Genomic DNA, 53,974 nt, shown 5'->3' on the forward strand with positions numbered 1-53,974 from the left:
TGTTCACACCGGTCTGCACGCCCTGGCCGATCTTCTTCAGCACGCTCCAGAAGCTCTGCAGCTCCATCTCGGAGACTTCAGCCGCGGCAGGCTGACCGCCGGGGCCGGCGCTGAACACGCCGAGCTGATGACCGATGTTCACACCGGTCTGCACGCCCTGACCGATCTTCTTCAGCACGCTCCAGAAGCTCTGCAGCTCCATGTCGGAGACCTGCACGGAACCTTGCGGCATGTCCGGGCCGGCTGAAAACGGCAGGAAACCTCCGCCGATATTGCCGACGATGCCGCCGATCGTCTTTCCCTTCTTGCCGCCGAGCAAATTGCCGATAACGCGTCCGGCCGCACCGCCGAGGATCGAGCCGAAGATCCCCTGCGGGTCCAATTGGCCGTAGTCCTCAGTCTGTTGCTGAATTCCAGTCATGATCAAAATCTCCTGATGAAGTGCCTGACCCGCGGGCGACGCGCGCTCCCCAAAGGGAGGCGGGATCACTACGCACGATTGTGCGAGCGGGTTGAGGCTACGACAGGGATCGTGATGCAGGCGTCACGTCGAGCGTGAAAGTTGCGTCAAAGTTCTTAGCGGGGCGCAATTTGAGTGAAGCAGATCTCACAGGAGCGGCGCGAAACGCGTGGCGGATTTCGCGCTGCAGCCGTTCGGTCTCCTGCTCCGGCGCTGCGCGAACTTCGCGCCACAGCACGGAACGGCAAAGATCGTACTGACGCAACGCGTCGGTACGGCGACCTTGCTGCGTGTAGCAGCGCATCAATGTGCGATGGACCTCCTCCTGCAGCGGATCGACTGCAAGGATACGCAGCGCGAGTGCGATCGCGATATCCATGTGTTCGCGCCCGCCGGCGTCCAGCAGGCCCGCAAGCGCCTGCATCGCCTGCGTCCTCAGTCGCTGGCGCTCGGCCGACAGCCAGGCTTCGAATTGGCATGAAGTCGAGCTGATGCCCTCGAGAAGGTCGCCGCGATAAAGCACCGCCGCGCGGGCCAACCTTTCAGGATCGCCCCCCGTCAGCAGCCGCTCGAACTCGCCGACGTCGGTGCTGATGGCGTTCGGGCAGATGCGGATGTCGTCGCGATCGGCCACGATCACATCCGAATATCGCGGCAACTCGCGCCGCAAGGTGAGCAGAGCCTGTCGAAGACTGGCGCGCGCGCGATCGCCGAAATGGCCGTCCCACAACAGGGTCGCGAGCTTGCCGCGTGAAATGGCTCGAGGGGAACTGAGCGCCACATAGCCCAGGAGAGTTGCAGCCTTGCGACTGGGGATCAACACCGACTCGCCGGACGCACACACGACCTCGACACCGCCGAAGAGATTGATCTGGAGCAGCGACATTGTCCTTTTCCTTCGGTCATTGTCTTCTGTCCCTCATTCTATTTAGGCGCGAACACTCTTCTTATGATCATGATCACTAAAGATACGGGCAGCGCCGATTAGCCGCACATCGTCGATCAGGCCGGATGCTCTTATGGGCACCATACAATCTAAGTTAGACAAAGCAATGGAACTCGCTTTCGCGCCGCGTCAGCAATTTGTGAGACCGCAAAGTTCGGATGTGTGAGATAGCCCATAGGCAGAATGCGAATTGCAGGCGCCGCAATTGCTCGCATTTGATGCATCGTTGACGAGGAATACCGAACTCCGCGCGAAACGTCGCACGAGGTGACACGGCGAATGCCGTGCAAGTGCGCCGTCGCCGCGAAGGTTACGCGAGTTGTTCACGGGCGCAACTTTCTCGCCACACCTGCCCTCGCTTCCGTATGCACGGTGGACTGATTAACATCTTACATGGTCAAGGAAAGGCCGACGGCGCTTCGCACGCGTGCACTTGCACCGCCACGTTCAAGATGAAAACCCAGACACCCAACCTGACTGATCAGTCATGGCGTCGCAGTCTTGGCGCCACAGTCATTGTTGTCGCATTCGTTCACGACGCAAGCGACTCGATGCCGCCGCTAAAGTCCATCGCCAACTGATCGAACGATCAACGACCACCTGGCTCGTAGGATGGGTAGAGCGAAGCGAAACCCATCGATACCCCGCGACGTGAACCGTGATGGGCTTCGCAAGAACCCTACCCATCCGACCGCCTCATCAGCCAACGCAAGCCTGGTCGATTTCAGTCATGTAGGATGTCCAGTCGAATGCGAAGGGGCCGACCTTCGACAGTTTGGTTTCCCTGTCAGCTCCATTCTCATACGCAAAGTCGGACCAATGCACGACGCCTTCGCTCCGCGACACCAGCGCGGTGATAGCTCCGCACGCAAGGTCTCCACACTCCGGGCAAATATACAGAGCCACGCGGTGACTGCCGCCGCACGGAACGGCCGACGTCAGACGTTGCGCGAGTTCGCCGTTGAGGCGAAGGGCAAGCTCAGGCTCTCGTTGTGGGACCGAAAGACAACCGGACAAATCGAAGTTGGACGCACCGGTGACAGCAAAGAGCGATTGCCCGTTGACGACGAAATCGAACGTGTACCGTTCCTTCTTCGCAGGGTTTCCGCAGCCGATCCGACGAAGCACCACAAGTTTAAGCTGGTCGGACGTTCCCATCACTCTGTGCCCAATTGCATGTCAGTGGGGCGAGCGACGCCAGCCGTCATCAGCCCATAGGAGCGCAAAGCCTCATGGAGAATGGACATAAGAAGGCCGGGAATTGGTAGCGGGAGAGGGATTCGGTGCCACGTCCAAAGCAGAAGCGAAATCCTGTGGATTCTCAGTACGTTGGCCAGAGTGTGGTAGCGGATTTGACGGTGTGACATCCCACCCGGATGTCTCACACCGACCGCCCACGGAAAGGCCTTCGTGGCTCGTCCTTCCTACCTCGGCCGGCGCGGCGACGGCCGTTATTTCCTTCAGATTCGGTTGGGGAAACAGGCAGCAAAGGTCTTTGGGCTCTCCCTCCTCCGTGTCAGCCTCAGGACGGGGAATTTCAACGAGGCGAGGCGCCGGCTGGTGGATAATCTGGAGTGGGTACGGGAGCTGATCGGGGCTCCGGACCTGGAGACGTTGGGAACCATCGTGGACGCCCGGCTGCGCGTCTATGTCGACCGCGGCCCCCCGGAAAACGAGCGGCTCCTGGCCGAGCGGTGCGCCTTCGAGCACGAAGTCCGTCGCTTTCTCACAAGGGCGCAGGAGCGCGGCTACGCTTACCCCCAGCGCTTCCCCCAGATGCCTAGCACCTGGGTCGACTTCGTCGACCAGAACAAGGCCGCCGAAGGCGCGACCGCCCGCCTGAACGTCCGACGCGCCCATGAGACCGGCCGGCACGAGGCGACCGAAGCGGCCAGGGAAGGCTGGAGCGTCCCGGCTCCCTCGACGACCGCGCAGCCGTTTGATCCCATCGCGATGATCGAACGCCTGGTGCAGGATGCCGTCGCCCAGAGGCTTCGACTGCTGCCGGCGCCAAAGGTCGGTTCGATCTCGCCTGCGCCAGAGCCCGCGGGGTTGTCCCCCCCAGTGGAGGCCGCCAAAACTACGGCCAGCCGCATGTCGGAGGTGTTGGTAGAATTCCTCAAGCCGCTGGACCGCAAGCGCAAGCACACGGCAAAAGGCCGCGGAGAAGCAGCGTCGGTGGTCCAGTTCGCGGTCGATCTTCTGGGCGATCCCAGGATGGACGAACTGACAGAAGCCAAATGGAAGTTGCTCGACGAGGCCCTGCCGGACATTCCCAATCGCGACAACATTCCGCGAAAATCTTCCGAGACGCTCTTCCAGCGCTACAAATATGCGGAAGAGACCGAGTGGGCGAAGCTTGAGCGCGTGACCACCACGACCATCAAGAGCCGGTATTGGGCCGGCCTCTACAAGTTCGTCGACTTTGCGATCGCGGAAAAGTTCTATCACGGACCGAAGCCGAAGTTCGTGTGCATCGACCCCGAGAACCTGGCGCCGTTGCCGCGCGATGCCTTTGACGACGATGAGCTGCTGAGGCTGTTGAGCTTGCCGCTCTTCACCGGCTGCAAGAATCGCGTGCATGTCTGGCAGCCCGGCGAATACTTCGTGCAGTCGCACATCTATTGGGGTTTCCTGATCTGTATCCTCACCGGCATGCGGCCCGGCGAGGTTGGCCAGATCAAATGCGCAGACATCCGCACCGACGGCGAATTTTATTATTTTGACCTGCGCCCGTTCGATGCTCGCAATGGCCGCGTCGCCATCAAGGATTTGCGCAATCTGAAGACGAATGCCGCCGGCCGTGTCATTCCAATCCACCCACTTCTCATCGAATTAGGAATGCTGGATCGGATGCAGGACTTGCTGGACCTGCAGGCGGAGACACTCTTCCCCGAATGGGGAGCCTATTCCCGTAAGGACGGCACCATCCGCTGGTCGCAACCGCTCAGCAAAGCGTGGCAATACGTTAAGGCAATACTGAAACTTGATCGTGCGGACCTCACGCTCTACTCAACGCGCCACCTTATGGCGGACTGGCTGGACAACGACGCGATCGCACAACGGACGCGCGACCGCATCCTCGGGCATGCCAGCGATGTCCGTGGGCGATACGGCCGTAAGGGAGTTCTCGACCCGCAGATCGCTGCAAAAATCGAAGCTCTCGAGCCGCCGGTGATCAAGCAGATGCGGGAAATCCTGCTTCTCGCAAAGGGCCGCGCGGATGCAGGCGAACTCAGCATGCTTAAGACTTACTGAGTTCACCCGACTGCGGCGCATCTTTAAAGCAACGCTGTAGCGGTAGCCTCAGAGTAATCTTCACAGGTGGCGGAGAGCGTGGCCTCCATTTCCTGCGCATTGATGACGAAAGACTGAAAAAATGCGCTCCCGAAAATCGCGAGGAGATCGCCCCTGAATCACGCACACCATCGAGATCGACAGCTCGTCGACAGCACTGATATCGACCCGCGCTACCTGATTCGCTCCTACTACCCCCGGCCGGACGGCAAGGTTGGCCACGACGCTTTTGCGGTGATCTGCAAGACCGTCCGCGACATGGACAAGGTCGCGACCGGGCGCGCGGTCCTGACCATCTGCGAATGCATCATCGGCTCGAGTCCGATGGGCAGACGAGCCGGGATCGCGGCACGTCACGAAACTACCAAGGGAGCATGGAAGGGATGAGCCGGGTTACTACATCGCTGGCCGCCACTAGCCGTCTACCGCATCAGGCTAAGTTGTTTCGTGGTATGAGCAACAACTAGGCCCTCGCGACCAGGCCACGAGGGAGACTGCCAGCGCGCATGCGAGCCCATGCTGATGGCCTCCGCAAGGGGTTCGCGGACCCGCGGCAGCCCTTCGCCGGCGCGCCAGCGATCCCAAACGTCCTTCCGGAGCAGATCAGCGCGTGCGGTCACCGTCGGGTGGCCTGCGGCCCCCTTCTTGACCTCCTGCTCGATGGCCATCGCCTCTTGGATGGCGGAGAGGTCGCGCATGGCGGCCGGCGAAAACACCGGCGGCGGCGCCGGCCTCTCCAGCTTCGCGGCGGCCTCGTTGAGGGAGGCCATCATGTTCGCAAAGAAATCCTCGGGGCTGTCGCCCTTCGGGAAGCCGACCTCGCTCGGCGGAAACTCGCTGTACGCGTGACCTTCCAAGTGCCGCCTCCACTCCCCAAACCCGGCTTGGGCCAAGGTCCCCCGCCAAGCAGCGCGGCGGTGCGCCTCCCTCTTGGGCAGCACGCCGAGCCTGACCCGGATAGGAGCGCATGGGATGCCGTCACCCACAAGATCGCGGGGCGGTCGGATCTGGAAGAAATACGTGGAAAGCCGGCGAACAACGTAGGTCGGCGCGCCTCGCCGGCGGCTGACGCGGTCTGTTTTCGGCGCCGCATGGCCGTAGACTACCTCGGGGGATACACGCTTCGGCACTTGCACACTCACGCAGGCCGGAGACGCGGTTTTTCAAGGTTTCTGCGAGAAGAAAGTGGCGGATAGGATTTCAAAACTGGCGGAGAGGGAGGGACTCTCGAGACAATTTTTCCGATCCCTCTACAATTCCGAGAAAAGTCGCGATTTCGGCGGGTTACGGGATACTTAGCGGACTACGTCGGGGACTACCTTTTCCACGCCGAACCCACCATCGCCTAGATAGCGGCGATTGTCTGGGCGCGCAGTATGCTGCTGGAGCCTGCACGAAAGCACGGTCAGGCAGTCGATCGGGCTGGAACTTCCAATTGAGGGAGGTTCGCACAGAGCGGAGGGCCTAATCGGTTGGGAAGCTAAGGCGCCAATGGGGGCTATCGCACGCTGCCTAAGGTGTAACATGCGCTGCGATAGCGAAGTTGATCATTGCACCGGCCTCTTACTCTTCCTGGTTCAAGAAATCTGTTTACGGGCATCCGTCACGGCCAAGGGCGGGAGTTGCATTCGGGCGTTCGCGGCTCTAATTTCATGGCTGGTGAGAGAACCTGTTTTTTCGGGTGCTAGGATGCCTGCAAGGCCGCAGCTCAGATGAGAGCACGGCTGGGAAAAAACCAGCCAACGAAACACCCGCCCCCTCTCGAACCTTTCAATGATGGCAATTCGGCCGGAGCCATCGACCTCCAAGCGCTCATTTCAGTCAGATCGCCTCAGTCGCAGCCATGTGATTGCGCGCCTTTCGGGCCAAGTGGAGTCTTAGCTGCGCTTCCTGCGAGGCGCACATGAGCGGGAAGGTTCGCCAGAACAAGATACCGTTTTCAATACGCGTCACCCGCGAGTTCATAACCCAAGTCAAAAAAGAGGCTAACAATGGCGGGATCAGCCAAGCGGCGTTCTTGCAGGGGCTGCTCGACATTCACGTAGGCAAGCGGACGCGCCGCCCGGGTAAGCAGAATTTCGCGCGGTCCACGAAGTTGGCTAACTTCCACAAGGAAATCATCGCCTTCGGGAACGAAACGCGAAGCGTGTTCAGCGATCACCCCCAGTATGATGCGATCATCGATGGGCTCGTCAGATTGACGAAGGCTGCACTAGAGTTGGACAATTCTGTGCGGCGCAAATGATAAAAAAGGCCTATAAATACAAGGGGAGCGCGGGCGCGCGGCGCCTCAGTGAGTATCTCTCGCGAGATACGCACCAGAGGGCAGAGCACTGCGAGACGAGAAATCTCTATGTGGCAAACACCGCGGACGGGATGCGCGTCATGCATTGCTTGCAACGGGCGTCGAAAGCGCAGATCGCTTTTTGGCACATAATCATTTCGCCGACGACGAAGTTGGAAAAGAAGCATCTCAACCGCCTCTTAAATTTAATCATCACGGAACTGAGGGCGACAGACCATCCGCTGATCGTTTGGTCACACAATGAAAAGCTTCGTGCGCGCCGTGGGGGCGGGCCGACCCATTTTCACTGCATTCTAGGCCATGTCTCGCCCACCACAGGCAGGGCGCTGAATATGCGAAATTATTCTCAAAGACTTCAAAAGGTCGCGGCCATTGCAGCCTTTGAGCTAGAAGGGCAGACCTCAATATCGCCCTACCATGACTCGATTGTCACTCATTTGATCAAGGAGGGTCGACCAGATGTAGCTCGTTGGCTCACAGACCTGAAGAAAGTAAGGCCCTCGCAGCAATCTCGTATGACGGATACCATGCGGAGATCCGCTGCCGCAGAGGGCTTAGACTTGGCCTCGTTCTGTGCAAGACTGCAGCGCCTCTGGAATAGCGACGCTTCGAAGCAGACATTCGAAAGGTTTTTTTCCAACGCTGGCGTTATGATCCGGAGGGGTGATCGTTCGGAGGATTCCGTCGCACTCTATCGCCGCGATCGCCTCATCGGGGTGTTGCACCGTATCCTGCAACAGCCGCGTTCACTGGTGTATCAACAGGCGAGCGCGAGGTTTTCTGAACTGTTCGGCAAGACGATCGATGCCGATGACGTTCCGGAGGCTACTCCGACGTCCAACATCGAAAAGCTGCGGCAGGAGAAGACCGACGATCTCGAGGTCTTGTTAAAGCGTATCAGGACTAAAACCCTCAAGCTCACTTACTTGCCGGCCGGCGTGAAGGTCGGCTCGGCAGAGGCCGCGAAACGAATCGCTGAAAGGCTAAAAAAGCTGGCGAGAGGCGAAGCAATGCTCGATCGGGCGATCGAACTGCTTTGGTCGGATGACGCGTGGGTGTCGACTCCGATCGAGAAGTTGATAATTTACGCCGGACGTACGTTGAACGTCGGCGAGCCATTTTCGCCGGGCATATCGCCGACTCGCGACCATCTATCGCAGCAGCCTGGAGAAGAATCGAGCCCGGCTCTGAACGATGAAGTACTCTCGTGCCAGCCCCCTGGGGCGAAAATCTGATCCGAGGCATGCCGGCTGTTAACGGCTGGCCGAACGGACTTCGAGCCTGGCAATCCGATAGGCTTCGGATACGGCTCTGCAGGCTACCTAGTGCGCTTGCGTGTAATACATCCCATCTCTGGTAACCGGCTGAACGACCCACCGGGGCGGCCAACCGGGGCCATCAACTCATGATGTGCCAAACCAGTCAAAAGTGGTGGGATCGCCGAAGGGCAGTTAAGGCGTCAAGCGAGGCTATCGCAGTGCACCGGAGGCCTACCATACGCTGCGATGTGGGGGCCACCCGCGATCCGGTTCTGGTCCAACGAGCGATCTCCAGAGAAATTGCACCGTATCGCAGCGGGAGGTCGATGTTCTGTCCGGGATCGCCGTTGCCGACGGCGAGCCTGCGCAGAAGGTCAGGGATGCGGTCCGTGCCTTCGTGCTGCGGGCCATGCGCGGCAAGCGGCTCGCCTACGGACTGATCGTCGAGCCGATCGATCCCGAGGTGGAAAGCACGCGTCTGAAGTACCGCCGCGCCATCGCGCGGGTGTTCGAGACCATCATCCGAGAAGGCGTCGCCGCCGACGAATTTCGCGAACTCGGCGTCGAGGTCGCTGCCACCTGCCTGGTGGGTGCCTTCATGGAAGGCCTCATCAGCGTGCTCGCCCCCGGCGCAGGGGGCGTTCCCGCGCGGCCGAAGAAGTTTGCGGATTCCATCGCCGAGCTCTGCCTCGCGGCCGTGGCGAAGCCGGACCGTCTGCCGATCGAGCAGCGACAGGCGGTCGGCGCGGCCGAACCGATCGCGCTGAAGAAGACCTGAGCGGCTCTACACGAACAAACAAGTACGTTCCACGCTCCCTGGCAAACAGGGATCGCTCGACAGGAGGAAGTCATGACGACCTGGGATGAGGCCGGGCTCCGCCGGCGGCCGGCAAACTTCGCGCCGCTCTCGCCCATCAGTTTCCTCGACCGCGCCGAGCACGTGTTTCCCGACCGTACGGCGCTCGTCTACGGCGACCGACTGAACAAGCGCTTCGGCAAGGACTTCCGGATCCTTAGGGGTATCGAGTCCGACATCCTGGCGGACGGGTCGCTCGACTATGAAGACGACGTTCTGGAACGCTTCGATTTTGTGGTCGGCAGCATCCACGGCCGCTTCAAACTCGACCGCAAGGCGCAGACGCAGCGCCTGCTTCGGGCGATTTCTGATCCTCACACCACCATTATCGGCCACATGACGGGGCGACAGCTACAGCGGCGGCCGGGCTACGAAATCGACGTCGAGAAGGTGCTGCGGGCGTGCGCCAAGCACGATGTCGCCGTCGAGATCAACGCCCATCCGTGGCGGCTTGACCTCGACTGGCGCTGGCACAAGGCGGCCCTGGAGTTCGGCTGCATGATGAGCATCAATCCGGACGCACACTCGATTCCCGAACTCGACCACATGCACTGGGGCGTCCTGATGGCCCGCAAGGGCGGTGTCCCCGCCGAGCGGGTCCTGAACGCGATGTCGCTTCCGGAGATCACGCGCAACCTTCGTCAGAAGCGGCGCTCGCTCGCCCGGGCGGCATGATCGGTCAGGTGCCCAGCGTCGTGAGCAACGAAAGTTTCACTAACCGACCGAACATGCGATCGCTGAATGGAAGATAGCCATGACAGACATTTTGAAAATCAAGGAACACATGGACGTGATTTCGTCCGATAGAAAGATGGTCGGAAAAGTCGATCATCTGCATTGAAGGAACTCACGCCTAAGGAACGCCGTGAGCTCCGACGCCAGAAGCAGCGTGAGAACAACATCCTCCGCGCCGCGAAGATGCACAAGGCCAGGCTAAAATTGGAGGCCGAAGGTTGCAAGGCGTCGTCCGGGAGCCTGAACGACGTTCTTTATGTAGGTTGCTCCGGCTGGCGCTACTGGAAGTGGCGGGATTCTTTATCAGGGCGTGCCGCAACCCGAATGGTTCAATCACTACGCCGGCGTGTTTCGTACTGTTGAGATCAACGCCTCATTTTACTCTTGGCCGACCGTCGCGAGCGTTCAGGCCTGGCGCCGCCAGGCTGGCGAGAGGAATTTCATCTACACGGTGAAGGTTTGCGAGATCGTAACGCATATCAAAAAGTTCAAGGGCACTAAAACACTGATACGCGACTTCGGAATCATTGCCGACATCCTCGGTGAGCGGATGGGGTGCTTTCTCTTTTAGCTTCCGCCGAGCTACCGCTATACCAAGGCCCGGCTTGCCTCGATCGTTGACCAACTCGATCTGACCCGGCGGAACGCGGTGGAAATCCGGCACAAGAGCTGGTGGAACGAGGATGTCTATAGCGCCTTTCGCAGCGCCGGGATCATCTTCTGCTCTTGCAGCGGCCCTCGCTTGCCCGACGAACTCATCAAAACAACCGACGAGTTATACGTGCGTCTCCATGGCCCGTTGCGTTGGTACGGTCACAATTATTCTGTTGAGGAGCTCGGAAAGTGGGCGGAGCGGATTAGGGCAAGCCGCGCCAAACGAGCCTGGATCTATTTCAACAATGATTACGAGGCCTATGCCCCAGAGAACGCGAGGAATGCTGCGCGGCATGCTGACGGACGGGGTCAGATAGCGCGGCGGCTTCTGCCGGCCTCAAGACCGTAGACGAACAATACTATGATGGCGCCGATCACGGCGCCCACTAGCCCCGCCCCTTCGCCGGGACGATACCAACCCAGCGCCTGGCCGAGATACGTCGCTACGAAAGCTCCTACAATTCCGAGGATCGTCGTGAGAATAAAACCTGATGGCTCGTTGTCGCCAGGCATGATGAATTTCGCAATGACGCCTGCGACAAAACCGATGATGGTCGTCCAAATGATGCCCATGCCGTTTTTCTTTGCTGCTGTTATCCTGCCGATGAAGCGGGGAGACGGCCATCCGGGGTATATTTGTCCACCGCCGTCGGAAGCTCCCGAGATAATCGGCTCAGAATTTCCTGTCGCGACAGGCCGGTCTGCTGCTCCAGCTGCTGCAGGACGTTAGGGCCGATAGCCTGCTCGAGTTCGGGGGGAGTAACGTCGCGGTTCGGCCCTTGATTGATCCACGATTGAGCCGCGTCACCCTGACCGTTCTGTTTAAAGTGTTCCAGCAGCTCGCCGATCCCACCATTGAGCAGCGAGCCCACGCCGCCGCCACCTAGCAAGCCCCCAAGATTGCCGAGCATACCGCCGAGGGCATCCTTACCGCCGGCCCCCTGTTGACCGGAGGTCGCGTTGCGAAACATCTCCGACAGCTTGTCTCGATTTTGATAGCCCGCAATCGCGAGCATACCCAGAAGGGCGGTCATCGATGGCATTCCGCGACTCATGTTCGGCTCCGAATTTGGAAGGGGAATTGCAGCGTGCGAGGAGCGGCGACTGGCCGCCACTCCTCACAATTGCCTGGCCTTTTCCATCGCAGCCTGGGCGGCATCCGCCCCTGCCTGCTTCATGCGATCGACTGCCTCGGCGCCGACGTCGCTCGCTTCGGCCATCAGCGTATCGGCAGCTTCGCGCAGCGCCTTGGACGCAGCGGATCCCCGCCTGCTCAGATCATCCTTGACCTGGTCGCTTACGTCGCCGACGTAGTCGTCCTCGATCTGGGAGGTTCGAAACGCGCCTGCAATGGCCGCACCGATCGCCAAGCCGACGGCGCCGATGACCAGAGGCTGTTTCTGCATTATATCGCCGAGTGACGACTGAGCCTTCGCCAAGGTGTCTTCTGTTGGCAAGGGATTGCCCATCTTGGCGAACTGTTCGCGGGCGTAAGCTACGCCTTCGTCGAAGCGGTCCCGGACGCTGTCCGCCGCAGCAGAGACGGAGCCGGCCGCGGCTCCGGCCGCGGCCTGCACCGTCCCGGCCGCGTCGCTCACTTCGTGATCAAACTCCGGCGCCGTCGGCGGCGCTGCGGTCCGTTGCAAGCCCGACGCCGCAGCCCGAAGATTGTTCGCACCGCTGTCGACGACGTCTGATGCGACCGTGGCGACGGATCGTGCAGCACCCTTCAACTTCTGGTCGCCAACCAGCAACCAGAGTGCGCCGCCCCCGATGAGCGCAGCGGACAACGGATTGTCTCGGGCCGCAGCAAGAAGACTGTCAAAAAAACCGGTTTGCGGGCCACTCATCGCACCATCCCTTTCACAGTGTCTTTGTCCTTCCCGAGCTGGCGCATAGTCTCCTTCGGCGCCAGGTCGCCCATGTCCAGACGCTTAATGCCCACCGCAATGAGAGCGCCAGATATCGCAGCTGCCACAATCGCGGAAGCCAGATAGGCCAGTGTTGGAGACCAGCCGGCACTGATCAACGCTGAAGACAGCGCGAACAACACCATTACGATGGCGGGAATGACAAGGACAGCGCCGCCGGCGAGCAGGCCCAAGGCTCCACCGAGCTTTTGAGCCTTTTCTCCCAGTTCGGCCTTCGCCAGGTCGACCTCATTCTGCAAGAGCTTCGCAACCTGAGCCATTGCGTCACCGACAAGGGCCGAGACGTTATGAAGATCGTTCTTGCCGGTTTCGATATCGTGCTCGATGCTCATGATGCGTTGCCGTCAACCGATGCTGGTTTCTGTCCCGTGGTCGACCCCGTAGAGGCCTGCGAACCGAAGCCCTCGCTTGCATACGCACTGCGTCCCCCGGAACCGCCAGTTGCCGACTCGCTTCCCGACCCCGGCTGCGGCGAGGTTGAAGACCCGCCTGACGCCTTCAGGAAGCGCACAGCGGCGAACCCGGCCAAGACGGACAGGCCGAGAAATGCTGCCGGCTGTCGCTTGGCAAAATCGGTCGCGCCGTCGACGAGATCACGGAAGCTCCCCTCGCGAACCTTTGCGGCCGCCTCTTCCACATAGTCGGCGGCCGAATTGATACCGCGTGCGGCAAACGGGACGTCAGTTTCGAATGCGCCCGCGGCTTGGCGGAAGTTGCCCGCCAGGCGCTCGATGAAATCGGCGCCGGTCTGCTGCTGTTGCCGCGCACGCTCCTGGATCTGGTCGACGGTGCCGCTGGCGACATTCTTGGCTGCGTCGGTAGCTTCGCTGAACTTGTCCCGTGCCATGTCCGCCGATGCCTTGAGAGCCTCTCCGGCGCGCTGCTTCATCTCGGCCCCGGCATCCCCAATCTGATCCTTCAGACCGGTGGAGGAATTGCTCCTGCCTTTGTAGAAGTTGGCCGGCTTGATCACATCTGAATCGCTCATGGTGTGTCTCTCAGGTGCTCGAATTGGGGGAGGGGTTGAATGCCGCGTCGGCAACGTCTGCGGCTGCTTCCTTGAGGTTGTCGGCAAGATTCCGGGTCATACGGCTCGCATGCTGCCCGAGATTGGCTTCATTGAACGTCCTGGTCGCGGCATCGGCGGCAGACGATGTCGCACCCTTGACTGCCTCGAAACCGGTTTGGGCTGCTTCCGCTGCGGCGCGCTTCACGCTGTCGCTTGCCGGACCTGCCGCCCGATCTTCGAGCTTCGTTTCGGGAAGTGCGGCTGCAATGATTGCGCCGATGGCGAGGCCGAGCCCTCCGATCACCGCAGCGTTGTCACCAACGATCTGACGTGCCTGTTCTGGGGCGGCGCTCGCCGACTCCCTGATGGCGTCCATTCCGCCGGTGATGGTGTCGCCGATCTTTCCTGCCGCGGCCGTTGCGCGCGCCTTGATGTCGTCGGCCGCCGTCTTGGCGGCATCCATCGCATCGTTGACCGCACCGCTGGCTCGTCCTTGGGATGCGGAGAGTTGTGCCTGCGCCTCACTCGTCGCGTCTTGAACTCTCTCGGCAGTCTGGTCGATGACCCGTCTGGCACCATCCATCATGGGCGAAATGGCACCGGCGGCCCGGTCGCGCACACTTTTCGAGGTGAGCGCCAGGCCTGCAGCTATCATGAGAAGCGGCAGGGGCACTCCGCGCGTCAATCGCAGCAGCGGTACAGCTACCGCGGTGCCGGCAGCAACCGCGCGCATCGGATTTTCCATCGCCTGTTGTTTGAGTCCTTGGACCCAGCCTTGAGCTTTGTCGCTCACGTAACCGGACACTTCCGATTTGACATGCTGAGGCGAGACTATGTGACGCAGATCCCGCGTAGTATCCGATAAGCCCTGCTTCAGACGGTCGACTGTGGCCGCCAATTCCGCCCGGTTGCGCTCGGACTCGCGTCGTAGCTCCTTCACCGATCGCGTCATCTCATCCTCTTGTCTATTATTGATTTGCTTCTCTTGATTGTGCTTCGAGGACCGAACGGCGCTTTTAATGGATGGTTCCTAATCTCCCTTTGGAGCTGAGGTTCTGCCGCATCTCCGCCCGTATGCGAGCTTACGCGAGCCAGTCTCAGCCGTCGGCGCAAGCTCGCCAACGTCGCGGAAACGGGGGCCGACGCGGCACGCATGTTCATCTGCGGGTAACGTGCGACTTTCGAGCCATGCCTTCCCCTCCTCCGCGCCGAAGCCTCTCGATGCGCGCGGCCGCAAGCAGTACCGCTACCACGCGAAATGGCGCGAGCTGCGCGACCAGAACAAGAACGAACACATCATCCAGTTCGCTGCCGCGCTGCACGCGCTGCGCGACCGTGTCGCGGCCGACATGAAACTGGACGGACTACCTCGCGAGAAGGTACTGGCCACGATCGTCAGTCTCTTGGAGAAGACGTTGATCCGGGTCGGCAACGCCGAGTATGCCGAGAAGAACAAATCCTACGGGCTCACTACCATGCGCCGCAAGCACGTTGCGGTGGGCCGCGGTGTCCTTCGGTTCGACTTCACGGGCAAGTCGGGCAAACAGTGGAAACTTTGCGTCGAGGACAAGCGGATTGCCGCCATCGTGAAGCGCCGCTCGGAGATCCCAGGACATGAGCTCTTCAAGTACCTGGACGACGACGGGCAGCCGCGTACCGTCGATTCCGGCGACGTGAATGCCTACATCAAGGGCATCACGGGCGAGGACTTCAGCGCCAAGGATTTCCGCACTTGGGCGGGGAAGGCCCCGGGGAGCGGATAGGCTAGGAATAGTATGGTTGGGCGCCGACCAGCCGTTGTTCATGCCCTTGATTAGGTCCGCAAGTGACAAATCCCTGACAGTGTAGCCACGGTCTACATCACCAAGGAGCTTGCGAGGCGGCCCGCAGGTCGAACCGATCCGTGCACCACTTCAGCAAAGCAACTCAGGCGCGCATAGTCTTGATGGAGGGCCACGGCGTCGAAGGCGACGAAAACGCCGGCCTGTTGGTCTGTCACCGCTGTTTGGCACGCGCCGTCCCCGTCTGCCCAATCTCCGGCAGGTCCACCTGAACACGTGCGAGCTCTTCCCTACGCTTCTGAAAACTGGCTTCGCGGTCGGCGCCGGCGACCTCGGCGAGAACATCACCACGGCCGGCTTGTGCCCCGAACGGGTGCCGCTCGGGACGCTGATCGAACTCGGGCCGCCCGCGATCGTCGAGCTGACGGGCCTCCGGACGCCTTGCGTTTTGATCGACCGCTTCCAGCGCTGCCTTAAGCAACAGGCGCTCTCGTCGGCGGAAACAGGTCCGGCGTTCAAATCCGGAGTGGTGGGCGTGGTCCGGGCCGGGGGCGGCTGGTGCGTCAATCGCCGACCCTCGCTCCCTCTCTGCGCTTCGGCTCATCGACCGGCGAGGCGCAGCGGCTTCGGGCACCCGGATGGTCGACTGGCTATTTCCTGCTTTTACGGCCGGCGGGCGCCATTAGATGGCTGCTCATCTGAGCGGAGAAACCAATCCTCCACGATGCGATTGAATTCGCGGAGGAGATCAATGGCCCTGAACCAAAAGACAGCTCCGCGGTCCGATGGCATCGGATGGAGCCTGGCTGGAGCGCTCGGTCTCGCGGCCGTTGCCTTCTTTTTCGATCGCATCGTTCCGCCCGATCATGTCGCCCGGTCTGGCAAGGACGACATGTTCCCGGAGACTCGGGAGGAGGAGCGGAACGCTTCACCCGCCAAGATGGCGACCGAGGACGGAGATCGCGGACGGCAAGCAAACTCGCCCGCCGAGATTCCTGCAAGAGGATGGAAGGACATCCTTTGGCGCATCTACGGCAACATAGGCGATCACCGCATCTTGGCCCTCGCCGCCGGCATGACCTACTACAGCCTTCTCGCGATCTTTCCCGCGATTGCGGCGCTCATCGCCATCTACGGCCTGTTCTCGGATCCCAGCACGATTTCAAAGCACCTCGACGATGTCGCCGGCTTTATCCCTGGCGGAGCGGTCGACGTCGCCCGCGAACAACTGACGCGCGTCGCCACGACGGGCAACCGGAGCCTCGGCTTCGCATTCGCGACGGGGCTGGTGATCTCGCTATGGAGCGCGAACGCCGCGATGAAATCGCTTTTCGACACCCTGAATATCGTCTACGGCGAGCAGGAAAAACGAGGGTTCTTCAAGCTGAACGCGATCTCGCTCGGATTCACTGTCGGCGGAATCATCTTCGTTATCGCTGCGCTGGGCGGGGTTATCGTCATTCCCGTGGTACTGAAATACCTCGGCCTTTCAGACGCCGCTGATCTGCTGATTAGGATCGGACGGTGGCCCGCACTCTTCGTCGCGCTCGCTCTCGCCCTGTCTTGCATCTATCGCTTCGGGCCCAGTCGCGATGCGCCGCGATGGACTTGGATCACCTGGGGGGGCGCAGCAGCAACCCTCCTGTGGCTCGCGGCCTCCGGGTTGTTCTCCTACTACGCCGCGAACTTCGGGACTTTCAATCAGACGTACGGATCCTTGGGTGCCGTCATCGGCTTCATGACATGGCTCTGGATCTCTGCGATCGTGATCCTGTTGGGCGCCGAACTCAATGCGGAGATGGAGCATCAGACGGCCCGCGACACCACGACCGGCAGGCCCAAGCCGCTCGGCGTCAGAGGCGCCAAGATGGCGGACACCATAGGGGCTGCGAGATCTTGAAATTGCTACGCCTTGCGAGTCCGACGCTATGAATCGCTCCTATCTCGTCCAGATACTAGTGCCGAAGGAGACCGGCAGAGGCCGGCCGGTCACCAAAAACTGGTTCGACGAATTCCTGCAAGAGTTGACCGACAAGTTCGGAGGGGCGACCAGCTTCGTCCGTTCCCCCGGCCAAGGACTTTGGCGCAGCGGCGATACGACCGAGCGAGACGATGTAGCCGTCGTCGAAGTGATGGCTGCGAAGCTCGCACCCGAATTCTGGGCGTCTCTACGCCAACGGCTGGAACGTGAATTGGCTCAGGAAGAGATCGTCATCCGCGCGCAGGAAATCATCTCGTTATGATGATTTTTGGACGTCGCGCCCAGGATGGCCGGTTTGCTGCTCGGAGGATCCTACCCTGCAAGGTCCTTTCGAAAGAGCCGGCAGGTTTCCTTTACCGAGATCCGTTTCGGCTGGTCTCGGCGGGTAGGCGAATGGCGCCATGATAGAATTCGCACCCTACCTCGGCGGACTCGCAGCCACGCTGGCGTCCCTTTCCTACATTCCCCAAGTCAAGAAGGCATGGCCACGGGGGTCGACCGGAGACCTTTCGCTTGGCATGTTGACGGCGCTCACTGCGGGACTGGTACTTTGGATCATCTACGGCTTAATTCGAAGCGACTGGATCATCGTGCGCCAACGTTGTCGGCGCGACCCTGGCCGGCACCGTTCTCGCATGCAAAATGCGGGATCTGAGATAGCGGGCGCGCTCGCTACACTTACTGCGCCGCCCAGTCAATCGCTCGATGGCTTGGCAGCCTGCCGACGCACCGTAGGTTTGTGCCGGTCGACTAACGGTGGTCATCGGAATGTGTCCCAGGGCTTGAAATGGCCGGCCTTCACGTTGGCAGAAACGAGCGGTCCATTCGAATATGGGGTGCTAGGCGTCGCGCGGCAGGCGAGCAGAAGCTCGGACTTGTTCATTGCACATCTCCGGAAGTTCGGTCAGGCTTTAAGACTGACGGAGTGTCGGGCGCGAAAGAGGCGCGGATCTCCGCGACCATTCGCTGCCCGGCCAGCCGGAAGACATGTTCATCGCTCCGTCGAGTAAGGCGAGATCGGTCCGGAGCTGTATCGCGCAGGGGTGCGCCTAGGCCTGAGGGCCTCGTTTCCAAACGGCGCGATCGCCGTTATGGGGCTGGCCGATCGAAAGACTGGATCAAGGGTAAGAATCGCACGCAACCGGCTATGTCGCATGTCCAGGAAACCTTCTCCGCTCGAGATTCGATGGACAATGCTCTGGTGGGATGGGCATCGCGGGTGCATTTAGATGAATATCAGCGCGAAGCCCCCGTCCTCAACATATTGCCGATCGATGCAGGCGTGCCGGCATTCGGCTTAGTAAGCCAATTGTCGATCTGCGCTGCTTGCTCGGCCTGATGTACCCGCTTCATTAGGAGGTCGCGTTCGGTGCCGGGCGCCAGCTGCTCAGCCACTTCGCGAAATTTGGCAGCCTCTTCGATCAAACGCTCCTGGAAGGTTTTTGCATGCTTGATCCGAGCACGGCTTTTTCCCATTGCAGCCTACCTTGTTGCACCGCGAAATGAGGCTTACCAGCTTTGACATGGAACAAGGACGGGGAACAAAGGTTCCTTTTAGCGGAACGTACTTATGTGCGATGTCTCTGTCGGATCGTGTTATGTCGAATTTGGACGTGGTTCTGGAAGAGGTCTGCCGTGAGTTTCAGAGCGGCGGAGACCATGAGGTTCGGAAGGTAGTCGCGGAGCAGCTTTTGCAATCTGCCGAAGCGGGCCAACATTCTCTTGGAGAGCTAAGCGCTGTAGGGCTGCGCGCCTTTGCAGCGGCGGCCAGGTCGCAACGCCAATAGCTGAAAGAAAAAACTTATGGCGTCCGTGCTCTTGGTCGAAGACGAAGCTCTGATCCGAATGATGATTGCGGACATGCTAACCGAGCTTGGTCATCGCGTTGCGGGACAAGCCCACGATCTGACGAGTGGACTGTTGCTCGCGTCTGAGCCGGGCGTCGATGCCGCAATCCTGGATCTGCAGCTCGGCAAAGATAGTTCTGAGCCCATCGCCGTAGAGTTGGAAAAACGCAACATCCTATTTGCCTTTGCGAGCGGCTATGGGGCCGGCGGGATGCCGCAGACCTTCAAGGATCGTCCGGTTCTGCAAAAGCCTTTTCCTCTGGACGAGCTTCAGCGCTGCATGGCGAAGCTGTTGGGCTAACAGAGGCCAGTTGTCTGCTCCATGACGCGGGCCAGATCTTCTTCGGAGAATGGCTTCCGGATCATCGGAAAAGCATCGCGCCGCCGCTCACGGCCGGATAGCTGTAGAACCTTCAAGTCCGGCCGAACCCGCGTCGCTCGCTCCGCCAGTTTCATGACCATCACGAGTCAAGCTTCTGAAATCTAGCGGGTTCCTTTTTTCGAGGTTCGAACCCGCTTCGGAAAAATGATTATCGCGGATCGTTTTGAGCATGGAACCCATGTTCACTATGGTACTTAGGAACACGCATCGCACCGAGGTGAGTCGTGTCTGAACAAGGCGAAGCTGAGCCGTCGTTGGCCCGGCCCCCCCGGCTGGGGCCACAATGCCCGAAGTGCAAAATGCCGTCACGCTACGCGACGTCAATTCTCGACGTGAAGAACGACAGGATGGTGCCGTTTTATCGATGCTTTGACTGCCTCCAGGAAGTCTGGGAGTAGCCTGACAGAGCTCCGCTTGCAGCTCAAAGAGAGCTAGGAACGGCAGCTACGCGTCGGCGGTCCTTGCCTTCCACGCAACTTCACCAACGGTTCCGATGCCGCTTTCCTCTGATCCGAACGTCCCGATCACGTCGGACAGGCCCGGATGGTCGAGCCGGCCGTGCATCGTCGTCAGAAACGGCACGCCTATCCGGCTCAATACCGGCAGCGGCAGCCAGTTGACATGGGAGTGGATGACGAATTCGTGCGCATGGTCGGCGACGGCCTCATCAGCAGCGAGCAGGCGGCGTTCGCGTCGACACCCCGCCGCCCCAGGCGCAACGCGCGCGGCCACACGGCGTGGAGCTTGGCCTTCGTGGCGGAGTCGCGCTGGCGAACAGGGTGACGTCGTGGCCGAGGTCGACCAGTTCGTCGACCAGCCAGGCGATCACCCGCTCGGTGCCACCGAACAGCTTCGGAGGGACGCTTTCGGCCAACGGGGCAGCTGGGCGATTTGCATCGAGCTAGGCCCCAAGTGCGCTGCGCAAGCCGACCGCAAGGACCGCGGAAATGAGAAAGGAAATCGCGAGCAGCGTCCAACTGGGCCTTGTGCTTCCTTTGGCAACGCGCGCGACGAGCATTTTCATGCAAATCAACATTCGTCTCTGGGGAGCCGGTGCAGGTAGGCTAAACCGAAGGTCGCGAGTTCTTCGGCATCGCTCTGTCGCTCTTCCCATCTCCGATGCAGGTGGCGCTCCATGAGACAGCGTCGGCCATCTCGATATCAGGTTGTCGCGTCCGATACACGGTCCAGGCGGTCTCCGTGGCGTTCTTCAAGACGACGTTGCCGGCCATGCTCACTCTCCGGAGACGAACCCAGTCGCTGCCAACTCAATGCGCTTCGGAAAGTTTCCGGTTTTTCCCGGTAAGCCGCGTCAACCGGACAATCGCGCATTTAGCACGCTTTTGCGCGGGCCCGCTCGCGTGCCGCACGTCGGCGCTGCAGGCGCTGGCTTCGGCCAGAGCGCCTTGCGGCGAGAGGGGTAGCCGCAGGACTTGACCCCGGCAACTCCACGGCGGGCGCAACGCTCTCCGTCATCCTCTCGATAGACCTTGCTTCCATGAACTCGAGCACGGATCGGCCCTTCTCCGTGATCCGCCATCCGCCGTTCAGCCGCTCGACCAGTCCTTGCGAGAAGATGTCGAGCTTCGGCACGCGAGCGGCCAGGCGCTTGGTGCGGTCCGCCCAGTCACGCCCGCTCGTCGCCAGTATCGCCATGTCGCGCTTGAGATCAGCCATGACGGCGAACCCGTCGGGATGGCTCACCAGGATCTTGAGCACAGTGACCTGGAAGTTCACCCCCGCCTTCCCCCTATTGCCCCATCGCCGGCGCGTCGTGGAGAGCCTCGCGTCCGGCCTGCCTCAGCCTCTCGGGCGAGGTGTCGCCGTCGGTGGCCGCTTCCAGGATTCTCGAGGCTACATGGGTGCGCGCCGCGGTTTCGTGGCGCGAGACGTCCTCGCAGACCTCATCGAAGGCGGCGCGCAAGAGTGTGTTCGTGGCCGGATCGAACATGGGAACCCCCAAAGCAAGAAGAGTTAGTTTACTCGGAAACGCTGTTCGGTGAACTCAACAAAGTTAACGCGGTCAGATCAAGCGAAGACGGTCGAGAGCTTCCGCGACGCAACATGAACTGAACCCAACCGGGGCTTGCTGTTGTGGTCCAAGCTCGATCCTCTCAAGCGAAGCTGCCCAGGCACCGAGCATCCATTGCCCGCTCGCCACGCCGGGGCGAGAGAAACTATTGCCATTTTTTCCCGTTGTCGGTGGGGCGCACGAACAGCTTGAAAGGATGCTCGATGAAGAAGATTGCAATGTCGGCGCTGATGGTCGGCGCCCTTGGTTTGGCCTCGGTGGCCACGACGTCTCCTGCCGAAGCCCATTGGCGAGGTGGGTGGGGCGGATGGGGACCGGGCATCGCCGGCGGCCTTGTTGCCGGTGCCGTGCTCGGCGGCCTCGCCTCCTCGGCATATGGCTGGGGACCGGGCTACGGTTACTACGGCGGGCCCGGCTACTATAGGGCCGGCTACTATGGCGGTCCCTACGCCTACGACTACGACGAGCCGTATCGCTGGGGCGGCGGCTACACGACGACCTACTACACGGCGCCGGTGTCCTACGGTTATCGCTATCGCCGCGTCGTTCGCCCGGCCTACGCCTATTACGGCGCCTCCTATCCGGTCGTTCGGCACCACTGGCACCGGCACCACCGCCACTGGTGAGAGCGCGCGTACGTCAAGGCAACGAAGGCCGCACCCTGAGGGAGCGGCCTTTTCCTTTGAACCCCGGTCGAGCTTTCCGCTCACCACGACCTGTCGGCAAATGGATCGGTCCGCTCGAGCGCGAGACGCCGGTCGGGTGTCCGCTTCTGCAGCTTTGCCGACCGTTTCGGATGCTTGAGGACCGCCGCAACGCGGGCCGGCGCTTCCTTCCGGGCCTCGCCGGAAGGGGCTGCAGGCACGGCGGCCATGGTCTCTCGCAGTTGCTGCCGAGGTTCTTCAGGGAGCGGATCGGTCTGCGCGATGATCGGCGCTTCAGCCTGCGGGCTGGTGTCGAAGACGATCTTCTCCGGAAGGTTCCTCGCCGATTTTATCCGGATGATGGTCCTGTCGGGGTCGGGCACCGCGGTGGCTTCGATGGGAGCGGGCAGATACCGATCCGCAGCGACGAGCAGCGCCAGCAAGAATCCGCCGACGAAGACGAAATAGCGCATGATCGGCATGGACGGCCGCTCGCAAATGAGAAATCAGATATCGGTGGGGCCGCGGGGTGCCGGGCCGCTGCGATCAGCGACCCGCCGAGAAGGCTTAGTCGATCTCCTGGACGACCGTGCGGGTCGACGGATCGACCAGCATGACGCGCTCGCCCGAGTAGACATAGCGGTACTTGGTGAGCGAAGAACCCCAGTCGGCAGGCACCGCCTCGAGTTGGACTTCGCGCGGCACGGGCTGGCCGACCACGATCTTCTGCTGCACCGGACGAACCTTGTGCTCGGTGACGTAGGTGCGGATCTTGGTGCGGTATTCCGGCTCGATCTGCACGGCGGCCGCGTGACCTGTGCCCGTGGTGGTGGTGACGACGCTCGACTGCGCCATCGCGCCCGTCGAAATCAGCGCTGCCAGCGCTGTCGTCAATCGAAGATTGTTCATGTTGTTCTCCTCGCCGCCATATGCGGCATGCGAAAACCCGCCAAAGATGGCAAGGTTCCGGGAAAACAGAAGAAGAGTTGCCTATTTTTCCCGATATCGTGCACGTGCCCTAGCGGAGAGAGCCATGGTGAATCAGAACTTGATGACCGACCGTAATCCGACAACCGTCGCATTCTTGAGATGCCTTCCGGCCGATGTCCCGAGGGGATCCGTGGCGCCTCCACCGGGACGACGGATGAACTGGACATTAGGCTGAATCGTCAGACCGGCTTGAACTTCGTACTGGTAGACAGCGGTCAGTAGCTCTTCCGAGGTCCGCAGAGGCCATCGCAGCCCGGAGATCGACTGGAAGTCCCGATCAAGTGCCTGCGCGCGGCGCGATACGTGGGCGTAAGCAGCTGCGATGCCGAACTTGTCGTGTGGACGCGCGTCGGACAGCCCGATGAACTCGAGGCCACCGTCGGCGTACATATCGATCAAATTGCGATCGGACGGTCCATAGGACCCGCGTGCGAATATGCCGATGCCGCGATCGTCGTCGCGGCCGACGCGATATAGCTTCTGTTCGAAGACGGCGTAAAGACCGTAGTCGCCGGAAAAGCTGGCAGGTGTTCCTGAACTCGCGGGATCCGCCAGTGAAATGCCGGCCGTATCAAAACGCAGGTCCGCAGAGCTGCCGAAATGCCGCCATCCGCCAAGCTTGAGCTTGCCATCGAGGCCCGGATCCCCCTTTTTCGCGTTCCACTGCAGTTGTGCTTCGTAGAGAACGAGCGGCGGATCATTCACCCGGAAATTCACGCCATATCGGTTGCGCAGCTGCGGGTCGCTGGAGCCAGGGCCTGCGGCATCACCATCGAAAACGGCCCCAAGCACTGAGAGATTGTCGCTCAAGTCGGCACGCAGACGGACTCCCATGGCGGCGAGCGGTGGCGAAGGACCGCCGCTCGGAAGATTGAGCGACAGGCCGGCCGGCCAACCGAGAGAGGCGTTCGTGAAGACGTCCGTATACTTCGACGTCATAAATTCTGTATCGGCGGCAAGCTGTCCCGCTCTAAGCGCGATCTTTTCGCCCCACTTCCTTTCGAACCAAGCCTCATAGAGACGGGTCGTTGGCAGTGCCTCAATACCGCTAACGTCCATGAAATTGAACAGCGAACCTCGGGATAGCCCCCCGCCGTCTATCTGAAAGACGTTGGCGTGGAACGTGACCTGCTTAAGCCCCACCAACTTCTCGAGATCGGCGTCGAAAGCGAAGTTTATGCGATCCTCGTACACGGCGCTCTGTTTTGCGCCTCCGGACGGATTCCCCAAAACCTCGCCGATGTAGGTGACCGCAAACTTGATGCCCTGCTTCTCGAAGGGGTTGGGCAGCAAGCCCAGCGTCGTCTCCTGCACGGTGCTTTCGCCGGTATCAGGATCAGCGGGCTTGAGGTCGTCGGTCTTCTTGTCCTCTTGAGCGAGTGCGACGCCACACAGCAGTGATGCTCCAAGCAAGATCAACAGGCGATGCATGAGACCCGTCCAACCATGACAGCATGATGCAGGTTTTGGACGTGGTTACAACTTTGCCGTCCATGGCACTTGGTCTGTGGTCAAAACTGCACACTCCGAACTATAGGCCTGCACAGACGTTATAAGTTCCGGAATCGGATCCATGGCAGCGACGGGGAGCGAAGAGGTGGCGAGCAGAAAAACGCGCAAGAAGCCAGTCGAGAACCAGGATCAGGACAGCTTCTTGCAGCGCTTGGGGCCCGGCCTCATCACCGGCGCTTCCGACGACGATCCATCCGGTATCGGCACATACAGCCAAGCGGGCGCCCAGCTAGGATTCGGCATTGGTTGGACCATGTTGTTCACCTATCCGCTGATGGCCGCGATCCAGGAGATCTCGGGCCGCATCGGCCGCGTGACGGGCCACGGCATCGCCGGAAACGTCTGCCGAAATTTCCCCGCACCCGTCATCTGGTCCATGATCGTGCTGCTTTTCGTTGCCAATACGATCAACGTTGCCGCCGACCTCGGGGCTATGGGCGATGCCCTCAAGCTTCTGATCGGTGGACCCGGCACGCTTTACGTTGTTTTCTTCGGCGCGATTTCTGTCGTCGCGCAGATCTTCTTCAAGTATGAGCGTTATGTGGCGATCTTGAAATGGCTGACGCTCGTTCTGCTCGCATATGTCATCGCGCTTTTTCTCGCAAAAGTGCCTTGGGGCGAAGCGCTGAAGGGACTGCTGATTCCGAAGATCCAATGGAATGGGCCCTTTCTGACGACTTTAGTCGCGATCCTCGGGACGACGATTTCGCCCTACCTGTTCATTTGGCAATCCTCTCAAGAAGCGGAGGAACAGCGGATCGATCCTGACAAGAAGCCGCTTAAGCGCGAGCCGGAGAAGGAAGACGAGGAGGTCAAGAGGATTCGGATCGATACGCTAGTCGGCATGGCAGTGTCGAACGTCATCGCCATCGCAATCATCATGACGACGGCGGCAACGTTGCACGCCTCCGGCAAGACCGACATCGAATCGTCAGCCCAGGCCGCCGAAGCTTTACGTCCCGTCGCGGGAGCTCTGGCTGAGCTGATCTTCGCGCTCGGCATTATTGGGACAGGTCTTCTCGCGATCCCGGTGCTGGCCGGCTCGACCGCCTACGCTATCGGAGAAGGTCGCAAATGGCCGGTCGGCCTGTCGCGAAAGCCAAAGGAGGCGGTCGCGTTCTATGGTGTACTTGCACTCTCGGTCGCGCTCGGCGTCGGGCTCAACTTTACCGCGCTCGACCCGATCAAAGCGCTCTATTGGAGCGCGGTCATCAACGGTATACTGGCCGCTCCGATCATGACCGTGATGATGCTGCTTGTACAGCGCAAATCGGTGATGGGGGATCTGATGATTACGGGGCCGGTCTATTGGCTAGGCTGGACCGCGACCGTCGCGATGTTCCTGTGCATCGTTGGTATGGCTTGCTCGATGATGTGGTCTTAATCCCGCACGGAGACGACCCCATAGCGCCACCCCGCCAAAAGGTCTGCTGATGTCGTCTTCTGCCCCGGCCAATGGTACTGCCGATCGACGCCAACGACGGCTCCTGATCGTGTTGGCTGCGGGCTTCGTCGCCTTCGGTGCTGCAGCGGCCGGCCTATTTTACGTCCTGCAGCCCGAGACTCTTCGGATCGCCGTTGGTCCTTCAGGCAGCGAAGACCACCAGGTCGTTCACGCGATGGCCGAGGCCTTCGAGGAGGAAAGCAGGACCGTCAGGCTTGCCCCTCTCACCACTCCAGGAGCTGCCGAATCGCTGACCCTCATGGGCACCGGCAAGACCGACTTGGCGGTCGGGCGCAGCGACCTTGCTATGCCGAGCGACGCCCAGACGCTCGCTGTCCTGCGCAAGAACTACGTCGTGATATGGGCGCCTTCCGGAACAGCAGGCAAGGACTCCAAGAAGAGGGCCACCGCGAAGATCGGTGAGATCGCCGATCTCGCGGGACATAAGGTCGGCATCATCGGAAAGACCGGCGCCAACGTCGCGCTCCTGCGCACGATTCTTGAGGGCTCAGGCGTGCCGGCCGATAAGGTTGCCACGGCTCAGTTCGGGACCGACGAGATCGAAAGGCTGGCGCAGGACACCACGCTGGATGCGTACCTCGCCGTCGGTCCCCTCGACAGCAAAATTACGACTGCTGCCATCGCAGCGACGTCCCGATCGCGCGGAGCGCCGAAGTTTCTTCCGGTCGAAGCATCTGAGGCAATTGCCCTGCGGCATCCGCGCTACGAAGCCGAGGAAATTCCAGGCAGCGTTTTCAACGCCAAGCCCGCCTGGCCCGACGACAAGATCGACACAATTAGCGTCAACCATCTCATCCTGGCCAGAAAGGAACTATCAGAAGCCAGAGCAGCTGCCTTTTACCGGCAGCTTTTCGCCGTACGCGATGCGATCACGCAACGCGTCGCGGGCGCCGCCCGCATCACAAAGCCCGATACGGAGAAGGAGGCCGAGCCCTCAGTGCACAGGGGGAGCCGCGGCAGTAATCAACGGGACCGAGCGGACATTTCTGGACAAGTATAGCGACTACTTCTGGTTCGCTCTGCTTCTGCTTTCCGGGATCGGTTCGGCCGCCGCCTGGCTGCGCCGATATCTGAACAGGGACGAACGTGACGACAACACCGTTACCGCAACCGCATTCTCGCGGTGATCACCGAGGTCCGCGATGCCGGATCTGAACAGGACTTGCTGGCTTCGCAGCGGGAGGTCGACGCGATCATCGCGGAAACCCTCAAGCGCTACGACGGAGGAGCTATCGAACAGGAGGACATGGCCGCGTTCGGCCTGGTCCTTGAGCTGTTCCATCATGCGGTTGCGAAAAGACGGGCGTTGTTGCAGGGCGGTCCCGTCGAGGCAAAGGCCCCGGGACCAGCCATCGCCTCTCGCCGATAGTCGCACGCTCCCGGTGGGATAAACTCATCGCTTCTGCAATACGTTCGAGAGCGCCAAGCCGTCGTTCAAGATCGAGAACCTGTCGTGAGAACCCCGATGCGCGTTCCGGACTTCAGAATGACGGCGGCGGCGGATATGGGTCTCGCGAACCGGCTCAAGCCCGCCTTGTCGACGCCCGGCCGGCATGGTGTCCCTTCTGCCAAAGTTCGCGACCGCAGCATCTTCGGAAGCCGCTGTCCATCGACCGGTTCTCAAACCGGCGCCTATTCACCGAAGCTAGAATCGCGCGCACCGCGGTTATCTGCTCGCAAGGCGTCTTCGACCCCGCTTCGAGCGGACGGCGTTCGACGATATATTGCCGATGCATTCAGCAAGTGATGGCAGGGACATTTTTCTAGGTGGAAAGGCCGGCCTTTGTGGGCTGACCTCTCTGGCAAAATCTGGAAGTTGCCTCAGAAAAACGGAGGTGTAACCGGTAAGCGGACCGTCCGTTGCATTCAGCAAAGACCCGTCTCAGCGGTGGAGCAGACCCATGAACTTTTCGATAGATTGGCAATCAATTTTCGTACCGGAATTGGGATCGCCGAAGTCGTCGTTCGGGGAAGCATCATGTACCTTTGCATGTTCGCGATCCTGCGCTTCGTCGGGCGTCGTCAGGCTGGGCACTTCGGTCCGGCTGACTTGCTGGTCATCGTCATGATCGCTCATGCTGCGCAGAACGGTCTTGGGAAAGACTACAGCTCCGTTACCGAAGGAGTCGTTCTGGTTCTAACCATCGTCTGTTGGAAATACTTTCTCGGCTGGCTTTCCTTCAAATTTCTCCGTGCGCCCGTTACTGAAGCCACCGGCTCTCAAGCTTATTCAAAACGGTTGGTTGGTGAAAAATAATCTGCGGAAGGAAATGCTCTCCGAGGAGGAGTTGAAATCACTGCTTCGCGAATTGGAAATCGATAACTACGACGAGGTCAGGCTTTGCACGTTCGAGGGGGACGGGCGTCTCAGTGTCCTAAAGAGACAAAAATACTTCGTAGTTACCTTGGCTACGACTATCGAAAGGACCAAGAACTTGCAGAATAAGCTGAGCTAGGTGCGAAAGAAGACGTACCAGACCACCGCCATGCCGGCGGCGGCGGCGATCAGGCTCGCCGCGAGAACCGCCAGGATGGAAGGGCCACGCTCCGCTTGCCGCGCTTCCATGGGCGTCTCGACCATGACCCCGTGCTTTTTGGTTACCATCGTATCTACCTCAGCCGCGACGTCTGGATCTCGCCGCTCGACAGTCGCTCCTACGCCCCATGTTGCAGTATCCTTCTCGCAACACATGCCGAGTGGGACAGGGCTTAGCGACAATCGGCCTCCCAACGAAGGGTTCCTATTCACTCGCACAATCCGTCACGCCTAAGCAAAGCCTTGTTGATGGCAACGGCTGCCTTGGCTCCCTCGCCGACCGCGACCGCGACTAGGAGGACATCGCGACGTACACACCTGGGACGCTGCTTTCTTCGGTCAGAGGATCGATCACGACGCCGCCCTTCTCGTTGCGTCGGCAACCGAGGCGCTCCGATAGCTCGGACGCCTGATGGCAGCCGGTCGAGAAGAAAAGGCCATCCCGCTCCAAATCGGGGCCGCTTTCAAACCTGACGACGCATGGTTTTCCAGCGGCGCCATCAAGAGCCCGAATGCGCTCTTTCCGCAGATCTATGCCTTGTCGTCGAAGCTTTAAAACCGTCTCGGGGCTCACTTCCGTCCCGTCGCTCAGAGCAACGATATCGGGCGTCCAATGCTTAATCACCAGGGCAAGGTCCGCACCCTTGTCGCCCTTGCCATAAGCGGCTACGCGTTTGCCGGAGTACTCGAATCCATCGCAATACAAGCAGTGATGGACGGATGCGCCGAAGAGCTCTTCAACCCCAGACAGCTCCGGAAGTTCGTCGACCAATCCAGTTGCGAGCAAGACCTTCGCCGCTCTTCCGGCGGTGCCATCGGGGCAGTCGAACGTAAACCCTTCGCCTTCGGGTTTTAGATCGACGACACGGGTAATCTTGAGCTGAACGGATTCATATCGGGCAAGATCGTGCCTCGCCTCCTCCAAGAACTCCGCGGGTGATTTTCCTTCCCGGCCCAAAAGGCCGTGAATCGCGTGCGAGGCTCGATTTCGCTGTTTATTGTCGCCACAGATGAGCACCTTTCGCGAGCATCTTCCTAAAATCAAACCCGCGCTCAAGCCCGCCGGCCCGTCCCCGACTATCAAAACATCAACATTCATGAGCGGTATCCTGAAGCCGTCCGGCCTTCCTACTTGCTCTGACTAGTCGCAGATGCGGGACAACCGCGCCCCCCGATGGCGGTTCAGGCGCGTCGCCCCTGCCCGTCCAAGGCGAATAGACATGCTTGCCGAAGGTGCGAGCCGACGGCACGAAGCGCGCGAGGTCGGGGACCAGATCGACCATTTCCGGACCGAGCTCGTCGATGGTCATCGAGCTCCGGCGTTCGTAGTAGCGGCGCCACATTCCGACGCCTTCGCCGGATTTTTGTGCCGGGATAAGACGGGTGAAGATGGTACGTTCGGGATTTGCCGCCGTGATCTCGACGATGTTCGGCAGGACGCGCGAGAGCCATGGCATCTTCCACTCGGTGCCTTCCGCGAACATGCGCTGCATGTCGACGCTGATATGTACCGCATCGGGACCGGGAGGGCCGTCGTTCAGCTCATCCTCTTTCGACATCGCTCTTTCCTCGAAAGATAGGCACGGCGGACGGGCTCGGTCGACGTTCCCGCGCCGGCGAAAGGTCGCGGACCTTGCAGCCGAGAACGATGCCGGCGAGCGTGGCACCGACGAGGTTCGAGCCGACGATGACCCAATCTTCCTGAATGAGTCCGTAGACGATCCAAAGCGCGAGACCGAGGGTCAGCGAGGCCAGCATGCCCAGCGACAGGTCCGCCGTAGACCCGCGAGGCCAGGCCTTCCGGACCTGAGGAACGTAGGACAGAGAGGCGAGGAAGGCGGCGATGCCGCCGATGTAGGGGGCGAGGGCAGACACGGGGAGCTAACGGCAGTCGGACGCCGGCCGTTCCTATCCAGCCGGTCCGCTTGAGGTTACTTGGGCTCGATTTTGAGCCGGGCATCGCTCGGCAGAAACTTGGCGCCGGCTTGGGAAGCGGCTTGCTCTGTCGTGACGCCGGAATCGGCATGAACGGCGCCGGAGTGTTTTCCGCCCAGCAAATAGCCGGTGGCGAGACACGCGGCGATCGCGGTCCCGCTCGATATCAGCCAACGCGCACTTCGCTTATTCCGCACGATGCCTCCGGTCGGTTTTCCAATTCTGAAAGCAGCCGTGAGTTCCATGACAGCCGGATGAACTTGGAACTCCTTCGAACGCTATGATGGCAAGTGCAATTTGAACGAGGCGCTGCGAAGATCGCGGACTGCCACTGCGGACGAGGAGATGACTCTTCTTACCGTGAAACCGACAAAGGCGGATGTCGAGATCGCGGATTGTGGCGCGCAACACCAATCACCGCGCCGAAATGGTTTCGCGCGGGCTGACCTGGGGCGCCGACGAAAAAATTCTGCTGACCTTGGCGGTCGCCGGCTGGATTGCCAGCCGCGGCAGGTCGGAGCAAATACAGCGCGCCGGCAATCACGCGCTGCGCGTTACGGTCGCGGCCTCTCTGCTGCCGCACGTTGAAGTCGGTATTTAACCAGACGCGGCCGGACCGCAGGACGGTGCTGGGGCACGTGCACGGCGTCTCGTTCTCGGGCAAGCGGGAGGACGCCTTTCCGTCGGGGCACGCGCTGCACATGGGTGCGCTTGCATCTGCAGCCGGCACTCTGCCGCGTTGGCCACGGCGAGCGATCCAGCTCTTGGCCGTCGGCCTTTCCTCACGCGGATCGTCGTGCTGGCGCGGTGGGCGAGCGACGTGGTCGCGGGCTTCGCCCTCGGCGCCGTGATGGAGCGACTGCTACGCCTATGGACAGGATTTCCGCTGCGATCATCGAAGGAGGAAGACCATGCCAATCCTTGAAGATGCTAAGGAGTACATGCAGCGCGCGACCGGCCTGAACCGACCGGGGAGAAAGGAAGCCACCGAACTCGCGCGCGTCAGAAAGCCTCATGCCGTCCGCTTCAAGAACGACGGTCTCGTCCCCAATCACCCGCGCTGGCCCTTCATCGTCTACCGGGGCGCCGTCGATCTCGGCGAGGGGCACGACCCCGCGGCCGTGATGGAGCACCTCTTCGAGGCCAATGGGTGGGGCGATACGTGGCGGGACGGGGTCTACGACTACGTCCACTACCATTCCCGAATCCATGAGGTGCTTGGAATCGCGCGGGGAAAGGGGCGGGTGCGCTTCGGCGGCAACAAGGGCCGCATCTTCGCGCTGAAGGCCGGCGACGTCGCCGTTCTGCCGGCGGGCACCGGCCATCAGTGCCTGTCCGCCGCCGCCGACTTTCTGGTCGTCGGGGCCTATCCGCCGACCGGCACCTACGACGAATGCACCAAGGTCGAGGAGGGCCCGAAAGCCTTGAAGGCGATTCCGAAGGTGGCCATCCCGCGCAAGGATCCGGTGTATGGCTCCGACGGTCCTCTCCTGAAGCTCTGGAAGAAGCCGAAATGACCGAGTACGTCGTCCGCTTCCTAGTCGGCGGCGCAGTCGTGTCGGCTTTCGCGATGCTCGGAGACGTGCTGCGGCCGAAGAGCTTCGCCGGCCTGTTCGGCGCAGCGCCGTCCGTTGCCTTGGCGACGCTCGGCATCGCGGCCTACAGCACGGTGCATCATATGCGGCCACTCAGACCTTCTCGATGATGGCGGGTACGATCGCGCTCGCGATCTACAGCGTCGTCGTCGCCAACTTCTGATCCGGACGCGCATGCGCGCGCTGCCAGCCACGCTGCTGTCGATCGTCGTGTGGCTGATCGCCGCCGTCGGCCTGTGGACCCTCGGGGGAGGACATGCATGACGACGCCGGTCCGCATCTCGCCCTCGTGCTGCGGGAAGGCCGCTGGTACGAATATGTCGTCCGCTTCGGCCTCGGCGGCGCCGCAACGGTCTTCACCGGCGTGATCAGCAGCCGATACGGCGCGTCCTTCGGCGGGCTTTTCCTTGCCTTGCCGGCGATCTTCTGCGCCAGCGCCACGCTGATTGAGAAGCACGAAATCCGCCGCAAGCGTGAGGCCGGTCTTGACGGCGAACGCCGAGGGCAAGAAGCCGCGGCACTCGACGCCGCGGGTGCCGCGCTCGGTGCGCTGGGAATGCTGGCCTTCTCCGGCGTGTTCTGGCTGCTCGTCGAACGCAGCGTTGCCGGCGCGTTCGCGGGCGCCTCCGTGGCTTGGGTTTGCGTAGCGGTGGCGGCGTGGTTCGCCAGGCGGAAGCTGCGCTCCGTTCGTCGACCTGAGCGCGATAGCGGCCCCGCGATTTCGCGGAGCCGCTGAAGACAGACGAGAGAGGCCTCGGGCTGCGCTGGAGGCGTTGACGCCCTTGCGCAACGCCACCGTGTTGAGCTTGGTTTTCGCCGCCTTTCTCCTCGTTCAGGTTCGTGTTGAGGAAGCGCACGATCTCGTCGAGCCCGAGCTCTTCGGCCGCGCCGAACGTCGACTGCTGGATTTTCTTGTCCAGGTCGCCTTACTCGATGCCGTCCTCGGCGCTGAGACCGCCGTCGCGTACCGCATCGGCCAGCGACACGGCGCGCTTTCCGATGCGCACCTGGGCATCCGAGAACTCCGGCTCCACGGAATTGAAGCCGAGCTTCTGAGCGACGGCCTGGCGCAGCTTGCTCAAGACTTTCGCCGACTGTCTGCCGAGTGGGAGTAAGTGGCTCCGGCGCGTCGCGAGGAACTCGCGGTGGAGATCAAGGCGAAGGCAGAGAGTTGGTGTGTGGCGTTCGCCGAAGTCGAGGAGATCGACACGATCAACATCTATTGGGCGGGCATTCAGGCCATGCAGCGCGCGGTCAGGGGACTGGGATCGACGCCGCAGCACTTGCTGATCGACGCGAAGCGGTTGAAGGAACGACATCCCGCAGCATGCCATCATCAAGGGCGACGCCAAGTCCGCCAGCATCGCTGCCGCCTCCATCCTCGCAAAAGTCGAGCGCGACGCGGGTATGCGGACGCTTGACGAGCGTCACCCCGGCTACGGCTTTGCGGATCACAAGGGCTACCCGGTGCCGGCTCATTACGAGGCTCTCGCCAGGCTTGGTGCATGCGCAGCTCACCGCCGGTCGTTCGGACCCGTGCGCAAGGCTCTCGGGTTGCCGCCCCTGCCGCCTGGCCTTCGGCAGCCGAGCTCGAAGCCGGCTGACCGCGTCGGACGCTCTTCTCGGGTCGGTTATTTTCGCGACGAACTCTTTTCGCGAACGACGTCCTTGGCCTTTTTGTCGGACCGCAGGCCTAGATAGACCGGCTGGCGCAGCTCGCCCTTGCTGGTCCACTCGGCGAACTTCACTTCCGCGACCAACAAAGGACGCACCCAGGTGGTGACGCCCTCGTCCTTCACCTTGGCAGGAAAGGGCGACTTGGCTGTCTTGAGCCTCATGAGCTTGCTGTGAAGCTCTTCGAGAACCTGGTGGCTGAAGCCGGTGCCGACGTGGCCGATGTACCGCCACCCATCGCCTTCACGCACTGCCAACACTAGGGCGCCGAAGAAAGGCCGGGTCCGCCTTGGCGCCGTGAGGCCGGCGATCACGACCTCCTGCCGCTGCGCGGTCTTCACCTTCAGCCAATCGGCGGTCCGGCGTCCGGACGCGTACGGGCTGTCGGCGCGCTTGGCCATGATGCCTTCGAGATGCCTCCGCTCGGCTTCTGCGAAGAACTTCGTCCCCTTGCCTTTGCGGTGGTTGCTGAATGCGATCAGCTTGTGGTGCGGCAGGATGGCCTTGAGCCGCCTCTTGCGCTCCAGGAGCGGCAGCGCGCGTAGGTCCTCGCCGTCCGCGAACATAAGGTCGAACGCGCAGTACAAGAGCTTGGCCTCATGACGCAGGGCGTTCTGAAGCAACTGGAAGTGGGATGCGCCGTCCTTGCCGATCGCGACGAGCTCGCCATCGATCACAGCATCGGCCTTCACGCCCTCAAGCGCTTTCGCGACCTCGACGTAGGAGTGGCTGATGATCTTCCCGTTGCGACTGTAGAGCGCGACCCGACCACGCCGGGTTTCCGCGACCATACGAAAACCATCGAATTTGTCCTCGAATATCCAATCGGGATCGTCGAACGGTGCGTCCGTCAGCGTGGCCAGCATGGGCTGCAGGCGAAGAGGCAGGTCGATTTTCGGGCCATGGCAGGGTCCTTGGTACATGGCCGGCAACGGCCGAAACGAGGAGGATGGAAAGCAAACCCGCGCCCTTTCGCAGCCGCAACCGGTCCCCCGGCCGGACCACGCCCAGCACTCCGGATTTGAACGGAGGGCCCGTTTCCGCCGACGAGAGCACTTGTTGTTCAAGCCGGCCCGGAAGCGGTCGATGAGGACACAGGGCATCCGGAGACCGGTCAGCTCGACGATGGCCGAGGGACCCAAAAGCCTTCGTGGGTAAGGAGTGCCGCCGCGAAGCGAGGTCCGCTGCGCATACTCCCGCAGGTGGGCGGTGATCTCGCGTGTGTCCGCTCTCGAAATCCCGCACTCCGATCAGCTCGCCCTCTCGCGAGGCACGCCATTGAACTTCTTGGTGGCCGGCGCCCTTTTGCTGGTCGATGAATCGACCCGTCGTCTTGTCGCGCTTGGTCCAGGTCGTCTCGCCCATGACCTGGGTCCGGAGCTGGGTGCGCTTGCTCACGGCACCCTGCGAGCGTTGTCACCGATCGGTTTGTTCGTCGCCATTCGGTCCTCTCCTCTTCGAAAAATAAATGAAGGAACAAGCGCGGCCACAGAGGGGTTCCGTCGCTGGTCGGCAAGGAACGGGTCCTGCAGCCCGACGTTGGCAGCCCGCGGCAGGGTCAACCTGCACGCTCAACATACAGTTCGGAGGATCGCCATGAAATGCATCGCAAGTGCCCTCGCAGTCGCGTTCGCGCTCTCCGCTTCCGCGGCAACCGCCCAGACCAGCCAGCCGAACGTCTCCAATGCGCCGAGCGCCCAAAGCTCTGGAACCGGCATCGCCGGACAGCCGGGCGGCAAGAACGGGCCGTCGGCCAAGCCCGGTGATACGATTGGTTCGTCGAACGGCTCCAATTCGACCGTGCAGCAGCAGGACACATCGAACGTCAAGGGCCTTCCCGGAAATAAGAGCGGGCCCGCCGCTAAAAAACCGGACCAAAAGTAACAAGGTCGTCGTGAGGCCTAAACGGCCTCACGACCCACATCCCGGTTCGCGGCAACGACTCGAACCGCGGTGCTCTCCGTGCTTCTATTAGAGGGCAATTGACGGTCATCGCGAAGGAAGTCGAGTCTTCGATGTTCGCCGCTTCCGCCACCACGTTGTGCCCGAGATCGACGATCATGTCTGCAAGCGCCATCCTGATCAGCGCTTCGTCCTCGACCAGCATGACGGCGAGACAGCAGGCCATGCGAATATCCTAATGATCGATGAGGTTCGGACATGACAGGCAATTCGCCTCGCGTCTAAGCGCCGACGTTCGGTTCCAAACGCTGCCGGACGCAGGATAGGCCGAAATCAAGAGCAGGCAATCGCAGGGCAGGCCGCGATCATTGCGCCTACCCTGAATCGACGTTAGACGGCCTTTTGGTTGACGCTGCGCAGCGCCATGGTGTTCAGCTTCTCGTCGGTAGCCTTTTCCTCGTCGAGGTTCTGCTGCAGCACCGAGGCGCAGTCCTCGCGGCCGAGCATTTTTGCCCACGCGATCAAGGTGCCGTAGCGGGTGATCTCGTAGTGTTCGACCGCCTGGGCCGCCGCGATGAGCGCGGCATCCAGGACCAGCTTGTCGTCCACGTCGCCGGCAACGTCGCTCGCTTCCTGAAGGATTCCGTCGATGGCCGGGCAGTCGACGCCCTGGACTTCGACACCATGCATCTGGAAGACCTTCTCGAGACGCGTGATCTGGCCCTTGGTCTCGGACAGGTGCGTCTGGAAGCCGTTCTTGAGGCCGGGGTCGGTAGCCTTCTCGACCATGTCGGGGAGGTTCTTTGCGATCTGCTGCTCGGCGTAATAGATGTCCTTCAGCGTATGCACGAACAGGTCGTTCAGTGTTTTGATGTCCTTAGTGAAGAAGCCCATGTCAACTCCTGCGTTGGGTTCGCATTCAAAACGACGGGCGTGGGCACCGTTCCTAGGCGCTACAGCGGGATGATTTGCTGGGCGCGGATGCCATCTCGACCTGCGCGAGCTCCGATTCCAGTCGCTTGCGAAGTCCGCTCCAATAGTCGGCGAGGAAGCGCTCCGTCATGACCTCCACGACCACGATGCCGTCGCGCGCGGTGCCGCCGCCGCTCCGCCCGAGACCTTCGCCTGGCGCTCCGACGAAACTGGTAGCGCCGCCGATCCCCCGGTAAGCGCCCTGAGGAGCCCGTCGAACCAATCTTCGATGCCTGCCGGCCTTGGCCCCGTCACTTTCGGGATCATTATCTGGACGAGGTAAGATTGGCTCATGCGGACCGCTGGGTGCTTGCGGGCCAGTTGCCGAGGAGTGTCTGCGTTGTCACGCACTCGACCTGCTGCCCGAAGCGGTTCAGGTAGATGTTCAGCATCGAGTCATGGGTCTCGTCGGCGGAGCTGCAGATCGCGTCGGTCACGAGAACCACTCGGAAGCCCCAATCGACCGCGCCCAGCACGCTGGCCAGCACGCAGACGTCCGTCTCGCCGCCGGTGACGATCACGGTATCGACGCCTGCGCTGAGGAGCTGTGTGTGCAGATCGGTGCCCGTCCAGGGCGAATACACGTACTTATCGAAGGTTCGGGCGGGCGGAGCGAAGCGGGCCAGGTCCGGGACTAGGTCGATCATGTCGCTAACCGAGTTCTTCGATGGTCATCGAGCTCCAGCGCTCATAGTAGCGGCGCCACATGCCGACGCCCTGGCCCGGGACTCTCGCGGGGATGAAGCGCGTGAAGATCGTCCGATGCAGATGCGCGGCCGTTGTCGCCACGACGTTCGGCAGCACACGTTGCAGCCACGGCATCTTCCACTGCGTGTCTTCGGCGAACATGCGCTGCATGTCAACGCAGAGGTGGATCGCCTCGGCGCCCACGGGGCCGTACCTGAGCTCGTCTTCCTTCGCCACCGCTCCATCCTCGAAAGCCAGCTCCAACGGGGGGTCGCTGAGTTGGTTCCTAAGCGACCGCGGGTCGTCTTGAGATCGTGGAGCTTGCAACCGAGGACGATGCCGGCAAGGGCGGCGCCGACCACGTTGGAGCCGACGATAACCCAATCTCTCTGGATGGCGCCGTAGCCGATCCAGAGCGTAAGCCCGAGCGTAGGAGCGTCAGCATGCCGAGACAGAGGTCGCCCGCGGATCCACGCGGCCACGCCTTCGGGACCTGCGGCACGTGGGACAGAGAAGCGAGGAAGCGGCGAGCGCGCCGACGTCGGGGACGAGGGCGGACAAGCCTACACCTACTTGGGCTCGATCTTGAGACCGGGATCGGTAGGAAGAACCTTCGCGCCGGCGTGGGCTGCGGCCTGCTCGGTGGTGATACCGGAGTCGGCATGGACGGCACCCGAGTCCTCACCGCCGATCATGAAGTAGCCGAGGACGATGACACCGATCAGCAGCGCTGCGCTTGCCAATAACCACAACGAACTCCGCTTCTTCCCGAGGTTGCTCATGTCAATTCAACCGACGCCGAATATGCTGGTTCCATGACGGTCAGATGAACCTGGAACTCCTTTCGACGTTATGATCGCAAAGCAGTTCGAATGAGGCCCCGCGTGCCCGCGGACCGCCGCATGGATCGAGGCGATGGCGCTAGTAACTGTCAAACCTACCAAGCCCGACGTTCTCATCGCGCGGACCGTAGCGCGCAACACCAACCACCGCGCGGAGATGGTCTCGCGCGGACTGACATGGGGTGCCGACGAAAAGATCTTGCTTGCGTTTGCCGTCGTCGGATGGGTCGCGACCAGAGGCAGATCGGAGCAGGTCCAGCGCGCCGGCAATCATGCTCTCCTGGTGACCGTCCTGGCATCGCTGGCGCCACACGGCATGAAATCGGTGTTCGATCAGACCCGCCCCGATCGCAAGACGGTGCTCGGGCATCTGCACGGGGTCTATTTTTCGGGCAGGCGCAAGGACGCCTTCCCCTCGGGCCACGCTCTGCACATGGGTGCGTTGGCGTCCGCGGCCGGCACGTTGCCGCCCCTACCGCGGCGGGCGATCTGGACCTTGGCGGCCGGCCTTTCCCTGACGCGGATCGTTGTGTTGGCGCACTGGGCCAGCGACGTGGTCGCGGGCTTTGCGCTCGGGGCCGTGCTGGAGCGGTTGGTGCGCTTCTGGACAGGCTATCCGACATCGAAGGAGAACCACCATGCCGATCCTTGAGGACGTGAAAGAGTACGTGCAGCGCGCGACGGGTGCAGGTCGACCGGGCAAGAAGCACGCTCCGGACCTGGCGCGCAGCAGAAAGCCCCATACGGTCCGCTTCAAGGACGACGGTCTAGTCCCCAATCATCCCCGCTGGCCACTGGTCATCTATCGCAGCGCAGTCGATCTCGGCAAGGGGCGTGATCCGGCGGCCGTGATGGAGGATCTCCTCGAAGCCAATGGTTGGGGAGATACCTGGCGGGACGGCATCTACGACTACATGCATTACCATTCGCGCATCCACGAGGTACTCGGCATCGCGCGCGGCAAGGGACGATTGCGCTTCGGTGGCGTCAAGGGGCGGATCTTCACCCTTAAGGCAGGCGACGTCGCCGTTCTGCCGGCTGGTACTGGCCATCAGTGCCTCTCTGCTGAGGAGGACTTCCTCGTCGTCGGTGCCTATCCGCCGGTCGGCACCTACGACGAGTGCACGGAAGTGGAGGACCGTCCTAAAGCTTTGAAGACGATCCCGAGGGTGCCGGCCCCGCGCAAGGACCCGGTCTACGGCAGGCAAGGCCAACTTCTTAAGCTTTGGAAGAAGCCAAAATGAGCGAGTACATCGTCCGCTTCCTAGTCGGGGGCGCCGTAGTGTCGGTCTTTTCGATGCTCGGAGACTTGCTGAGGCCCAAGAGCTTCGCCGGCCTGTTCGGCGCCGCGCCCTCGGTAGCCTTGGCCACGCTCGGCATCGCGATCTACGGGCACGGCGCATCCTACGCAGCTGTCCAGACCCGTTCGATGATGGCGGGCGCCGTCGCACTCGCAGTCTACAGCGTCGTCGTCTGTCAGCTCTTGGTGCGGGCACGGATGCGGGCGCTGCCGGCCACACTGCTTTCGATCGTCGTGTGGCTCGCGATGTCCTTCGTTTTGTGGTCTGTGACCGGTGGTCTGGCATGAGCACACCAATCGAGATTTCGCCATCGTCGCTGCGGGAAGGCCGGTGGTACGAATACGTGGTCCGCTTCGCGCTCGGCGGAGCGGCTACGGTGTTCGCCGGTCTGATCAGCAACCGTTATGGGGCGTCCATCGGGGGCCTATTCCTGGCTCTGCCGGCGATCTTTTGCGCCAGCGCCACACTTATCGAGAAGCACGAAATCCGCCGTATGCGCGAGGCCGGGCTCGAGGGAAAGCTGCGAGGACAGCAGGCCGCGGCGCTCGACGCGGCGGGTGCCGCGCTCGGTGCGCTCGGGATGTTAGCCTTCGCCGGAGTGTTTTGGCTGCTGGTCGAGCGCAGCGTCGCGGGCGCCTTCGTGGCCGCTTCGCTCGCTTGGATTTTCGTCTCGGTGACGGCATGGTTCGCTAGGCGAAGTCTGCGAGCGGTCCGCGGGCCTAAGCGAACTGCGATGTCGCGCGCTGCAGGACCGGCATCTGCGGACATCGTCCCGCCGGACCCACTATAGGAACTGGTGACCTCAAACCCGGTTTACGCTTGCCGCTACAATAGCGCGCAAGGGGCGACGATGGCTGAAGACACGATTAAGACGACCGGCATCGCAGCGCATGGCGCCTCGCGCCTTCCCTCGGTCGAAATCGACAGCTTCAACATCGAACTCAGGGACGATGAAGGATTCATCGGGGACCGCGCCAGCAAGGGCGCCTTCCGCGACATCCTCGAGAAATGGCGCAAGCCTCTGCGCAAGACCGGCGAGGATCCGTTCGGCAAGGAGCCTTCCGAATCCATCAGCAAGAAGCTGCTCGACGCGATCCTGATCGGCGACGACACGGAGGCCTCGGCGGTGGTCCACAGCACCATCGAGGATTTCGCCCAAAAGCTCGCCTACGTCACTCGGCGCTTTCTGAAGTCGAAGGCGTGGGACAAGACCGAGCGCATCGTGGTCGGAGGTGGCTTCCGGGACAGCCGTCTCGGCGAACTCGCCATCGCGCGGACCGAGATCATACTCAAGGCCGAAGACTTCAAGATCGACATGGTCCCAATCCGGGCTCACCCGGACGATGCGGGCCTCATCGGGGCGCTGCATCTGGCGCCCTCGTGGATCTACGAAGCTCACGACTCCATCATCGCCGTTGACATCGGCGGCACGAACATTCGCTGCGGCGTCGTGGAGACCAGGCGCCAGAAGGCGGAGGACCTATCCAAGGCCTGTGTCTGGAAATCGGAGCTCTGGCGTCACGCCGACGACGGGCCGAGCCGCGAGGGCGCGGTGAAGCGCTTGGTCAAGATGCTGAAGGATCTGATCGCCAAATCGGAGAAGGAAGGATTGAAGCTCGCGCCGGTCATCGGCATCGCGTGTCCCGGCGTCATTAAGGCCGACGGTTCGATCGACAAGGGCGCCCAGAATCTTCCGGGCAATTGGGAGAGCAGCAAGTTCAACCTGCCGGCAAGCCTGGTGGATGCGATTCCGCGGATCGGAGAGCACGACACCGCCATCGTCATGCATAACGACGGCGTCGTTCAGGGGCTGTCCGAGATGCCGTTCATGCAGGACGTCAAGAGGTGGGGCGTGCTGACGATCGGTACGGGCCTGGGCAATGCGCGCTTCACTAACCGTAGCGGCAAGAGTTAGAGGGCGCAGCCCAGTAGCAGCGATCACGAGCATCATGGAGACTTTGAAAAAATATTTCGAGCGGAAGCATGCTGAGCTGCGGCTCATCAATGAAAGCTTGCACGAGCCGATAGCCTTCGATGTCGCCCAGTCCATCGATGAAGTGGTCAAGCTCAAATTCAAATTGACGGCGGCGCTGAGGGCCGAGAACGAGCGCTCGGCGTGGAATACCACTGAAACGTCCTGGTCCCACGGCGCCAAGAGCAGCGGTCCTTTCCGTTTTGACTACGACTACCAGCGCGCCGACCTGAGCGTACAGGGGCCGAGCTTCTACAGGATAGCGGGCTTCAAGATTTCCGAGCTTTTATACACCGGCTCCGGTATGGCCGCGATCTCGGCCGTTCTACTTGCCCTCAGTCGAATCTTTCGAGAGGTCAGCATCTTCACGCTGCCGGGCAGTTACGGCGAAACGATCGAATTTCTAAACAACTATGGACCCAAACTTCAGCTTCATCAGTCGCAGGAATCATGTGCAGATCGGCCACGGCCGCGTGTCCTCTTGTTGGACTCCTGCGTGCCGAGCGCGACGTTTTCCGCCGCATTGCGCGAAAACGCTCCCGCGATCGATTTGATGGTTTTCGACACCACGTGCTTCGCAGGCACGTCAGGCCGTATTCGGCGGGCCCTCTGCTGGGCGCACCGCCGAAAGGTACCGGTAGTTATGGTGCGTAGCCATACTAAGCTCGATTCCATGGGGGCGGAATACGGTCGCCTTGGTTCGCTGGCCTTTGTCGCCGTTGAGGCCGTCCGGGAGGCCGCCGATTTCGTAAACGAAATGAAGACGGCCATACGTCTTTTTGGCGGCGCTGCGCTCCCGGCGCACTTCCCACCCTACGTAGGGTCCGAACAATTTGGACGGCTGACCCGCTCGCGGATCTTTGCCACGCTCCGCAACAATCGATTGGCAGCAAGTGTGCTGAAAACTGCCTTCGGCTCGGCGCTTGATCATTGGAGCGGTCTCTACGTGACGCTGACCGGGAACTTCGATGAGAACGCCGCGCGTCAGGTCGTGCAACGTATGAGCGACGATCTGCGGAGGAAGGCTTGCCGATACGACACGCCGGCAGCTTTGGCTTTGATTTCGCCGCGACCGAGTGGTCCCGCAATTCGATAACGGGCCAGTATGCGGTTCGCATTGCGCTCTCTGATTTTCCGGAGACCGTCAATCGCCGGCTGATAGACGAGATCGAAACCTGGTGGCGCCGCAACGAACTCCAATAGGAGGCTGACGTCACCGGGGGTAGGCCGTTGACCCTTCTCCCGGACGTAGTATGGTTTTCATGCCGTCGTTTGACGGGTGAGACGATGCCAACGGGTCGTCGTCTTTCGATCTGGAATTCTTAGAGCCATTTGGCAGCACGTCGGCGTCCGTGCGTTTGCACCAGGCCAATGCCTCGCAAGCGTGGATGACGTCGTAGCCCTCTTCGCGCAGGGCCTCCACGACGAATTCTCGGATCAGTGGATCGTCTTCAACGAAAGAACGCGCACTCAAAGCTTCAGCTCTCAATAAGTCTGAAACTGCTGAGGTTTTAGGCAGTTCCTGCCTATCAGTCGGCGCGTGCCGCGCCGACTGTGTCCGCCATCTTCGCGCCGCGCGCCCCGAGCGGTTTCGGAGCGCCCGTGGTCGTGTCGCGCGCGGTCTGATGCTCCATCTCCGCGTTCAGTTCGCCGCCGAGCAGGATCACGATGGCGGAGATCCAGAGCCAGATCATGAAGCCGATGATGGCGCCGAGCGACCCGTACGTCTGATTGAAGGTCCCGAAGTTGGCCGCGTACCAGGAAAACAGCGCTGACGCTATGAGCCAGAGCACCGTCGCGGCCGTGCTGCCCCAGGTGATCCATCGCCACCGGGGGGCTTCGCCGCTGGGCCCGAAGCGGTAGATGCAGGCCAGTCCCACCGCCACCGCGACGAACATGGTGGGCCAGACCGCGATACGGATCAGGAGCTCAATGGCATGAGACAGCCAGAGGTGCTGCAGCACCACGGGGACCGCAACGACGGCGGCCAGTGCTGCCAGGATGAAGCCGATCGCGGCGAGGGTGAAGGTCAGCGACATCGCGTTCAGCTTGAAGAAGCCGCGCTTCTCCCGCTCGCCATAGACGATGTTGAGGGTGTCGAACAAAGACTTTATGGCGGCGTTCGCGCTCCAGAGCGAGATCGCCAATCCGATAGCGAACGAGAAGCTCAGCGTCCAGTCGCCTTTGGTGGTGACACGGGTGAACTGTTCGCGCGCCACCTCGATAGCGCCGCCGGGGATGAAGCCGCCGATCTCGTCGAGATGCTTTGCGATGCTGCCGGGGTCCGAAAACAGCCCGTAGATGGACACCAAGGCAGCCAGCGCGGGGAAGATGGCGAGGATGCTGTAGTAGGTCATGCCGGCCGCGAGGGCGAGGATACGATGATTGCCGATGTTGCCGTAGACCCGCCTAAAAATGTCCTTCCACCCCCGCGCCAAAATCTCCGAAGGCGACGTCGCGTGCCGGCCGCTGTCTCCGCCTTCGGTGGCCAGGCTGGCTGCGGATGCGGGCCGGCTGCCGTTGTCCTTCGGCTCCATGCCGCCGCCGTCCTTCGGCTCCGCAGGGGCCATGCGACCCCAGAGGAACGCGACGGCGAGCAGGCCCAACGCCGTAGCCATGCTCCAGCCTTCGGCGCTGGCGTGTTTACCTTGTCGGTTCTGGATGTTCATTCAGCTCTCCGCGACAGCTAACGGCGCTGGCGAAGAAGCGGTTCCTTTCAGCTGAAGCGCGGCCTCTCATCGGCTTAGCGCACCACGAGTTGCTGGGATCGGTCGGCAGCAGCTTCTGCCATCCACGGCGACGGAGATCGTGCCACGCTTCGTTGCGGAGCTTACCGGCGGCGCGTAACCCGGCCGCATACGCAGACTGCGGACCAATCTGGCAGCGGTTGCTGCCAAATTGGCTTTCGCTGCCGTTCGGTGCGGGGCTACTCCGCTTCCCCGGTCTGCTCGATCGCCGCCGGCATCTTGGCGACCGACATCAACGAGCGCGCGACCTGGTTGAGGAGCTGGTCTGCGTTCTCCTCTTCTGCGAGCGACTTGGACAGCAGGGCCACGACGGCGCTGTGCCGGAGCTGCTGTGCGAGGTTGCGGGCAGTGCTGTAGCCGGAGATCTCGTAGTGCTCGACCCGCTGCGCCGCGCCGATCAGGGCCAGGTCCGCGGCGGCATCTTCCTTCTCCTCGCCTTCCTCCATCACCTCTTGGCCTTCCTCGACCAGTCCCATCATGCCCTTGCAGGGCTTGGCGCGAGCAGTCTTGCCTAGGAGCTCAAAGCATTCGTTGATGCGCTCGATCTGGCCTTCGGTCTCGGCGAGGTGCTGCTCGAACAGTTCGCGCAACTGGTCGTGGCGGGCCGCTTCCGCCATCTTCGGAATGGCCTTGGTGAGCTGCTTCTCGGCATGCAGGATGTCGCGGAGCTCGTCGATCAGAAGTTCGCCGAGCCCGACCTCGTCGGCGGGCGGGGAACTTTCGGCGACGATCGAGGATGTGGGGCCGGGATCGCCCGATTGGATGGCCGGCGATTCCGTGAAGACCCAGTCGCCGCCCTCGTTCCACGGGCCGCGGGTGTCGATCTCGCCATGGTCGCCGGCGCCGGTGGAATCGTTGAAGAACTGATCGACCAGGCCGGGCGTGGGGGCGATGCGTCCAATGCTAAGCGGCGGCTTCCCCATGCTCTCGAGCGCAAGCGAGAACGCCTTCATGTGGGTGATCTCGCGCGTCATGAGGAACTGGAGCGCGTCCTTGGTGCCCGCATCGTCGGTGAAGTTGATGAGTCGTTCGTAGACGATCTTGGCGCGGGCTTCGGCCGCGATGTTGCTGCGCAGGTCGACGTCGAGTTCCCCGGTGATCTTGAGATAGTCGGCAGTCCACGCGTTGCCCTGCGAATTGAAAAGGTTCACGCCGCCTCCGCCGGCGATCGCGATCAGCGGATCGGCTTCGGCGGCCTGGCGGTCGAACTTCGACGGCTTGAGGTGCATGCGGGCGAGAGTGCCGACGACCTCGAGGTGGCTGAGTTCCTCCGTTCCGATGTCCATCAGCAGATCCTTGCGATCCGGATCCTCGCAGTTGATGCCCTGGATCGAATACTGCATGGCGGCCGCCAGTTCGCCGTTGGCGCCGCCGAACTGTTCGAGCAGCATGTTGCCGAAGCGCGGATCGGGCTCGTCAACGCGCACGGTGAACATGAGTTTCTTGACGTGATGATACATGGGAGCCTCGGCGTTCGATGGGATTGTCACCGAGAACCGGACGAACGCATTCTTCGTTCCTATCCGTGAAGGATTCATGGCGTTGCGTTTGCAGCCTGCCGTTCAGATGTTCGGGCCGGCCAATCGCAGTCGCGTCGCCAGCTGATGGATGCGCGGCGGGAAGTGAAGGCAGCGAAGGCCGCCGGCGATCAGGACGCTGAAACCGTCGCCCACCGCCTCGTGGACGAAACGAAGCGCGGGCTTGGGGAGCGGGGGCCGTGTGGTGGAAGGACGGCGCACCCGACTTCAACAGGCTCGCGGTCTTTCGATCGACCCGCAAAGCTCATCTGACGCCGGCTTCCGGTTGGTCTTGAAGGTTGTCTGCGAACATATTGCGGATCGCCTGTCGCACCGCTTCGAATCCTTCAGTCCTGTTCATCAGCGCAACCTCGCCCTGCTGCTCATGGCGTATGGCATGAGCCATCACCCGGAGCCTCGGATCGCCGGACGAATGCCATTCCCCATCAGCCATGCGAACTGCGCCCGCGTGGTGCCTCGTCATCAGACGGACGAAAACGACGTCGAACGCGGCATCGGACGCTTGACGCGCTTCCGCGATCTCGTCGACGGTCAGATACCCTGGCATGGCCGACAATTCTTCGCCCGAACAGATCGGCATCGGATCGGCGAACCAGCCATTCCACCATGTTGCGAAGATTCGATTCTCTCCGGTCTGCGATGCGACCATCAAAGCGGCGAGAGCGCGCAGGTATGGCGCCTGAGCCCGCGAGACGCCCAGTTGGGCGAGCTCGATGCCCTGGTCGTGGTGCGCCACCATGTGCCGCATGTAGCGCCGGTCATCTTCCGGGCTTGAGCTGACTAGGGGCAGCGATACCGAAATCGATTGTGCTGCGCCCATTGCAGACGAAACGACCATCACGCAGGCTGCGCCCAACGCCCAGCGCTGAGCGAAACGCACGTCGGCAGTCGTCGGCGCCTGGCCGATCGGCCAGCGAAGCCAGGCGAAGAGGGGATACATTATCGCAGAAGACAGATGGACGAGAAAGCCGATCCAATAGGGCTGCTGGAGCGTGAAGATCGGCTGCCAGAACGGAAACAGGGGGACCAGGACGAACCATTCGCTCGCCGAGGTCAGCAACGCCCATGGAACGGCTAGGGCGGCCAACGCCAAAGGCGAGAGTTGCTCGGTCCATCGGCCAAACAAGCCGAAGAAGACCAAGGCCCATGAGAAGTCGGCCCACTGGTGGAAGGCGATCCCGATGGCGATCGCGGCTGACGTGGGCTCGGGGAAGATGATCCCGTCGCGTGCCGGGATCGCCGCGACCGTCATCCAATCGACCAAGGCGTCCCGGCCAAGCTGCGATGCCGTGACTTGGCTGAGCAGAGTGGAGAATGTGCTGCTGACGAGACCGAGTTGAGCGGCCGCCAGCCAGCGCGACTTTGCTGGCGTCATGCGCCGAATGGCTTCATCACGACCTTGATGCAGCCGTCCTTCTTCGCACGGAAGGTCTTGTAGAGCTCCGGCCCTTCCTCAAGCGTCGCCCGGTGGGTGATGACGAAGGATGGATCGATCTCGCCTTTCTCGATGCGCTCCATCAGCTTGGGCATGTAATGCTGCACGGGCGTCTGGGCCATGCGGAACGTGAGGCCGCGATTAATGGCGCTTCCCATAGGCATGTTGTCGAGGAGACCGCCGTAGACCCCCACGATGGACACGGTGCCAAAGTTCCGGCAGCAATGGATCGCCTGCCGCAGTACGTGGGGACGGTCCGTGCCCATGAAAGTCGCGACCTTGATCCGGTCGACGACGGCGTCGAAGCCGGAGCCGGTCGCGGGCTCCGTGCCGACCGCGTCGATGCAGGCGTCCGCGCCACGGCCCTGTGTCAGTTCCTGGATGCGGTCGTAGATGTCATCCTGCATGAAATCCAGGATGATGGCGCCCGATGTCTTGGCCATGGCCAGCCGTTCCTGAACGGTGTCGATGGCGATCACGCGTTCTGCGCCGAGCAGAAAAGCGCTCTTGATCGCGAACTGCCCGACCGGACCGCATCCCCAGATGGCCACGGTCTCGCCGCCCTTGAGATTGCAGAAATCCGCCGCCATGTAGCCGGTCGGGAAAATGTCGGACAGAAACAACACCTGCTCGTCCGTAAGCCCATCCGGAACCTTGATCGGACCCACGTCGGCGTAGGGCACGCGAAGATATTCCGCTTGTCCTCCGGCGAAGCCGCCCAGCATGTGCGAGTAGCCGAACAGGCCGGCGGGCGAGTGGCCCCACATCTTCTCCGCGGCCTTCGCGTTGGGATTCGAACGCTCGCAGCCGGAGAAGAACCCTTTCTTGCAGAAGAAACATTCCCCGCAGGAGATGGTGAAGGGAACGACGACGCGGTCGCCGACCTTCAGCTTGGTGTTGCCTTTGCCGACCTCGACGACCTCGCCCATGGTCTCATGGCCGAGGACGTCGCCTTTTTCCATGCTGGGCATGATGCCGTCGAAGAGATGGAGGTCCGACCCGCAGATGGCGCATGCCGTGACCTTGATGATGGCGTCGCGGTCTTGTTCGATCTTGGGATCCGGGACGCTCTCGCAGCGGATGTCGTTTTTGCCGTTCCAAATGAGCGCCTTCATGGACTCGTCTCCCTTTTTCTCAAGGGTCAAATTCCGCGCCTCTGGGAGGTTCCTTTAGGAACGCTGCATCCTGCAATCGATTAGGCAGGTGAAGCCGAACAACTGGAGCGCGCCATGACCGGGAAATTCGCCATCGTGACTGGAGCATCGACTGGCATTGGCCTTGAGTTGGCCCGCTGCTGCGCGCGGGACGGCTATGATCTCCTCATCGCCGCCAACGAGCAGACCGTCGAGGATGCAGCAAGTGTCTTGCGGCAAGAGAAGGGTGTTGGGAACGTCCAAGCCCTCAACGCCGACCTCGCCACTGTCGAGGGTGTCGACAAGCTCGTTGCCGCAGCCGAAGGGCGCCCCGTCGATGTTTTGATGGCGAATGCCGGTCGCGGTCTGGGTGACAGCTTCCTCGATCAGGACTTCGTCAAGATCCGTTCGGTTATCGATACGAACGTTCTCGGGACGACCTACCTGCTTCACACGGTCGGACGAGAGATGCGCAACTGCAACGAGGGGCGCATTCTTATCACGGGATCGATCGCCGGCTTCACGCCGGGCAGCTTTCAGGCGGTCTACAACGCCTCGAAGGCCTATTTGAATTCTCTTTCCTTCGCGTTGCGCGAAGAGCTGAGTGAAACGAACGTTACCGTCACCTGCCTGATGCCTGGCGCCACGGAAACCGAATTCTTCCGTCGCGCCGACATGCTCGATACGAAGGTGGGCACCGAGGAAAAAGACGATGCGGCCATGGTCGCCCAGACCGGGTACAAGGCCATGCTGAATGGCGAAAGCGACGTCGTAACCGGCATGAAGAACAAGATCCAGTCGGCTGTCGCCAACATAATGCCGAACGAGGTTTTGGCGAAGCAGCACCGAAAGATGGCTGAGCCGGGGACCGCCGAGAAGTAAATATTGAGGCGATTTTCCTAACTCCAGCGACATCGCTAGGCGAAGCGCGTCGGCCGCTGCGTATGAGCCGTTCTTGACGCCGCCGGATCTCGGCGCACGCGCCTAGCCCTAGCGTACAAAAGGCGAGCCGATGAACACCGGACTACGGAAGTAGTTCGACGAAGCACGCGCTCGCCGGATATTCGCCCGACCTTCTTCGTCAGCGATGAGTCGTTTTGGGGTAAATCGGCTCGATCTATGCGTTTCGATTGAGACGACCTGCGGTCGCGGCTGAAGAGCCACACCTTTGCGAACCTAAGTTCCGAGTCCATCTTCCGCAAAGTTTAACATGCCTGAATCGCCAAGCCGAAAGAAACAGGTTAGGCTGGTGTTTTCCCTCTGGGGGAACAGGTCATGTTCGACACGGCACCGCGCTTTTGCGCGCGGTCCTCAACGAAGTATGCGAAAGCGTTTCGCGTAGCGAGATCGGCGCGCGCACTCACGTGACATCGAAGATCCTGGAGGCAGCGACACGAGGCGAGTTTTCGCCGGATGGCCTCAGGCAGGTCGGACGCGACGCCCCGTCTCGAACGCCCACGATGTGGCGCTGATCAATCCGGAGCGGGACGTGAACTTCCAGGTGGTGGTCCTCAAAATTTTGGTCAGCTATCCTGATGGCTTCGCCGTCATGGAGAACCTCAAGCGGGACATGGCCATCTTGGCAACTAGTGGTCGCGACTGGGCGGACCGCACCAGGCGCCCGGCAGCCCGGGTGCCCGATCTCGACATATTTCACAGGGGCTGGTCGAGCGCGTACCTGGAGGGTGGAAGATTTCGGCCCAGGGACGGGCTGTGCTCGAATTCATGGAAACCCGCCCAGCGCAGTCGGGGGCGATCCAGCGGCCTCAGGTGGAGGAAGCCATCGCAACTTCGCCGGAGCCGGTTCCTCCGCTGCGGCAATCTGCCGATCGGGCCAAGCGGTGGCGCGAACGCCGTGAACGTCGCCGCGAAGCGCGCGAACGGGCGAGAGCCAACGCTTCCTGATTGTGATCACGGTCCCCAAAGAAGCCGCCAGCTCGGCGCGGCGGCTCGGTAGTCCCGGACTGTCAATAGTCTCCCCTGCCCCCAAGCGTACCGCCGTTACCTTGTTTGCGGCTATTCCGGCCGGACCTACCGGACGCGTCTGGATTCGGCTATCGGCCCGCCGACTTGTGCACGGGCTATCCAATCTGTTGGGCAATGCGACGTCGTACGGCGATCCTACTCGGCCCATTCGCGTGGCTGCCAGAGCAACGGAGACTGGCTACGAGGTCAGTGTCTCCAACTGGGGCGCCCCTATACCCGCAGAGGAATGCCACGCCTTTTCACGGCGTTTCAGCGGGAGGACGTTCTCCCAAACAGAAAGGGTTGGGGCTGGGCCTTTATATCTCGCAGGAGATTGCTCGGGCGCACGGTGGGATTATTACTGCGGAATCTTCACCCAACGAAACGACATTCAGAGCTAAATTCCCTCGCTAAGGCGAAGGCCCATCCGGCTTCTCAAGTCTGTCAGCGGCCTCGTCAAACTGGCGGGCCAACGCCTTCAGAGTGTTGCCGGCCTCATCGCCGCTGACAGTTAAGGCGAGGCGGTCGGCTCGCCGCGCTTGATCCCTGAGATGTTCGGATTGTTTGCTCATGATGAACAAGCTGAACGCGTAGGGTTCGTTCCTATCTTCTTGTGACGAGCGAAACATAACGCGACATATCAAAGAACGGCCGCGTCGCCGTGTGGGGAAGCGACGCGGCTCGGAAGTAAGCACAGTGAGGAGGTGGGCTTACTTCATGTTGCTCTTGGTACCACCCTGATCGCTGCCGGGGCCTGAGCCGCCCTGGCCGGATGCGTCGGGCTTCATCATGCCGCCCTTGGCCATACCGTCCTTGTTCATGCCGGTGGTGCCTTTGTCCATCGAACCCTTGTTCATGGAGTTCTTTTCCATGCCGGGCTTGTCCATGTTGTTGGACTGCGGCGCCGGGCCGCTCTGAGCGAATGCGGAGCCGCACATCATGGCAAGGGCGGCGGTAGCGACGATAATCTTTTTCATGAAAGCTCCTTGGTTGATTTGTGCAAATTCAACGGGAGCAGGGTCGCGACGTTCCTCCACGTCAGATATCGCGAGGAAAGATATTCTCGCAAGCAAACTGAAACCGATCGTCTCGCTATCCGTATTGCCGCAACAGTTCGTCGATCATGTGCAAGCTGTGTGCGTCTGACCGGGCCTATGTCCGCTTGTGGCCCATAGCGGTCTTCACGGGCGTTGCCTGTTAGGGACCGCTTGTGACCCAAAGCCGACTTCCAAATGTTCATTGACTGGTCGTCGATGTAGGGAGCCCAGCAAAGTCAGGAGAGTGGTGAGGAGATCCCCCGCAAGGACGCCTTTGATGAAGGCTCGGCATTCTGCGTGACTCTTAAAGGTTCCCTTGTACTTTCCAAACAAGAAGACGGTTCGACCCTGCCCCTTTCCGAAAATGTATTGGCCGACTGGTCGTCCGAGTTCGTCTTTGAGCTCGAGGGTGCCGACGGTTTGCACGGTCTTGAGGTCTATCTCAGGAAGGTCGATTTTCACGTCAGCTCCGGCTCTCTAACGTGTTTAGCTTCTGAGTGAGGATGAGCGCGCTAAGTCGCCACCTTCGGGGAAAAGGCCGAAAAGGGAAAGCCGCTCGGGCTCTACAAGCCGTGTGCACCCCGCGTCCGCATGCCGCAGTTTCCGTCTGCTTGGCCGTACCAGCCTCATCCCGGCGCAGCAGCGCTCTCTCAGAATCGCTTTTTGAAGAATAGACCACCGAGCCAAACTGGACCCCAGGCTGGCTCAAGCCATTGATGTTCAAGCTCAAATCCAGACCGAAGGGCCGTAATTTCAGTCCCGTTCGCATCCGGAATTATGGTCGATGATGCGAGCCGTTTGCGCTTTGCCAAACTCAAAAGTCGTCAGTTGGAACCGGTCAAATGATCGCGGCTGTGGCGTACAGGTGACACGCTCAGTGCGACTCCTAAGCTATCTTTCATCATCAATTGCTCGCAATCCATGTCTGAAAATTGGGGAAGATAATGATAAAAAAACTCGCCATCGCAGCCACCGCACTCGTCCTAGGCACCGCCGGCGCGTCAGCGGCCGATCTGGCGGCCCGTCCGTATACCAAGGCGCCTCCGATGGTAGCCGCAGTGTACGACTGGAGCGGCTTCTACATCGGCGCGAACGGGGGCTGGGGCACGAGCCGCAATTGCTGGGACGCCACCACTGCTCTCGGCGTAGTACTAACCCCGGCGCTCGCTGAGGGTTGCCACGACTCCTCCGGCGGCACCGTTGGCGGTCAGATCGGCTATCGCTGGCAGGCCTCGCAGTGGGTGTTCGGTCTGGAAGCGCAGGGCAACTGGGCTGACTTCAATGGATCCAACGTCAGCATCGGCTTTCCGGCCGTAACGAACCGTACGCGAATCGATGCCTTCGGATTGTTCACCGGCCAGGTCGGCTACGCCTGGAACAACGCGTTGCTCTACGTCAAGGGCGGCGCCGCAGTAACCTCAAACGACTATACCGGCTTCAACGCGGCCGGCGTGGCCTTCGATGGCGCCAGCCAAACCCGTTGGGGCGCAACGGTCGGCGTGGGCATGGAGTACGGCTTTGCACCGAACTGGTCGGTCGGCGTTGAGTACAACCATTTGTTCATGGGCGACCATAACGTGTCGATGATCTCGAACGGTGTGGCTGGACCCGCCGGAGTCGTCACGCGCATCGATCGCGTTGGCCAGGACGTCGACATGGTCACCGCCCGCGTCAACTACCGCTTCGGTGGTCCTTCCCTGGCAAAGTACTGATCTTCCGACCTAATCAAGATCTGTAGCTTAAAGCCCCGGCGTCGCCCGGGGCTTTTTGTTGTCCGATAGAGAGCAGCTCGCGCCGCGCTCCGGCAATCCGTTTGGGGCATTTAGCGATGCGCCTTCACATTACCGGCGGGGCATCCGCCGACGAGTGGTGGCTTCAACGAGCAACGAAAATCTAGCGATACGAAGGGGCGAGGCGGAAACTGTGGCGATGTCTGCTTCTTTGACCCAAAGCGGACGCCTGGGCCGTCAGCGATGTTTTATGATGACAGAAAGACTGCTGACATTCTGACGTATATCACTGCTGGATTTTAAACTCTATTGCGCGACAAAGGCCGGGGATTGGCGTCTATCGGCACCGATCAAGCGAGATGCTCGTATGTCCCTCCTGATCTTCATTGGTCGTCTCGATGCAACGGTCCGTTCCGGCGAAGAGGGGCTCTTCTTCAACCCCGCTCTTGGTGGCATCGATGACCTCGGCTTTAGCGGCGATAAAGACCACGACCTGTCGCACCGCCCGCCTCGGCCGGAGGGTCTTCCATATGATTGCTGGTGTCGCGATAGGTCTTTCTGCGTCAAACCTGACAAGTTCGTCAGTTCAACGGGGGCCGTGGAAGTTACGGAGACCTTAGTCTACGACGATCGCATGCGCGGGCAGATCGACTTCACCGGCTTCACGGCGATCGTCTCTTTGCAAGAGCACCTTTTCCAAGCTTATTCCAACTATATCGGTGAAAGGCGGGCGCCTGTGCGAAGCGATGAGGTCGTCTGGGATGGCCGCATTCTGTTTCGCATCCCTTCGGACCTTTTCGCCTTTCCGATGCCTCGCGGCAGTTCAAGCCCATGGGGATGCGTAAATCGGTCGTTGGCCCATTGAAGTTGATCAGGCGCTTCTCGTT

Annotated in this window: 59 protein-coding genes and 12 pseudogenes; 38 read left to right on the forward strand and 33 right to left on the reverse strand. The window is 61.4% G+C overall.

What is annotated here, in order from left to right; genetic code table 11:
* The 3 genes and pseudogenes from QRQ56_RS30500 to QRQ56_RS30510 all read right to left on the reverse strand — a co-directional run.
* Nucleotides 1-421: pseudogene (locus QRQ56_RS30500) on the reverse strand (hypothetical protein); the annotation flags it as partial.
* A gap of 97 nt (nt 422-518) precedes the next feature.
* On the reverse strand, nt 519-1,346 hold the full coding sequence (locus tag QRQ56_RS30505; protein ID WP_438744995.1) for an AfsR/SARP family transcriptional regulator: 828 nt from the start codon (nt 1,344-1,346) through the stop codon (nt 519-521).
* 759 nt (nt 1,347-2,105) lie between these two features.
* On the reverse strand, nt 2,106-2,564 hold the full coding sequence (locus tag QRQ56_RS30510) for a hypothetical protein (RefSeq protein WP_438744996.1): 459 nt from the start codon (nt 2,562-2,564) through the stop codon (nt 2,106-2,108).
* A 252-nt stretch (nt 2,565-2,816) separates the two neighbouring features.
* Here QRQ56_RS30510 and QRQ56_RS30515 point away from each other — a divergent pair, with 252 nt between their 5' ends.
* Nucleotides 2,817-4,664, forward strand: a complete 1,848-nt coding sequence (locus QRQ56_RS30515) for a site-specific integrase (protein WP_438744998.1) — start codon at nt 2,817-2,819, stop codon at nt 4,662-4,664.
* 146 nt (nt 4,665-4,810) lie between these two features.
* Nucleotides 4,811-5,036: pseudogene (locus QRQ56_RS30520) on the forward strand (Ku protein); the annotation flags it as partial.
* Nucleotides 5,037-5,125: 89 nt separating this feature from the next.
* On the opposite strand, the gene QRQ56_RS30525 reads toward QRQ56_RS30520, so the two are convergent.
* On the reverse strand, nt 5,126-5,560 hold the full coding sequence (locus QRQ56_RS30525; RefSeq protein WP_438744999.1) for a hypothetical protein: 435 nt from the start codon (nt 5,558-5,560) through the stop codon (nt 5,126-5,128).
* 1,046 nt (nt 5,561-6,606) lie between these two features.
* Between QRQ56_RS30525 and QRQ56_RS30530 the strand changes: the two genes are divergently transcribed.
* From QRQ56_RS30530 to QRQ56_RS30555, 6 genes and pseudogenes are all read left to right on the forward strand, one after another.
* A complete protein-coding gene (locus QRQ56_RS30530; protein ID WP_438745001.1) occupies nt 6,607-6,948 on the forward strand; it encodes a hypothetical protein in 342 nt (113 codons plus the stop codon).
* Nucleotides 6,945-8,243, forward strand: a complete 1,299-nt coding sequence (locus QRQ56_RS30535) for a relaxase/mobilization nuclease domain-containing protein (RefSeq protein WP_438745003.1) — start codon at nt 6,945-6,947, stop codon at nt 8,241-8,243. The genes QRQ56_RS30530 and QRQ56_RS30535 overlap by 4 nt, the downstream gene beginning before the upstream one ends.
* Nucleotides 8,244-8,607: 364 nt before the next feature.
* Entirely contained in the window at nt 8,608-9,045 is a 438-nt protein-coding gene (locus QRQ56_RS30540) for a hypothetical protein (RefSeq protein ID WP_438745395.1), read from the forward strand.
* 195 nt (nt 9,046-9,240) lie between these two features.
* A pseudogene (locus QRQ56_RS30545) lies at nt 9,241-9,798 on the forward strand (PHP domain-containing protein); the annotation flags it as partial.
* A 109-nt stretch (nt 9,799-9,907) separates the two neighbouring features.
* On the forward strand, nt 9,908-9,964 hold the full coding sequence (locus QRQ56_RS30550; RefSeq protein WP_438745396.1) for a hypothetical protein: 57 nt from the start codon (nt 9,908-9,910) through the stop codon (nt 9,962-9,964).
* 240 nt (nt 9,965-10,204) lie between these two features.
* Nucleotides 10,205-10,861 (forward strand): annotated as a pseudogene (locus QRQ56_RS30555) (DUF72 domain-containing protein).
* Here QRQ56_RS30555 and QRQ56_RS30560 read toward each other — a convergent pair.
* The 6 genes from QRQ56_RS30560 to QRQ56_RS30585 all read right to left on the reverse strand — a co-directional run bounded on the left by QRQ56_RS30560 (nt 10,822) and on the right by QRQ56_RS30585 (nt 14,404).
* Nucleotides 10,822-11,085, reverse strand: a complete 264-nt coding sequence (locus QRQ56_RS30560; RefSeq protein WP_438745004.1) for a GlsB/YeaQ/YmgE family stress response membrane protein — start codon at nt 11,083-11,085, stop codon at nt 10,822-10,824. The pseudogene QRQ56_RS30555 and the gene QRQ56_RS30560 sit on opposite strands and share 40 nt — an antisense overlap.
* Before the next feature lie 20 nt (nt 11,086-11,105).
* The gene (locus QRQ56_RS30565; protein ID WP_438745005.1) at nt 11,106-11,567 is read right to left on the reverse strand and encodes a YidB family protein; all 462 of its coding nucleotides are present in this window, start codon (nt 11,565-11,567) and stop codon (nt 11,106-11,108) included.
* Between the two features lie 63 nt (nt 11,568-11,630).
* Complete coding sequence (locus QRQ56_RS30570; protein WP_438745006.1) at nt 11,631-12,362, reverse strand: hypothetical protein; 732 nt, start codon at nt 12,360-12,362, stop codon at nt 11,631-11,633.
* Nucleotides 12,359-12,775, reverse strand: a complete 417-nt coding sequence (locus tag QRQ56_RS30575) for a phage holin family protein (protein WP_438745008.1) — start codon at nt 12,773-12,775, stop codon at nt 12,359-12,361. The genes QRQ56_RS30570 and QRQ56_RS30575 overlap by 4 nt, the downstream gene beginning before the upstream one ends.
* Nucleotides 12,772-13,431 carry a hypothetical protein gene (locus tag QRQ56_RS30580; RefSeq protein WP_438745009.1) on the reverse strand — a complete coding sequence of 220 codons (660 nt, stop codon included), beginning with the start codon at nt 13,429-13,431 and terminating at the stop codon, nt 12,772-12,774. Before QRQ56_RS30580 ends, QRQ56_RS30575 begins: the two co-directional genes overlap by 4 nt.
* Before the next feature lie 10 nt (nt 13,432-13,441).
* Nucleotides 13,442-14,404: a DUF3618 domain-containing protein gene (locus QRQ56_RS30585; protein ID WP_438745010.1), complete on the reverse strand. Its 963-nt coding sequence runs from the start codon at nt 14,402-14,404 to the stop codon at nt 13,442-13,444.
* 268 nt (nt 14,405-14,672) lie between these two features.
* Between QRQ56_RS30585 and QRQ56_RS30590 the strand changes: the two are divergent.
* Nucleotides 14,673-15,194: pseudogene (locus QRQ56_RS30590) on the forward strand (DNA topoisomerase IB); the annotation flags it as partial.
* Nucleotides 15,195-15,447: 253 nt separating this feature from the next.
* Here QRQ56_RS30590 and QRQ56_RS30595 read toward each other — a convergent pair.
* Entirely contained in the window at nt 15,448-15,714 is a 267-nt protein-coding gene (locus QRQ56_RS30595; protein WP_438745011.1) for a hypothetical protein, read from the reverse strand.
* Nucleotides 15,715-15,984: 270 nt separating this feature from the next.
* Between QRQ56_RS30595 and QRQ56_RS30600 the strand changes: the two genes are divergently transcribed.
* From QRQ56_RS30600 to QRQ56_RS30610, 3 genes are all read left to right on the forward strand, one after another.
* Nucleotides 15,985-17,133, forward strand: a complete 1,149-nt coding sequence (locus QRQ56_RS30600) for a YihY/virulence factor BrkB family protein (protein WP_438745012.1) — start codon at nt 15,985-15,987, stop codon at nt 17,131-17,133.
* A 28-nt stretch (nt 17,134-17,161) separates the two neighbouring features.
* On the forward strand, nt 17,162-17,476 hold the full coding sequence (locus QRQ56_RS30605) for a hypothetical protein (RefSeq protein ID WP_438745013.1): 315 nt from the start codon (nt 17,162-17,164) through the stop codon (nt 17,474-17,476).
* Nucleotides 17,477-17,615: 139 nt separating this feature from the next.
* The gene (locus tag QRQ56_RS30610) at nt 17,616-18,224 is read left to right on the forward strand and encodes a SemiSWEET family sugar transporter (protein ID WP_438745014.1); all 609 of its coding nucleotides are present in this window, start codon (nt 17,616-17,618) and stop codon (nt 18,222-18,224) included.
* 226 nt (nt 18,225-18,450) lie between these two features.
* Here the strand turns inward: QRQ56_RS30610 and QRQ56_RS30615 are convergent, their stop codons facing one another.
* A complete protein-coding gene (locus tag QRQ56_RS30615; RefSeq protein ID WP_438745015.1) occupies nt 18,451-18,690 on the reverse strand; it encodes a hypothetical protein in 240 nt (79 codons plus the stop codon).
* A 327-nt stretch (nt 18,691-19,017) separates the two neighbouring features.
* Between QRQ56_RS30615 and QRQ56_RS30620 the strand changes: the two genes are divergently transcribed.
* Entirely contained in the window at nt 19,018-19,362 is a 345-nt protein-coding gene (locus tag QRQ56_RS30620) for a response regulator (protein WP_438745016.1), read from the forward strand.
* 594 nt (nt 19,363-19,956) lie between these two features.
* Here QRQ56_RS30620 and QRQ56_RS30625 read toward each other — a convergent pair.
* The 3 genes and pseudogenes from QRQ56_RS30625 to QRQ56_RS30635 all read right to left on the reverse strand — a co-directional run.
* A pseudogene (locus QRQ56_RS30625) lies at nt 19,957-20,340 on the reverse strand (glycosyltransferase); the annotation flags it as partial.
* Between the two features lie 435 nt (nt 20,341-20,775).
* Complete coding sequence (locus tag QRQ56_RS30630) at nt 20,776-21,180, reverse strand: hypothetical protein (protein WP_438745018.1); 405 nt, start codon at nt 21,178-21,180, stop codon at nt 20,776-20,778.
* Between the two features lie 13 nt (nt 21,181-21,193).
* Nucleotides 21,194-21,394: a hypothetical protein gene (locus QRQ56_RS30635; RefSeq protein WP_438745019.1), complete on the reverse strand. Its 201-nt coding sequence runs from the start codon at nt 21,392-21,394 to the stop codon at nt 21,194-21,196.
* A gap of 284 nt (nt 21,395-21,678) precedes the next feature.
* Here QRQ56_RS30635 and QRQ56_RS30640 point away from each other — a divergent pair, with 284 nt between their 5' ends.
* On the forward strand, nt 21,679-22,101 hold the full coding sequence (locus tag QRQ56_RS30640) for a hypothetical protein (RefSeq protein ID WP_438745020.1): 423 nt from the start codon (nt 21,679-21,681) through the stop codon (nt 22,099-22,101).
* A gap of 80 nt (nt 22,102-22,181) precedes the next feature.
* Here QRQ56_RS30640 and QRQ56_RS30645 read toward each other — a convergent pair whose 3' ends face one another.
* From QRQ56_RS30645 to QRQ56_RS30655, 3 genes are all read right to left on the reverse strand, one after another.
* Complete coding sequence (locus tag QRQ56_RS30645) at nt 22,182-22,601, reverse strand: hypothetical protein (protein ID WP_438745021.1); 420 nt, start codon at nt 22,599-22,601, stop codon at nt 22,182-22,184.
* An 85-nt stretch (nt 22,602-22,686) separates the two neighbouring features.
* Entirely contained in the window at nt 22,687-23,028 is a 342-nt protein-coding gene (locus QRQ56_RS30650) for a DUF1236 domain-containing protein (protein ID WP_438745023.1), read from the reverse strand.
* A 132-nt stretch (nt 23,029-23,160) separates the two neighbouring features.
* Nucleotides 23,161-24,540: a carbohydrate porin gene (locus QRQ56_RS30655; RefSeq protein WP_438745024.1), complete on the reverse strand. Its 1,380-nt coding sequence runs from the start codon at nt 24,538-24,540 to the stop codon at nt 23,161-23,163.
* Between the two features lie 142 nt (nt 24,541-24,682).
* Between QRQ56_RS30655 and QRQ56_RS30660 the strand changes: the two genes are divergently transcribed.
* The 4 genes and pseudogenes from QRQ56_RS30660 (at nt 24,683) to QRQ56_RS30675 (ending at nt 28,542) form a co-directional block, all read left to right on the forward strand.
* Nucleotides 24,683-26,005: an Nramp family divalent metal transporter gene (locus QRQ56_RS30660; RefSeq protein WP_438745025.1), complete on the forward strand. Its 1,323-nt coding sequence runs from the start codon at nt 24,683-24,685 to the stop codon at nt 26,003-26,005.
* Between the two features lie 49 nt (nt 26,006-26,054).
* A pseudogene (locus QRQ56_RS30665) lies at nt 26,055-27,455 on the forward strand (TAXI family TRAP transporter solute-binding subunit).
* A gap of 519 nt (nt 27,456-27,974) precedes the next feature.
* A complete protein-coding gene (locus QRQ56_RS30670; RefSeq protein ID WP_438745026.1) occupies nt 27,975-28,343 on the forward strand; it encodes a hypothetical protein in 369 nt (122 codons plus the stop codon).
* Complete coding sequence (locus tag QRQ56_RS30675; RefSeq protein WP_438745028.1) at nt 28,333-28,542, forward strand: YetF domain-containing protein; 210 nt, start codon at nt 28,333-28,335, stop codon at nt 28,540-28,542. The genes QRQ56_RS30670 and QRQ56_RS30675 overlap by 11 nt, the downstream gene beginning before the upstream one ends.
* Here QRQ56_RS30675 and QRQ56_RS30680 read toward each other — a convergent pair.
* The 5 genes from QRQ56_RS30680 to QRQ56_RS30700 all read right to left on the reverse strand — a co-directional run bounded on the left by QRQ56_RS30680 (nt 28,539) and on the right by QRQ56_RS30700 (nt 30,802).
* On the reverse strand, nt 28,539-28,691 hold the full coding sequence (locus QRQ56_RS30680) for a hypothetical protein (protein WP_438745029.1): 153 nt from the start codon (nt 28,689-28,691) through the stop codon (nt 28,539-28,541). The genes QRQ56_RS30675 and QRQ56_RS30680 overlap by 4 nt on opposite strands.
* Before the next feature lie 223 nt (nt 28,692-28,914).
* Nucleotides 28,915-29,721: an NAD(P)/FAD-dependent oxidoreductase gene (locus tag QRQ56_RS30685; protein WP_438745031.1), complete on the reverse strand. Its 807-nt coding sequence runs from the start codon at nt 29,719-29,721 to the stop codon at nt 28,915-28,917.
* Nucleotides 29,711-30,181: an isochorismatase family protein gene (locus tag QRQ56_RS30690; RefSeq protein ID WP_438745032.1), complete on the reverse strand. Its 471-nt coding sequence runs from the start codon at nt 30,179-30,181 to the stop codon at nt 29,711-29,713. The genes QRQ56_RS30685 and QRQ56_RS30690 overlap by 11 nt, the downstream gene beginning before the upstream one ends.
* A complete protein-coding gene (locus QRQ56_RS30695; protein ID WP_438745033.1) occupies nt 30,165-30,497 on the reverse strand; it encodes a SemiSWEET family sugar transporter in 333 nt (110 codons plus the stop codon). The genes QRQ56_RS30690 and QRQ56_RS30695 overlap by 17 nt, the downstream gene beginning before the upstream one ends.
* Before the next feature lie 56 nt (nt 30,498-30,553).
* Entirely contained in the window at nt 30,554-30,802 is a 249-nt protein-coding gene (locus QRQ56_RS30700; RefSeq protein ID WP_438745034.1) for a hypothetical protein, read from the reverse strand.
* Nucleotides 30,803-30,954: 152 nt separating this feature from the next.
* Here QRQ56_RS30700 and QRQ56_RS30705 point away from each other — a divergent pair, with 152 nt between their 5' ends.
* From QRQ56_RS30705 to QRQ56_RS30740, 8 genes and pseudogenes are all read left to right on the forward strand, one after another.
* Complete coding sequence (locus tag QRQ56_RS30705; protein WP_438745035.1) at nt 30,955-31,158, forward strand: hypothetical protein; 204 nt, start codon at nt 30,955-30,957, stop codon at nt 31,156-31,158.
* Nucleotides 31,142-31,408 (forward strand): phosphatase PAP2 family protein, encoded by a 267-nt coding sequence (locus tag QRQ56_RS30710; RefSeq protein ID WP_438745036.1) that lies wholly within the window; start codon nt 31,142-31,144, stop codon nt 31,406-31,408. The genes QRQ56_RS30705 and QRQ56_RS30710 overlap by 17 nt, the downstream gene beginning before the upstream one ends.
* Before the next feature lie 60 nt (nt 31,409-31,468).
* Nucleotides 31,469-32,074, forward strand: a complete 606-nt coding sequence (locus tag QRQ56_RS30715; protein WP_438745038.1) for a cupin domain-containing protein — start codon at nt 31,469-31,471, stop codon at nt 32,072-32,074.
* A pseudogene (locus QRQ56_RS30720) lies at nt 32,071-32,416 on the forward strand (DUF3147 family protein). The gene QRQ56_RS30715 and the pseudogene QRQ56_RS30720 overlap by 4 nt, the downstream one beginning before the upstream one ends.
* Nucleotides 32,413-32,888 (forward strand): annotated as a pseudogene (locus QRQ56_RS30725) (hypothetical protein). Before QRQ56_RS30720 ends, QRQ56_RS30725 begins: the two co-directional pseudogenes overlap by 4 nt.
* A gap of 46 nt (nt 32,889-32,934) precedes the next feature.
* The gene (locus QRQ56_RS30730; protein ID WP_438745039.1) at nt 32,935-33,267 is read left to right on the forward strand and encodes a hypothetical protein; all 333 of its coding nucleotides are present in this window, start codon (nt 32,935-32,937) and stop codon (nt 33,265-33,267) included.
* Between the two features lie 30 nt (nt 33,268-33,297).
* Nucleotides 33,298-33,573, forward strand: a complete 276-nt coding sequence (locus tag QRQ56_RS30735) for a hypothetical protein (protein WP_438745041.1) — start codon at nt 33,298-33,300, stop codon at nt 33,571-33,573.
* Nucleotides 33,530-33,853, forward strand: coding sequence for a hypothetical protein (locus QRQ56_RS30740; RefSeq protein ID WP_438745397.1), 324 nt, complete (start codon nt 33,530-33,532; stop codon nt 33,851-33,853). The genes QRQ56_RS30735 and QRQ56_RS30740 overlap by 44 nt, the downstream gene beginning before the upstream one ends.
* Here QRQ56_RS30740 and ligD read toward each other — a convergent pair.
* Nucleotides 33,784-34,692: a non-homologous end-joining DNA ligase gene (ligD, locus tag QRQ56_RS30745; RefSeq protein ID WP_438745043.1), complete on the reverse strand. Its 909-nt coding sequence runs from the start codon at nt 34,690-34,692 to the stop codon at nt 33,784-33,786. The genes QRQ56_RS30740 and ligD overlap by 70 nt on opposite strands.
* A 730-nt stretch (nt 34,693-35,422) precedes the next feature.
* Between ligD and QRQ56_RS30750 the strand changes: the two genes are divergently transcribed.
* On the forward strand, nt 35,423-35,710 hold the full coding sequence (locus QRQ56_RS30750; protein WP_438745045.1) for a hypothetical protein: 288 nt from the start codon (nt 35,423-35,425) through the stop codon (nt 35,708-35,710).
* On the opposite strand, the gene QRQ56_RS30755 is transcribed toward QRQ56_RS30750, so the two are convergent.
* From QRQ56_RS30755 to QRQ56_RS30770, 4 genes and pseudogenes are all read right to left on the reverse strand, one after another.
* Nucleotides 35,688-35,954, reverse strand: coding sequence for a hypothetical protein (locus QRQ56_RS30755; protein ID WP_438745047.1), 267 nt, complete (start codon nt 35,952-35,954; stop codon nt 35,688-35,690). The genes QRQ56_RS30750 and QRQ56_RS30755 overlap by 23 nt on opposite strands.
* A 164-nt stretch (nt 35,955-36,118) precedes the next feature.
* On the reverse strand, nt 36,119-36,622 hold the full coding sequence (locus tag QRQ56_RS30760; protein WP_438745049.1) for a YciE/YciF ferroxidase family protein: 504 nt from the start codon (nt 36,620-36,622) through the stop codon (nt 36,119-36,121).
* 368 nt (nt 36,623-36,990) lie between these two features.
* Nucleotides 36,991-37,624: pseudogene (locus QRQ56_RS30765) on the reverse strand (cysteine hydrolase family protein).
* A gap of 332 nt (nt 37,625-37,956) precedes the next feature.
* Nucleotides 37,957-38,169 (reverse strand): hypothetical protein, encoded by a 213-nt coding sequence (locus QRQ56_RS30770; RefSeq protein ID WP_438745050.1) that lies wholly within the window; start codon nt 38,167-38,169, stop codon nt 37,957-37,959.
* 133 nt (nt 38,170-38,302) lie between these two features.
* On the opposite strand from QRQ56_RS30770, the gene QRQ56_RS30775 reads away from it, so the two are divergent.
* From QRQ56_RS30775 to QRQ56_RS30800, 6 genes are read left to right on the forward strand one after another with little or no spacing between them, the layout of a single operon-like run.
* Nucleotides 38,303-38,881: a phosphatase PAP2 family protein gene (locus tag QRQ56_RS30775; RefSeq protein WP_438745052.1), complete on the forward strand. Its 579-nt coding sequence runs from the start codon at nt 38,303-38,305 to the stop codon at nt 38,879-38,881.
* Nucleotides 38,868-39,473, forward strand: a complete 606-nt coding sequence (locus QRQ56_RS30780) for a cupin domain-containing protein (protein WP_438745054.1) — start codon at nt 38,868-38,870, stop codon at nt 39,471-39,473. The genes QRQ56_RS30775 and QRQ56_RS30780 overlap by 14 nt, the downstream gene beginning before the upstream one ends.
* Nucleotides 39,470-39,817, forward strand: a complete 348-nt coding sequence (locus QRQ56_RS30785) for a DUF3147 family protein (RefSeq protein ID WP_438745056.1) — start codon at nt 39,470-39,472, stop codon at nt 39,815-39,817. The genes QRQ56_RS30780 and QRQ56_RS30785 overlap by 4 nt, the downstream gene beginning before the upstream one ends.
* Complete coding sequence (locus QRQ56_RS30790) at nt 39,814-40,320, forward strand: hypothetical protein (protein WP_438745058.1); 507 nt, start codon at nt 39,814-39,816, stop codon at nt 40,318-40,320. Before QRQ56_RS30785 ends, QRQ56_RS30790 begins: the two co-directional genes overlap by 4 nt.
* 60 nt (nt 40,321-40,380) lie before the next feature.
* On the forward strand, nt 40,381-41,445 hold the full coding sequence (locus QRQ56_RS30795) for an ROK family protein (RefSeq protein ID WP_438745060.1): 1,065 nt from the start codon (nt 40,381-40,383) through the stop codon (nt 41,443-41,445).
* A gap of 34 nt (nt 41,446-41,479) precedes the next feature.
* Nucleotides 41,480-42,598, forward strand: a complete 1,119-nt coding sequence (locus QRQ56_RS30800; protein WP_438745061.1) for a hypothetical protein — start codon at nt 41,480-41,482, stop codon at nt 42,596-42,598.
* A 433-nt stretch (nt 42,599-43,031) separates the two neighbouring features.
* Here the strand turns inward: QRQ56_RS30800 and QRQ56_RS30805 are convergent, their stop codons facing one another.
* The 4 genes from QRQ56_RS30805 to QRQ56_RS30820 form a co-directional block, all read right to left on the reverse strand.
* Complete coding sequence (locus QRQ56_RS30805) at nt 43,032-44,171, reverse strand: YihY/virulence factor BrkB family protein (RefSeq protein ID WP_438745063.1); 1,140 nt, start codon at nt 44,169-44,171, stop codon at nt 43,032-43,034.
* A 257-nt stretch (nt 44,172-44,428) separates the two neighbouring features.
* Entirely contained in the window at nt 44,429-45,709 is a 1,281-nt protein-coding gene (locus tag QRQ56_RS30810; protein WP_438745065.1) for a DUF892 family protein, read from the reverse strand.
* 322 nt (nt 45,710-46,031) lie between these two features.
* On the reverse strand, nt 46,032-47,162 hold the full coding sequence (locus tag QRQ56_RS30815) for a DUF305 domain-containing protein (protein ID WP_438745066.1): 1,131 nt from the start codon (nt 47,160-47,162) through the stop codon (nt 46,032-46,034).
* Nucleotides 47,159-48,337, reverse strand: a complete 1,179-nt coding sequence (locus tag QRQ56_RS30820) for a zinc-dependent alcohol dehydrogenase (protein ID WP_438745067.1) — start codon at nt 48,335-48,337, stop codon at nt 47,159-47,161. The genes QRQ56_RS30815 and QRQ56_RS30820 overlap by 4 nt, the downstream gene beginning before the upstream one ends.
* Before the next feature lie 114 nt (nt 48,338-48,451).
* Here QRQ56_RS30820 and QRQ56_RS30825 point away from each other — a divergent pair, with 114 nt between their 5' ends.
* The 3 genes and pseudogenes from QRQ56_RS30825 to QRQ56_RS30835 all read left to right on the forward strand — a co-directional run bounded on the left by QRQ56_RS30825 (nt 48,452) and on the right by QRQ56_RS30835 (nt 50,734).
* Nucleotides 48,452-49,237, forward strand: coding sequence for an SDR family NAD(P)-dependent oxidoreductase (locus QRQ56_RS30825; protein WP_438745069.1), 786 nt, complete (start codon nt 48,452-48,454; stop codon nt 49,235-49,237).
* Nucleotides 49,238-49,844: 607 nt separating this feature from the next.
* Nucleotides 49,845-50,260, forward strand: a pseudogene (locus QRQ56_RS30830) (hypothetical protein).
* Between the two features lie 167 nt (nt 50,261-50,427).
* Nucleotides 50,428-50,734: pseudogene (locus QRQ56_RS30835) on the forward strand (sensor histidine kinase).
* 296 nt (nt 50,735-51,030) lie between these two features.
* Here QRQ56_RS30835 and QRQ56_RS30840 read toward each other — a convergent pair.
* Entirely contained in the window at nt 51,031-51,297 is a 267-nt protein-coding gene (locus tag QRQ56_RS30840; protein WP_438745071.1) for a hypothetical protein, read from the reverse strand.
* A gap of 1,004 nt (nt 51,298-52,301) precedes the next feature.
* On the opposite strand from QRQ56_RS30840, the gene QRQ56_RS30845 reads away from it, so the two are divergent.
* A complete protein-coding gene (locus QRQ56_RS30845; protein WP_438745073.1) occupies nt 52,302-53,069 on the forward strand; it encodes an outer membrane protein in 768 nt (255 codons plus the stop codon).
* Nucleotides 53,070-53,454: 385 nt separating this feature from the next.
* A complete protein-coding gene (locus QRQ56_RS30850; RefSeq protein ID WP_438745075.1) occupies nt 53,455-53,952 on the forward strand; it encodes a hypothetical protein in 498 nt (165 codons plus the stop codon).
* The last annotated feature ends 22 nt before the right edge of the window (nt 53,953-53,974 follow it).

It is taken from the genome of Bradyrhizobium sp. U531, from assembly GCF_051710265.1.
Taxonomy (GTDB): domain Bacteria; phylum Pseudomonadota; class Alphaproteobacteria; order Rhizobiales; family Xanthobacteraceae; genus Bradyrhizobium.

Coding starts and splice junctions, on each gene's coding strand:
- QRQ56_RS30505 (WP_438744995.1), bottom strand. CDS start 1,346: ATGTCGCTGCTCCAGATCAATCTCTTCGGCGGTGTCGAGGTCGTGTGT.
- QRQ56_RS30510 (WP_438744996.1), bottom strand. CDS start 2,564: ATGGGAACGTCCGACCAGCTTAAACTTGTGGTGCTTCGTCGGATCGGC.
- QRQ56_RS30530 (WP_438745001.1), top strand. CDS start 6,607: ATGAGCGGGAAGGTTCGCCAGAACAAGATACCGTTTTCAATACGCGTC.
- QRQ56_RS30535 (WP_438745003.1), top strand. CDS start 6,945: ATGATAAAAAAGGCCTATAAATACAAGGGGAGCGCGGGCGCGCGGCGC.
- QRQ56_RS30560 (WP_438745004.1), bottom strand. CDS start 11,085: ATGGGCATCATTTGGACGACCATCATCGGTTTTGTCGCAGGCGTCATT.
- QRQ56_RS30565 (WP_438745005.1), bottom strand. CDS start 11,567: ATGAGTCGCGGAATGCCATCGATGACCGCCCTTCTGGGTATGCTCGCG.
- QRQ56_RS30570 (WP_438745006.1), bottom strand. CDS start 12,362: ATGAGTGGCCCGCAAACCGGTTTTTTTGACAGTCTTCTTGCTGCGGCC.
- QRQ56_RS30575 (WP_438745008.1), bottom strand. CDS start 12,775: ATGAGCATCGAGCACGATATCGAAACCGGCAAGAACGATCTTCATAAC.
- QRQ56_RS30580 (WP_438745009.1), bottom strand. CDS start 13,431: ATGAGCGATTCAGATGTGATCAAGCCGGCCAACTTCTACAAAGGCAGG.
- QRQ56_RS30585 (WP_438745010.1), bottom strand. CDS start 14,404: ATGACGCGATCGGTGAAGGAGCTACGACGCGAGTCCGAGCGCAACCGG.
- QRQ56_RS30600 (WP_438745012.1), top strand. CDS start 15,985: ATGGCCCTGAACCAAAAGACAGCTCCGCGGTCCGATGGCATCGGATGG.
- QRQ56_RS30605 (WP_438745013.1), top strand. CDS start 17,162: ATGAATCGCTCCTATCTCGTCCAGATACTAGTGCCGAAGGAGACCGGC.
- QRQ56_RS30610 (WP_438745014.1), top strand. CDS start 17,616: ATGATAGAATTCGCACCCTACCTCGGCGGACTCGCAGCCACGCTGGCG.
- QRQ56_RS30615 (WP_438745015.1), bottom strand. CDS start 18,690: ATGGGAAAAAGCCGTGCTCGGATCAAGCATGCAAAAACCTTCCAGGAG.
- QRQ56_RS30620 (WP_438745016.1), top strand. CDS start 19,018: ATGGCGTCCGTGCTCTTGGTCGAAGACGAAGCTCTGATCCGAATGATG.
- QRQ56_RS30635 (WP_438745019.1), bottom strand. CDS start 21,394: ATGTTCGATCCGGCCACGAACACACTCTTGCGCGCCGCCTTCGATGAG.
- QRQ56_RS30640 (WP_438745020.1), top strand. CDS start 21,679: ATGAAGAAGATTGCAATGTCGGCGCTGATGGTCGGCGCCCTTGGTTTG.
- QRQ56_RS30645 (WP_438745021.1), bottom strand. CDS start 22,601: ATGCCGATCATGCGCTATTTCGTCTTCGTCGGCGGATTCTTGCTGGCG.
- QRQ56_RS30650 (WP_438745023.1), bottom strand. CDS start 23,028: ATGAACAATCTTCGATTGACGACAGCGCTGGCAGCGCTGATTTCGACG.
- QRQ56_RS30655 (WP_438745024.1), bottom strand. CDS start 24,540: ATGCATCGCCTGTTGATCTTGCTTGGAGCATCACTGCTGTGTGGCGTC.
- QRQ56_RS30660 (WP_438745025.1), top strand. CDS start 24,683: ATGGCAGCGACGGGGAGCGAAGAGGTGGCGAGCAGAAAAACGCGCAAG.
- QRQ56_RS30680 (WP_438745029.1), bottom strand. CDS start 28,691: ATGGTAACCAAAAAGCACGGGGTCATGGTCGAGACGCCCATGGAAGCG.
- QRQ56_RS30685 (WP_438745031.1), bottom strand. CDS start 29,721: ATGAATGTTGATGTTTTGATAGTCGGGGACGGGCCGGCGGGCTTGAGC.
- QRQ56_RS30690 (WP_438745032.1), bottom strand. CDS start 30,181: ATGTCGAAAGAGGATGAGCTGAACGACGGCCCTCCCGGTCCCGATGCG.
- QRQ56_RS30700 (WP_438745034.1), bottom strand. CDS start 30,802: ATGGAACTCACGGCTGCTTTCAGAATTGGAAAACCGACCGGAGGCATC.
- QRQ56_RS30715 (WP_438745038.1), top strand. CDS start 31,469: ATGCCAATCCTTGAAGATGCTAAGGAGTACATGCAGCGCGCGACCGGC.
- ligD (WP_438745043.1), bottom strand. CDS start 34,692: ATGCTGGCCACGCTGACGGACGCACCGTTCGACGATCCCGATTGGATA.
- QRQ56_RS30750 (WP_438745045.1), top strand. CDS start 35,423: ATGAAATGCATCGCAAGTGCCCTCGCAGTCGCGTTCGCGCTCTCCGCT.
- QRQ56_RS30755 (WP_438745047.1), bottom strand. CDS start 35,954: ATGGCCTGCTGTCTCGCCGTCATGCTGGTCGAGGACGAAGCGCTGATC.
- QRQ56_RS30760 (WP_438745049.1), bottom strand. CDS start 36,622: ATGGGCTTCTTCACTAAGGACATCAAAACACTGAACGACCTGTTCGTG.
- QRQ56_RS30770 (WP_438745050.1), bottom strand. CDS start 38,169: ATGAGCAACCTCGGGAAGAAGCGGAGTTCGTTGTGGTTATTGGCAAGC.
- QRQ56_RS30775 (WP_438745052.1), top strand. CDS start 38,303: ATGGCGCTAGTAACTGTCAAACCTACCAAGCCCGACGTTCTCATCGCG.
- QRQ56_RS30780 (WP_438745054.1), top strand. CDS start 38,868: ATGCCGATCCTTGAGGACGTGAAAGAGTACGTGCAGCGCGCGACGGGT.
- QRQ56_RS30785 (WP_438745056.1), top strand. CDS start 39,470: ATGAGCGAGTACATCGTCCGCTTCCTAGTCGGGGGCGCCGTAGTGTCG.
- QRQ56_RS30790 (WP_438745058.1), top strand. CDS start 39,814: ATGAGCACACCAATCGAGATTTCGCCATCGTCGCTGCGGGAAGGCCGG.
- QRQ56_RS30795 (WP_438745060.1), top strand. CDS start 40,381: ATGGCTGAAGACACGATTAAGACGACCGGCATCGCAGCGCATGGCGCC.
- QRQ56_RS30800 (WP_438745061.1), top strand. CDS start 41,480: ATGGAGACTTTGAAAAAATATTTCGAGCGGAAGCATGCTGAGCTGCGG.
- QRQ56_RS30805 (WP_438745063.1), bottom strand. CDS start 44,171: ATGAACATCCAGAACCGACAAGGTAAACACGCCAGCGCCGAAGGCTGG.
- QRQ56_RS30810 (WP_438745065.1), bottom strand. CDS start 45,709: ATGTATCATCACGTCAAGAAACTCATGTTCACCGTGCGCGTTGACGAG.
- QRQ56_RS30815 (WP_438745066.1), bottom strand. CDS start 47,162: ATGACGCCAGCAAAGTCGCGCTGGCTGGCGGCCGCTCAACTCGGTCTC.
- QRQ56_RS30820 (WP_438745067.1), bottom strand. CDS start 48,337: ATGAAGGCGCTCATTTGGAACGGCAAAAACGACATCCGCTGCGAGAGC.
- QRQ56_RS30825 (WP_438745069.1), top strand. CDS start 48,452: ATGACCGGGAAATTCGCCATCGTGACTGGAGCATCGACTGGCATTGGC.
- QRQ56_RS30840 (WP_438745071.1), bottom strand. CDS start 51,297: ATGAAAAAGATTATCGTCGCTACCGCCGCCCTTGCCATGATGTGCGGC.
- QRQ56_RS30845 (WP_438745073.1), top strand. CDS start 52,302: ATGATAAAAAAACTCGCCATCGCAGCCACCGCACTCGTCCTAGGCACC.
- QRQ56_RS30850 (WP_438745075.1), top strand. CDS start 53,455: ATGTCCCTCCTGATCTTCATTGGTCGTCTCGATGCAACGGTCCGTTCC.